The 57,011-nt window shown below is 71.4% G+C and carries 46 protein-coding genes and 2 pseudogenes (2 of these 48 running past the window's edge); 24 read left to right on the top strand and 24 right to left on the bottom strand.

Annotated features, from left to right (window positions below; translation table 11 throughout):
- The 3 genes in view from F0344_RS10295 to F0344_RS10305 are tightly spaced (at most 24 nt apart) and all read left to right on the top strand, a layout consistent with a single transcriptional unit that may run on beyond the window.
- Positions 1 to 805: the 3' portion of a peptidoglycan D,D-transpeptidase FtsI family protein gene (locus F0344_RS10295; protein WP_185298493.1), read on the top strand. Its footprint begins 653 nt before the window's first position; only the last 805 of its 1,458 coding nucleotides appear in the window; the start codon falls outside the window, past its left edge; the stop codon is at positions 803 to 805.
- A 24-nt stretch (positions 806 to 829) separates the two neighbouring features.
- A complete protein-coding gene (locus tag F0344_RS10300) occupies positions 830 to 1,951 on the top strand; it encodes an amidase (protein ID WP_185298494.1) in 1,122 nt (373 codons plus the stop codon).
- Positions 1,894 to 2,409 (top strand): DUF3291 domain-containing protein, encoded by a 516-nt coding sequence (locus F0344_RS10305; RefSeq protein ID WP_185298495.1) that lies wholly within the window; start codon positions 1,894 to 1,896, stop codon positions 2,407 to 2,409. Before F0344_RS10300 ends, F0344_RS10305 begins: the two co-directional genes overlap by 58 nt.
- A gap of 1 nt (position 2,410) precedes the next feature.
- Here F0344_RS10305 and F0344_RS10310 read toward each other — a convergent pair whose 3' ends face one another.
- Together F0344_RS10310 and F0344_RS10315 are read right to left on the bottom strand one after the other, a co-directional pair.
- Positions 2,411 to 3,298 carry a hypothetical protein gene (locus F0344_RS10310; protein WP_185298496.1) on the bottom strand — a complete coding sequence of 296 codons (888 nt, stop codon included), beginning with the start codon at positions 3,296 to 3,298 and terminating at the stop codon, positions 2,411 to 2,413.
- A gap of 160 nt (positions 3,299 to 3,458) precedes the next feature.
- A complete protein-coding gene (locus tag F0344_RS10315) occupies positions 3,459 to 4,565 on the bottom strand; it encodes a ferritin-like domain-containing protein (protein ID WP_185298497.1) in 1,107 nt (368 codons plus the stop codon).
- Between the two features lie 183 nt (positions 4,566 to 4,748).
- On the opposite strand from F0344_RS10315, the gene F0344_RS10320 reads away from it, so the two are divergent.
- The 5 genes from F0344_RS10320 to F0344_RS10340 all read left to right on the top strand — a co-directional run bounded on the left by F0344_RS10320 (position 4,749) and on the right by F0344_RS10340 (position 10,952).
- Positions 4,749 to 5,684 (top strand): AurF N-oxygenase family protein, encoded by a 936-nt coding sequence (locus tag F0344_RS10320; RefSeq protein WP_185298498.1) that lies wholly within the window; start codon positions 4,749 to 4,751, stop codon positions 5,682 to 5,684.
- A 59-nt stretch (positions 5,685 to 5,743) separates the two neighbouring features.
- Complete coding sequence (locus tag F0344_RS10325; RefSeq protein WP_185298499.1) at positions 5,744 to 6,511, top strand: TetR/AcrR family transcriptional regulator; 768 nt, start codon at positions 5,744 to 5,746, stop codon at positions 6,509 to 6,511.
- A 4-nt stretch (positions 6,512 to 6,515) separates the two neighbouring features.
- On the top strand, positions 6,516 to 6,791 hold the full coding sequence (locus F0344_RS10330; RefSeq protein WP_185298500.1) for a hypothetical protein: 276 nt from the start codon (positions 6,516 to 6,518) through the stop codon (positions 6,789 to 6,791).
- A 108-nt stretch (positions 6,792 to 6,899) separates the two neighbouring features.
- The gene (locus F0344_RS10335; protein ID WP_185298501.1) at positions 6,900 to 9,581 is read left to right on the top strand and encodes an outer membrane protein assembly factor BamB family protein; all 2,682 of its coding nucleotides are present in this window, start codon (positions 6,900 to 6,902) and stop codon (positions 9,579 to 9,581) included.
- A 120-nt stretch (positions 9,582 to 9,701) separates the two neighbouring features.
- The gene (locus tag F0344_RS10340; RefSeq protein WP_258049832.1) at positions 9,702 to 10,952 is read left to right on the top strand and encodes a C40 family peptidase; all 1,251 of its coding nucleotides are present in this window, start codon (positions 9,702 to 9,704) and stop codon (positions 10,950 to 10,952) included.
- Between the two features lie 67 nt (positions 10,953 to 11,019).
- Here F0344_RS10340 and F0344_RS10345 read toward each other — a convergent pair whose 3' ends face one another.
- Genes F0344_RS10345 through F0344_RS10365 form a run of 5 tightly spaced genes read right to left on the bottom strand, consistent with a single transcriptional unit; the run spans position 11,020 to position 16,844 of the window.
- Positions 11,020 to 12,264 (bottom strand): styrene monooxygenase/indole monooxygenase family protein, encoded by a 1,245-nt coding sequence (locus F0344_RS10345; protein ID WP_185298503.1) that lies wholly within the window; start codon positions 12,262 to 12,264, stop codon positions 11,020 to 11,022.
- A gap of 36 nt (positions 12,265 to 12,300) precedes the next feature.
- Entirely contained in the window at positions 12,301 to 12,951 is a 651-nt protein-coding gene (locus tag F0344_RS10350; RefSeq protein WP_185298504.1) for a GTP-binding protein, read from the bottom strand.
- Positions 12,932 to 13,345, bottom strand: a complete 414-nt coding sequence (locus tag F0344_RS10355; RefSeq protein ID WP_185298505.1) for a DUF742 domain-containing protein — start codon at positions 13,343 to 13,345, stop codon at positions 12,932 to 12,934. The genes F0344_RS10350 and F0344_RS10355 overlap by 20 nt, the downstream gene beginning before the upstream one ends.
- Positions 13,342 to 13,821, bottom strand: coding sequence for a roadblock/LC7 domain-containing protein (locus F0344_RS10360; protein ID WP_185298506.1), 480 nt, complete (start codon positions 13,819 to 13,821; stop codon positions 13,342 to 13,344). The genes F0344_RS10355 and F0344_RS10360 overlap by 4 nt, the downstream gene beginning before the upstream one ends.
- Positions 13,818 to 16,844: a sensor histidine kinase gene (locus F0344_RS10365; protein WP_185302608.1), complete on the bottom strand. Its 3,027-nt coding sequence runs from the start codon at positions 16,842 to 16,844 to the stop codon at positions 13,818 to 13,820. Before F0344_RS10365 ends, F0344_RS10360 begins: the two co-directional genes overlap by 4 nt.
- 365 nt (positions 16,845 to 17,209) lie before the next feature.
- On the opposite strand from F0344_RS10365, the gene F0344_RS10370 reads away from it, so the two are divergent.
- Both F0344_RS10370 and F0344_RS10375 read left to right on the top strand, forming a co-directional pair.
- Positions 17,210 to 17,995, top strand: a complete 786-nt coding sequence (locus tag F0344_RS10370) for a protein phosphatase 2C domain-containing protein (protein ID WP_185298507.1) — start codon at positions 17,210 to 17,212, stop codon at positions 17,993 to 17,995.
- Positions 17,996 to 18,220: 225 nt separating this feature from the next.
- Positions 18,221 to 19,801, top strand: coding sequence for an IS1182 family transposase (locus F0344_RS10375; RefSeq protein ID WP_185298508.1), 1,581 nt, complete (start codon positions 18,221 to 18,223; stop codon positions 19,799 to 19,801).
- Between the two features lie 96 nt (positions 19,802 to 19,897).
- Here F0344_RS10375 and F0344_RS10380 read toward each other — a convergent pair whose 3' ends face one another.
- Positions 19,898 to 20,395: a MarR family winged helix-turn-helix transcriptional regulator gene (locus F0344_RS10380; protein ID WP_258049834.1), complete on the bottom strand. Its 498-nt coding sequence runs from the start codon at positions 20,393 to 20,395 to the stop codon at positions 19,898 to 19,900.
- Positions 20,396 to 20,685: 290 nt separating this feature from the next.
- Here F0344_RS10380 and F0344_RS10385 point away from each other — a divergent pair, with 290 nt between their 5' ends.
- On the top strand, positions 20,686 to 21,366 hold the full coding sequence (locus F0344_RS10385) for a polysaccharide deacetylase family protein (RefSeq protein ID WP_374940148.1): 681 nt from the start codon (positions 20,686 to 20,688) through the stop codon (positions 21,364 to 21,366).
- Between the two features lie 102 nt (positions 21,367 to 21,468).
- On the opposite strand, the gene lon is transcribed toward F0344_RS10385, so the two are convergent.
- Positions 21,469 to 23,892 (bottom strand): endopeptidase La, encoded by a 2,424-nt coding sequence (gene lon / locus F0344_RS10390; RefSeq protein ID WP_185298509.1) that lies wholly within the window; start codon positions 23,890 to 23,892, stop codon positions 21,469 to 21,471.
- Positions 23,893 to 24,017: 125 nt separating this feature from the next.
- Between lon and F0344_RS10395 the strand changes: the two genes are divergently transcribed.
- The 6 genes and pseudogenes from F0344_RS10395 to F0344_RS10420 all read left to right on the top strand — a co-directional run bounded on the left by F0344_RS10395 (position 24,018) and on the right by F0344_RS10420 (position 31,950).
- Positions 24,018 to 24,602 (top strand): isochorismatase family protein, encoded by a 585-nt coding sequence (locus F0344_RS10395; RefSeq protein WP_185298510.1) that lies wholly within the window; start codon positions 24,018 to 24,020, stop codon positions 24,600 to 24,602.
- Positions 24,603 to 24,666: 64 nt separating this feature from the next.
- Positions 24,667 to 24,924, top strand: a pseudogene (locus F0344_RS10400) (RNA polymerase sigma factor); the annotation flags it as partial.
- 217 nt (positions 24,925 to 25,141) lie between these two features.
- Positions 25,142 to 25,819: a spermidine synthase gene (locus tag F0344_RS10405; RefSeq protein ID WP_185298511.1), complete on the top strand. Its 678-nt coding sequence runs from the start codon at positions 25,142 to 25,144 to the stop codon at positions 25,817 to 25,819.
- Between the two features lie 242 nt (positions 25,820 to 26,061).
- The gene (locus F0344_RS10410; RefSeq protein WP_185298512.1) at positions 26,062 to 26,799 is read left to right on the top strand and encodes a response regulator transcription factor; all 738 of its coding nucleotides are present in this window, start codon (positions 26,062 to 26,064) and stop codon (positions 26,797 to 26,799) included.
- Positions 26,796 to 27,872 carry a HAMP domain-containing sensor histidine kinase gene (locus F0344_RS10415; protein ID WP_185298513.1) on the top strand — a complete coding sequence of 359 codons (1,077 nt, stop codon included), beginning with the start codon at positions 26,796 to 26,798 and terminating at the stop codon, positions 27,870 to 27,872. Before F0344_RS10410 ends, F0344_RS10415 begins: the two co-directional genes overlap by 4 nt.
- A gap of 259 nt (positions 27,873 to 28,131) precedes the next feature.
- Positions 28,132 to 31,950, top strand: coding sequence for a multifunctional oxoglutarate decarboxylase/oxoglutarate dehydrogenase thiamine pyrophosphate-binding subunit/dihydrolipoyllysine-residue succinyltransferase subunit (locus F0344_RS10420; RefSeq protein WP_185298514.1), 3,819 nt, complete (start codon positions 28,132 to 28,134; stop codon positions 31,948 to 31,950).
- Positions 31,951 to 32,034: 84 nt separating this feature from the next.
- Here F0344_RS10420 and fxsT read toward each other — a convergent pair whose 3' ends face one another.
- From fxsT to F0344_RS10460, 8 genes are all read right to left on the bottom strand, one after another.
- Positions 32,035 to 35,031 carry an FxSxx-COOH system tetratricopeptide repeat protein gene (gene fxsT / locus F0344_RS10425; protein ID WP_185298515.1) on the bottom strand — a complete coding sequence of 999 codons (2,997 nt, stop codon included), beginning with the start codon at positions 35,029 to 35,031 and terminating at the stop codon, positions 32,035 to 32,037.
- A gap of 90 nt (positions 35,032 to 35,121) precedes the next feature.
- On the bottom strand, positions 35,122 to 36,501 hold the full coding sequence (locus tag F0344_RS10430) for an aKG-HExxH-type peptide beta-hydroxylase (protein ID WP_185298516.1): 1,380 nt from the start codon (positions 36,499 to 36,501) through the stop codon (positions 35,122 to 35,124).
- Complete coding sequence (locus F0344_RS10435) at positions 36,498 to 37,667, bottom strand: FxsB family cyclophane-forming radical SAM/SPASM peptide maturase (RefSeq protein WP_185298517.1); 1,170 nt, start codon at positions 37,665 to 37,667, stop codon at positions 36,498 to 36,500. The genes F0344_RS10430 and F0344_RS10435 overlap by 4 nt, the downstream gene beginning before the upstream one ends.
- 229 nt (positions 37,668 to 37,896) lie before the next feature.
- Positions 37,897 to 38,097 carry an FxSxx-COOH cyclophane-containing RiPP peptide gene (gene fxsA / locus F0344_RS10440; protein ID WP_185298518.1) on the bottom strand — a complete coding sequence of 67 codons (201 nt, stop codon included), beginning with the start codon at positions 38,095 to 38,097 and terminating at the stop codon, positions 37,897 to 37,899.
- 112 nt (positions 38,098 to 38,209) lie between these two features.
- Positions 38,210 to 41,602 (bottom strand): SAV_2336 N-terminal domain-related protein, encoded by a 3,393-nt coding sequence (locus F0344_RS10445; protein WP_185298519.1) that lies wholly within the window; start codon positions 41,600 to 41,602, stop codon positions 38,210 to 38,212.
- A 7-nt stretch (positions 41,603 to 41,609) separates the two neighbouring features.
- Positions 41,610 to 42,635, bottom strand: a complete 1,026-nt coding sequence (locus F0344_RS10450) for an AAA family ATPase (RefSeq protein ID WP_185298520.1) — start codon at positions 42,633 to 42,635, stop codon at positions 41,610 to 41,612.
- A gap of 103 nt (positions 42,636 to 42,738) precedes the next feature.
- Entirely contained in the window at positions 42,739 to 44,787 is a 2,049-nt protein-coding gene (locus F0344_RS10455) for a serine protease (RefSeq protein WP_258049838.1), read from the bottom strand.
- Between the two features lie 56 nt (positions 44,788 to 44,843).
- The gene (locus tag F0344_RS10460; RefSeq protein WP_185298521.1) at positions 44,844 to 45,326 is read right to left on the bottom strand and encodes a CU044_2847 family protein; all 483 of its coding nucleotides are present in this window, start codon (positions 45,324 to 45,326) and stop codon (positions 44,844 to 44,846) included.
- A gap of 170 nt (positions 45,327 to 45,496) precedes the next feature.
- On the opposite strand from F0344_RS10460, the gene F0344_RS10465 reads away from it, so the two are divergent.
- A complete protein-coding gene (locus F0344_RS10465; RefSeq protein WP_003966321.1) occupies positions 45,497 to 45,682 on the top strand; it encodes a DUF6104 family protein in 186 nt (61 codons plus the stop codon).
- A 3-nt stretch (positions 45,683 to 45,685) separates the two neighbouring features.
- Here the strand turns inward: F0344_RS10465 and F0344_RS10470 are convergent, their stop codons facing one another.
- Positions 45,686 to 46,528 carry a hypothetical protein gene (locus F0344_RS10470; RefSeq protein WP_185298522.1) on the bottom strand — a complete coding sequence of 281 codons (843 nt, stop codon included), beginning with the start codon at positions 46,526 to 46,528 and terminating at the stop codon, positions 45,686 to 45,688.
- A gap of 156 nt (positions 46,529 to 46,684) precedes the next feature.
- Between F0344_RS10470 and F0344_RS10475 the strand changes: the two genes are divergently transcribed.
- A complete protein-coding gene (locus F0344_RS10475) occupies positions 46,685 to 47,542 on the top strand; it encodes a DUF4097 family beta strand repeat-containing protein (protein ID WP_185298523.1) in 858 nt (285 codons plus the stop codon).
- A 1-nt stretch (position 47,543) separates the two neighbouring features.
- Entirely contained in the window at positions 47,544 to 48,584 is a 1,041-nt protein-coding gene (locus tag F0344_RS10480) for a PadR family transcriptional regulator (protein ID WP_185298524.1), read from the top strand.
- A 115-nt stretch (positions 48,585 to 48,699) separates the two neighbouring features.
- Here F0344_RS10480 and F0344_RS10485 read toward each other — a convergent pair whose 3' ends face one another.
- The 4 genes from F0344_RS10485 to F0344_RS10500 form a co-directional block, all read right to left on the bottom strand.
- Positions 48,700 to 49,278, bottom strand: coding sequence for a Clp protease N-terminal domain-containing protein (locus F0344_RS10485; protein ID WP_185298525.1), 579 nt, complete (start codon positions 49,276 to 49,278; stop codon positions 48,700 to 48,702).
- Entirely contained in the window at positions 49,278 to 49,487 is a 210-nt protein-coding gene (locus tag F0344_RS10490) for a helix-turn-helix domain-containing protein (RefSeq protein WP_185298526.1), read from the bottom strand. Before F0344_RS10490 ends, F0344_RS10485 begins: the two co-directional genes overlap by 1 nt.
- Before the next feature lie 67 nt (positions 49,488 to 49,554).
- The gene (locus F0344_RS10495) at positions 49,555 to 50,517 is read right to left on the bottom strand and encodes a zinc-binding dehydrogenase (RefSeq protein ID WP_185298527.1); all 963 of its coding nucleotides are present in this window, start codon (positions 50,515 to 50,517) and stop codon (positions 49,555 to 49,557) included.
- Positions 50,518 to 50,764: 247 nt separating this feature from the next.
- Positions 50,765 to 52,024 (bottom strand): NAD(P)-dependent malic enzyme, encoded by a 1,260-nt coding sequence (locus F0344_RS10500; protein ID WP_185298528.1) that lies wholly within the window; start codon positions 52,022 to 52,024, stop codon positions 50,765 to 50,767.
- 523 nt (positions 52,025 to 52,547) lie between these two features.
- Between F0344_RS10500 and F0344_RS10505 the strand changes: the two genes are divergently transcribed.
- The 3 genes from F0344_RS10505 to F0344_RS10515 are packed head-to-tail and all read left to right on the top strand — an operon-like array spanning position 52,548 to position 55,238.
- On the top strand, positions 52,548 to 53,501 hold the full coding sequence (locus tag F0344_RS10505; protein ID WP_185298529.1) for an ABC transporter substrate-binding protein: 954 nt from the start codon (positions 52,548 to 52,550) through the stop codon (positions 53,499 to 53,501).
- A 28-nt stretch (positions 53,502 to 53,529) separates the two neighbouring features.
- Entirely contained in the window at positions 53,530 to 54,480 is a 951-nt protein-coding gene (locus tag F0344_RS10510) for an amino acid ABC transporter permease (protein ID WP_185298530.1), read from the top strand.
- The gene (locus F0344_RS10515) at positions 54,477 to 55,238 is read left to right on the top strand and encodes an amino acid ABC transporter ATP-binding protein (protein WP_308460937.1); all 762 of its coding nucleotides are present in this window, start codon (positions 54,477 to 54,479) and stop codon (positions 55,236 to 55,238) included. Before F0344_RS10510 ends, F0344_RS10515 begins: the two co-directional genes overlap by 4 nt.
- A gap of 211 nt (positions 55,239 to 55,449) precedes the next feature.
- Here F0344_RS10515 and F0344_RS10520 read toward each other — a convergent pair.
- Both F0344_RS10520 and F0344_RS10525 read right to left on the bottom strand, forming a co-directional pair.
- A pseudogene (locus F0344_RS10520) lies at positions 55,450 to 55,575 on the bottom strand (SigE family RNA polymerase sigma factor); the annotation flags it as partial.
- A 136-nt stretch (positions 55,576 to 55,711) separates the two neighbouring features.
- Positions 55,712 to 56,473: a class I SAM-dependent methyltransferase gene (locus F0344_RS10525; protein WP_185298531.1), complete on the bottom strand. Its 762-nt coding sequence runs from the start codon at positions 56,471 to 56,473 to the stop codon at positions 55,712 to 55,714.
- 106 nt (positions 56,474 to 56,579) lie between these two features.
- Between F0344_RS10525 and F0344_RS10530 the strand changes: the two genes are divergently transcribed.
- A protein-coding gene (locus F0344_RS10530) for a CGNR zinc finger domain-containing protein (RefSeq protein ID WP_185298532.1) crosses the window boundary here: on the top strand, positions 56,580 to 57,011 show its 5' portion. It continues 198 nt past the right edge of the window; only the first 432 of its 630 coding nucleotides appear in the window; it begins with the start codon at positions 56,580 to 56,582; its stop codon lies beyond the right edge, outside the window.

The raw sequence follows: 57,011 nt of genomic DNA on the forward strand, positions 1-57,011 counted from the left end.
CAAGATCGTGACGGCCGCCGCGGCACTGGACTCCGGTGTGGTGGACGACCCGGACGAGGCGACGGACACCCCCTCGCCCTATGTGCTGCCCGGTACCACCACCGTCCTGCCCAACGAGGCGAGCGGCTGCGGGAAGGCGTCGCTGTCCGAGGCGATCCGGGTCTCCTGCAACACGGTGATGGCGTATCTCGGGGTCGAGGTCGGCCTCGAAGGAATGGTGGAGGCCGCCGGGAGGTTCGGCTTCAACGACACCGGTCTGAAGATCCCTTCAGGGGTGGCGAAGAGCAACTTCGACACGGAGATGAGCGACGACCAGCTCGCCCAGTCGTCGATCGGGCAGTTCGACACCACGGCGACCCCGCTCCAGATGGCGATGGTGGCCTCGGCGGTGGCCAACGGCGGCGACCTGCGGTATCCGCATCTGGTGGACCGCACGACCACGCACGACGGGGACCCGGTCCAGCAGCGGGGCTCGCGCTCGTACCACCAGGCGATGAACCCCGCGACGGCGATGCGGCTGCAGCGGATGATGGTGGACGTCGTGGAGAACGGTACGGGGACGAACGCGGCGATCGACGGGGTGACCGTCGGCGGCAAGACCGGCACCGCCCAGCACGGCATCGACAACTCCGGAACGCCGTACGCCTGGTTCATCTCCTGGGCCCAGGAGGAGAACTCGGGCCGGCCCGCCGTCGCGGTCGCGGTCGTCGTGGAGGACGCCGCCGCGAACCGGGCCGACATCAGCGGCGGCGGCAGCGCGGCGCCGATCGCGCGGGCCGTGATGCGCGCGGCGCTCGACGACTGAACAAGCGGAAGGAACACTGACGGCATGACGCACGCATCGGCGGTGGCACGTTCGCTGGACCGGATCGACCGGCTCGACCCGAAGCTCGGCGCGTTCATCGAGGTGTGGCACGAAGAGGCCCTCGGCCGCGTGCCCGCCGCCGCACGCCTCCCGCTGGCGGGGCTGCCGTTCGCGGTGAAGGGGCGGTCCGGCATCCGGTCGTACGCGGCCCGCCGGCTGATCGCGGCGGGCGGCGTCCCGGTCGGCGCGACCTCCGTGCCCGGCCCCGGCACCGTCTGGCAGACCTGGGGCCAGGGCGCGCACGGCCGTACGGTCAACCCCTGGCGCGCGGACCGGACCCCGGGCGGCTCGTCGGCGGGCTCGGCCGTGGCGGTCGCGGTGGGCATGGTGGACCTCGCGACGGGCAGCGACGGAGCGGGCTCCGTGCGTATCCCCGCCGCCTGGTGCGGGGTGTTCGGGCTCAAGACGACGAACGGGCTGCTCCCCTCCCCCGACTCCTCCGGCCTCGCGGCACCCGGGGTGCTGGCCCGCTCGGCCGCGGTGGCGCAGACGTACGCGCGCCACGTCCTGGACGGGTACGAGCCGTGGGAGCCGCGGCTGCCGGTGCCCGCCGTCCACAGCGAGGGCCTCGGGTTCGTACAGGTGGACCCGGAAGTGGCCGCGGTGGTCCGGGGCGCGGTGGAGCGGCTGGCCGCCTCCGGTGTCGTACGGCTCCGCCCCGGCGGCTGCGAACTGCTCGACCCGGGGCAGGCGTGGCAGGAGGTACGCGGCGGCGCGCCGTCCCCGTCCGCCGCCGCCGTCCGCGCGGAGAACGACCGCAGACTCGACGCCTTCTTCGCCCGTACGCCGCTGCTCCTCACCCCGGTCACCCCCAACCGGCCCCATGGGCACGAGGGTCCGGGCGAGGTCTACTCGACCGCGTCGACGTGGGCGTTCAACCTGAGCGGACACCCGGCGGCGAGTGTGCACGCGGGCTTCACCCGGGACGGCTGCCCAGTCGGGCTCCAACTCGTCGCGAGGCGCGGGGCGGACGTCTCGCTGCTCGGAATGTCCCGCGCCGCCGAAGAGGCGTTGCCTACTGTGCCGCCATGGACTCCACAAACGGACAGACCGCGCACGAACCCGGCCACCAGCTGGCTCAGGTGAACATATCCCGGCTGAGGTTCCCCCTGGGTTCCCCGGAGCTCAAGGACTTCATGGACGGTCTCGACCCGGTGAACGCGGTGGCGGACGCGGCCGACGGCTTCGTCTGGCGCCTCCAGGCCGACTCCGGCAACGCCACGGACGTGGCGGTCTTCGGGGACTCCTGGCTGATCGTGAACATGTCCGTGTGGCGGAACGCGGACGCGCTGACCACGTTCATGTACGCGGGCCGGCACCGTGAGCTGATGGCCCGGCGCCGCGAGTGGTTCGCGACCGTGGAGGAGTCGATGACCGCCCTGTGGTGGGTCCCGGCGGGCAACCGCCCCTCGGTGGCTGATGCCGAGAAGCGCCTGCTCCACCTGCGTGAACACGGCCCCACCGACCGGGCTTTCACGCTGCGGACGCGCTTCCCGGCACCGGCCGCCGCTGCTGGAGCGGCAGTTCAGGCCGCGACGGACTGAATCAGCCGAGCGGCTGACGGATCTCGGAGCGGACCTTCGCCGTCTCCTCCGCCACCTTCTCCAGGTCGATGGACTTGGCGTCCTTCACCACGTCCTCGGCCCTGACCACGGCGATCATGGCCGCCGTGTTGGGGTCGCCCCAGGCGCACATGGGAACGTTGACGTTCATGCCGCCTTCGTTCGACTGCACGACCTGGCACTCGACCGTGATGTCGTAGCCCCCGGGCTTGAACTCCTTGGGGGGCACGACGAGCTTGGCGCCGTCCGCCGTCGCCGCCCCCTCCATGATCTTGCCTCGCATGAAGTCGGGGGTGACGAGCCGCCCGTGCATGCCGGACAGGACGAGGGCGTTGGTGCCCGCGGTGTACTGCGCGACGACGGCCTTGCCGTCCCGGACGCTGGCGTCGGGGGTGTCCTCGATCTTTTTGCCCTCGGACTTGGACATGTCCTGGGCGAGGGTGAACTCCTCGTCCAGGACCTTCTCGGCCACCACGAGCTTGTACTCGGCGGCCGGGAACGCCAGGTCCGCGCCCTTGTCGACGAGCTGTGCGACGCCGAAGGCGATGCCCCCGGCGACCACCAGCGAACCGGCCACGATGCCGATGATCAGCCCGGTGCGCTTCTTGCGCGGCGGGGGCTGCGGCGGCCAGGCACCCATGCCGGGCTGCATGCCGGGCTGCATACCCGGCTGCGTGCCCGGCGCCGTACCGGGCTGTCCGGGCTGTCCGGGTATCCCCGGCTGCCCGTAGGGCTGCTGAGGCTGCTGCGGGTATCCGTAGGGCTGCTGCGGCTGCCCGGGGGGCTGCTGGCCGTAGGGGTTCTGCGGCGGCTGGTTCTGCGGCTGAGGCGGCCCGTAGGGGCCCTGCGGCGGCTGAGGCGGCATGGTCATGTGCTCACGGTACGTGACAGGGGCGAACACAGTTTCGAGCAGGACCCTTTCGGTAGCAGGTCGAGAAGGAACCGGAACGCCCGAGTGACTCCCTGCGTCGCATCCACGCGTCGGGCACCCGGCACGTCCCGGTGGCCGGATGCCGTCGGTGACGCGGACGTCAGTCCGCACTCCCCTGGGCTATCGCGTCCGCGACCTCCGTCACCCGGGCCCGCTCCTCGGCCTCGAAGCGGTCGCGGTCCAGCTGCTCGGCGATCTCCTCGTCCTGAGCCATCAGCAGGTCCAGGCTGGAGTCACCGAGCTCGAAGACCCCCATGTCGACGTACGCCTTCTGGAGCCGCTCTCCCCACAGACCGATGTCCTTGACGCACGGGACGATCCGGCTGAAGAGGAGTTTGCGGAAGAGCTGGAGGTACTCCGAGTGCTCGGAGAGCTCCTGGGCCTCCTGCTTGCCGATGCCGAAGTTCTCCAGCACCTCGACACCGCTGAGCCGGTCACGCATCAGGTAGCAGCCCTCGATGACGAACTCCTCACGCTCCCGTCGCTCGGCGTCGCTCAGCTCCTTGTAGTAGTCGCGCAGCGCCATCCGGCCGAAGGCCACGTGCCGGGCCTCGTCCTGCATGACGTACGCGAGGATCTGCTTGGGCAGCGGCTTGGTCGTGGTGTCGCGGATCATGCCGAAGGCGGCCAGCGCCAGCCCCTCGATGAGGACCTGCATGCCGAGGTAGGGCATGTCCCACCGGGAGTCGCGCAGGGTGTCGCCCAGCAGCCCCTGGAGGTTGTCGTTGATCGGGTAGAGCATCCCGACCTTCTCGTGCAGGAAGCGCCCGTAGATCTCCGCGTGCCGGGCCTCGTCCATGGTCTGGGTCGCGGAGTAGAACTTCGCGTCCAGGTCGGGGACCGACTCCACGATGCGCGCCGCGCACACCATCGCGCCCTGCTCGCCGTGCAGGAACTGGCTGAACTGCCAGGAGGTGTAGTGCTTGCGCAGCTCGCCGCGGTCGCGCTCGGTCATCTTCGCCCAGTGCGGGGTGCCGTACAGCGTGAGCGCCTCGTCGGGGGTGCCGAGCGGGTCGGTGGGATCGACCTCCAGGCTCCAGTCGATGCGCTTGTTGCCGTCCCACTGCTTGTCCTTGCCTTTCTGGTAGAGGGCGAGCAGCCGCTCCCGGCCGTCGTCGTAGTCCCAGCTGAAGCGGGCGGCCCCGGAGGCCGGGACCTGCCAGACCTGCTCGTCGGGCGCGGTGGTGTAGAGGTCATGTGTCGACACGGACGGCTCCTTCGCCTTGCACGGGTCGCGTCGCCGAGTTCCTTGTTCCTGGCGTCAGTTGGCAGGTTCACACGCTGGTAGACATCGGGTCAACAAGTCGTGCACAAGGGATTGACGAGCTTGCTGACAAGCAGTCTCATAAGAGATGACCGCCGGTAACCCATGTGTGAGGTGTGCTCAGCCATGTCGACAGCGACCGAACGCGATGTGCAGTTGCTCCGGGACGCACTCGGGCCCCTGCGGGACCGCGAGCAGATCGCCGCGCGTCTGCTCGAATCCTCGGCCAAGCACTCCTTCGACCCGGACACCGAACTCGACTGGGACGCGGGGATCGAGGACGGCAAGTGGTTCTGGCCGCCCGAGCTCGTCTCCCTCTACGACACCCCGCTCTGGCGGAAGATGTCGGAGGAACAGCGGATGGAGCTGGCCCGGCACGAGGCCGCCTCACTCTCCTCGCTCGGTATCTGGTTCGAGATCATCCTGATGCAACTGCTCGTCCGGCACATCTACGACAAGGCGCTGACCAGCAACCACGTCCGTTACGCCCTCACCGAGATCGCGGACGAGTGCCGGCATTCCCTGATGTTCGGCCGCATGATCGCCTGGGGCGGTTCCCCCGAGTACCCCGTGCCGCGCCTCTATCACAACCTGGCGCGGGTCATGAAGACCATCTCCACCACACCCGGTTCGTTCGCCTCGACCCTCCTCGGCGAGGAGATCCTGGACTGGATGCAGCGGCTGACCTTCCCGGACGAGCGCGTGCAGACCCTGGTGCGCGGGGTGACCCGCATCCACGTGGTGGAGGAGGCGCGCCACGTCCGGTACGCCCGCGAGGAGCTGCGCCGCCAGATGGTCACCGCACCGCGCTGGGAGCGGGAGCTCACCCGGGTCAGCTGCGGGCAGGCGGCCCGCGTCTTCTCCGTCTGCTTCGTCAATCCGCTGGTGTACGAGCACGTCGGCCTGGACCGCCGGGAAGCCGTCGCCCAGGTGAAGGCGAGCGGCCACCGTGCCGAGGTCATGCAGTCGGGCGCCAAGCGGCTGACCGACTTCCTCGACGACATCGGTGTGCTGAACGGAGTGGGACGCAGGCTGTGGAAGAGCTCGGGGCTGCTGGCCTGAGCGGGCTCCGGGCGGGCGGGACCGGCTCACCGGGACCGGCAGCCCATAGTCTTCCTGGCATGACCTCCGCCGCTGAAGCCCCGACGACCCCCGCCTACCGAAGGCTCGGCGTCGAGGTGCGCCGCGCCCAGATCATCGGCGCGGCCCTCGGCCTCTTCGCGCACCGGGCGCCCGACGAGGTCTCGCTCGACGAGGTGGCGGCGGTCGCCGGGGTCTCACGGCCGCTCGTCTACCGGTACTTCCCCGGGGGCCGCCAGCAGTTGTACGAGGCGGCGCTCGGGTCGGCCGCCGACGAGCTGACGCTGTGCTTCACGGAACCCACTGTCGGGCCGCCCACGGAACGGCTCTCGCGGGTCCTGGACCGGTATCTCGCCTTCGTCGACGAGCACGACGCCGGTTTCAGCGCCCTGCTCCAGGGCGGCAGCGTCGCCGACACCTCCCGTACGACCGCGATCGTGGACGGGGTCCGCCGGGCGGCGGCCGAACAGATCCTGCTGCACCTCGGCAGGGGCGACGGCCCGGGGCAGCGGCCTGCCGGGCCGCGGCTGCGGATGATGGTGCGCACCTGGATCGCGGCCGTCGAGGCGGCGTCCCTCATCTGGCTGGACGAGGAGAAGCAGCCCCCGGCCGCCGGACTGCGCGGCTGGCTCGTGGACCACCTCATCGCCCTTCTCGCGGCGACCGCGGCGACGGACACCGAGACGGCCGCCGCGGTGGCGGACCTGCTGCCGCTGGAATCGGCCGGCGGACCCGCCGGACGGCTGGCGGACCTGGTGCTCCCGGTGATGGCCGGTGCGGCCCACCTGCTGACCGCTGCGTCAGACTGACCCGGTGAGAAGCGAGAAGACCCTCTTCAGAGGCGGCCCCCTGGACGGCCGGGTCCTGCCCGTCCTCGTCGGCGCGACCGGCCATCCCCCCAAGTGGTACGAGGTCCCGGTGCCGGACGCCGACGGCGGTCCCGGCACCGTGTACGCGTATCAGCGGATCGCGGCCGGACACACCAGACGGCTGGGGCTGCCGCGCGGCTGGGTGTACGAGTACGCGCCCGAGGGCCGCGAGCGGCGGACCCTCAAGTGGCCCTGGACGAAGCCCGGCAGCGGGCACTGAGTCCTCACACCCGTCGGCACGGAGCGGGTGTCCGGGCCGGGCAACCGGGGCCGGACCCTCTAAGATCGACGCTCTGGTGCCGAGGCACGGTAACAAGGGGGGTGCGCCATGGAGGCGCTGCGTCAGGACGATCCACGTCACTTCGGCCCGTACACCGTGCTGGCGCGCTTCCGTGAGACGGCGAGCGCCGTGCAGTACGTGGTCAGGGACACCGGCACCGGCGAACTCGCCGTCGTCAGCGCGGCACGGCCCGCGCTCGCCGCCGTCCCCGCGTTCCGGCGCCGCTTCCAGGCGGAGGCCCGCACGGCGGAGCGGCTGGCCGGCGGATGGGTGCAGGCTCCGCTCGCCGCCCCGGACGGGGGCGAACTGTGGACGGCGTGGCCGTACGTGCCGGCACTGACGCTCGCTCAGGCCATCGACCTCACCGGACCGCTCCCCGAGCGTGCCGTGCGGATACTGGGCGCCGGCATCGCCGAGACACTGTCCCGGGTGCACGCCACCGGGGCCGTCCTCCAAGGGCTGGCCCCGGGGACGGTGCTGCTGGCCGAGGACGGCCCCCGGCTCACGGCGTTCGGGCCGCTGGGCGCGGCGGCGGCCGCCGAGGCGCGGCCGGGCGGGCAGCTCTCCGTACGGCTCGGCTATCTGACCCCGGAGCAGGTGGGGGGCGAGGAGGCGGGCCCGGCGTCCGACCTGTTCGTCCTGGGGCTGCTGCTCGCGTACGCGGCGACCGGATCGACCCCGCTCGCGGACGGCCCTGCCGACGAGGCCGCCGAGCGGATCGCGCACGGCAACCCCGAACTGGACTGCGTCCCGGACGCGTTGCGTGAGCTGATCGCCCGCTGCCTGGCGAAGGACCCGTCCGAGCGGCCGTCGGCGGGCTCGGTGGCCGCCGATCTCGCACTGGAGGGCGCGGCGGCACTGGCCGGGGGCGACTGGCTGCCGGAGCCGCTGTCGGCGGCGGTGGCCGAGCAGGAGAGCTGGGCGCGCGGGCTGAAGCCGCCGGCCGACGAGCCGCCTGCGGGCGAGACGCACGACGCGGTGGTGCAGGACGCGGTGGTTGAGGACGCGGTGGTTGAGAACCCCGTGGCGCAGAACGCCGTGGTGGTTCCGGTCGCCTCGCCCGTCCCTCCGGAGCAGTCCGGTGACGGGGGCGGGGATGCTGTCGAGGACAGCAGGACCACCCGGTTCAAGGCCATCGGAAGCCGGCCGCCGCACACCGACCGGCCGACCACGCAACTGGCGATCCCCCGCGAGCAGATGGCGCTCCCGTCCGCCCCCGCTCCGTACCCCTACGCCCAGTCCCCCGCTCCTCAGGCCGCGGCTTCACAGTCCGCGGCTCCCCAGGCCACCGCACCCTTCCACCCTGCCCCGCAGGCGCCTCTCCCGCTGCCCTCGCAGGCCCCCGCACCGGCCCCGGCCGCCCCTCCCGGTCCGTCCCGTCCGTCCGGGCTCTCCGGCGTCGCGCACGACCGCCGGGCCCTGCTCACCGTGTTCGCCGCCGGGGCCGCCGGACTCTTCGTGGGCGCGGGCGCCGTGCTCGCCCTCGGTTCCGACGACTCCGCGCCTCCGGCCGACGACAAGCCGGCGCCGAAGCCCCGCCGCCCCGTCCCGGGACTGCCGCCGGAGCCGCGGTGGATGTACACCCACCCGGCGTCCGAGCCCGCACCCCTGACCTCGGCGGTCTGGCAGGACAAGCTGCTGGTGCTGAACGGCGAGAACGGGGCGACCGGCATCAGCCTGCGTACCGGGCGCAAGGTCTGGCAGCAGACGGACGCCACCGGTACCCAGGAGGTGCTGGCGGCGGGCAAGGACCTCTGCTTCCTGGCCGGCCCGGCCGAGTTCCTCTGGCTCTCCCCCGAGGACGGCAAGATCGTCCACCGTGTGGCGTACGCGACCGCGTTCACCGGCGCACCTGGCCTCAAGGCAGCCCCGCTCGCCGGTCACTCCGGGAACGTCGTCTGGTTCACCGGCTCCCACACGGTCACCGTGAAGGCCAAGAAGCCGAAGAAGGGCAAGAAGCCCGGCAAGGACACCCAGGCCGTCCGCGCCCACCTCTTCGCGTACGACATCGTGCGGCGCAAGGAACTCTGGCGTGCGGCCGTGCCCGCAGGACGCTCCCCCGGCACGCCGGAGTACCAGCTCACCGCGGTCCGGGCCGACGACGTCGTCGTACGCCAGGCAGCCGCGACGCTCACCCCCGCCGACGTCAAGGCGGCGAAGGGCAAGGGCTCGTTCCGGTGCTTCGACCGGAAGACCGGAAAGCCGCTGTGGACCCGGCAGTTCGGCACGGTCACGCCGGACGGGGGCGCTTCGGGAGACGAGGAGGGGCAGCTGTACGCGGCGGTCGGCGACGACCTCCAGGCGTTCGACTCGGCCACGGGCAAGCCGCTGTGGACGGTGAACGGCACCGAGGGGTCCGTCTTCGGCGCCCCCGTCCCGGCCGGGGAGCTGCTCCACGTCACCAACCGGAACCAGCAGGTCGGCGTCGTCGAGCGGGAGACCGGACGGCTGCGCTGGCGGCGCTCGACCGAGGTGCCCCTCGGCGGCAGCGCGCCCTCCCTCGCCCTCAGCGGCAGCGGGAGGACGCTGCTCGCGGCGGACGTCACCCAGGTCACCGCGTTCGCGGCCACCGACGGGCGGAGGCTGTGGAAGTTCCAGGACATCGGAGTCCAGGACCCGGAGAAGGACCCGAAGGGGGCGACGTCCCTCGCCCCGTACCGGGTCCGTACGTCGGGCGGGACCGCCGTCGTGCAGCGGGGCAGGGCGTTCTACGCCTTCCCGGTGACCTGACCGCCGCCACGCCGTGCGGTGCTTGCATCACCTGACACCATGTGACCGGATGGAGAGGATCCGGTCATTTGTGGGGTAAACCCACGGATGGGCCCCCGCTCCGTCGTCGGAGGTGATGTCGTGCCCGGCAGAGTCCTGCGCGCGCTCTGCACAGCGGTGATCGCGGCGGTCGTCTCGGCCGCCCCCGCCACCGCCGAACCCGTAGGCCCGAGCCCTGGCCCGCCGGTGAACGAATCGGCGAACAAATCGGCGAACGAGGAAGACACGGCGGTCGGTGCGCAAGGGACGACGGTCGACGCGGACGACGCGTTCGCCGACGACGATGCCGACGCCGGTCCTGAGAGCGTAGCCGGGCTGCTGAAGCAGCTCCGGACGCTCTACCAGCAGGCCGAGGAGGCCGGCGAGACGTACAACGGCACCGCGGTGGAACTGAAGAAGCGGACCGCCGAGGCCAAGAGGCTGGCAGCCGGCCTCGCCCGGGCCCGGCTCGCGCTCGACCGGGGCCGGGGGGAGGCGGGGCGACTGGCCCGCGAGCAGTACCAGGGCCGGTCCGACTTCTCGGCGTACATGCGCCTGCTCCTGGCCCGTGACCCCGCGAGCGCCCTGGACCAGAGCCACATCATCCAGCGCATGGCGGCGGGCCGGGCCGCGACGATGGAGCGGCTCGCCGGGGCCGAGGAGCGCGCCGATCAGCTGGCGACCGCGTCCCGCAAGGCGCTCGACAAGCAGCAGACGCTCGCCGCACGGCAGAAGAAGCAGCGCGACGCGGTGCGTGCCCGGCTGAAGGACATCGAGGCCATGCTGGCCTCGCTCACCACCGAACAGCTCGCCGCCGTCTCCCTGCTGGAGAAGAAGGGCACGGACGCGGCCCAGCGCGAACTGGTCGCCTCAGGGGCCCTCAGCTCGACCAGGCCGCCGTCCCGGCAGGGCGGTGACGCCGTGCGGTACGCGGTGCGGCAGCTCGGCAAACCGTATGTGTGGGGCGCCGAGGGACCGGCGTCGTTCGACTGCTCCGGGCTGACCTCGCAGGCCTGGTCGACGGCCGGGCGGCCGATTCCGCGGACCTCGCAGGAACAGTGGCGGCAGCTGCCCAAGGTGCCGATCCGTTCACTGCGCCCCGGCGACCTGGTGGTCTACTTCCCGAAGGCGACCCATGTGGCGCTCTACATCGGCAACGGCATGGTGGTGCAGGCACCGCGGCCGGGGACCACGGTGAAGGTCTCACCGGTCGCGTCGAACCCACTGCTGGGCGCGGTACGCCCGGACCCGGGTGCCGAGCCGCTGAGCACGTACACGCCTCCGGAACTCCCGGACAACTCCACGGAGGGCGCCGACACGGGGTACGGGGCGGACACCGCCCCGGTCGAATGACCCGCGCACGAGCCACCGGGCTGTCACGTCGACCTGAACGACGTGACAGCCCGGTCCCCGTTCCGGGTCAGCCGGCCACGGAACCCGTGACCTCGGCCAGGTAGGCGTTCGTACGGTCCGGCTCGAAGAAGAAGTTGTCGAAGTCCGCCGGGTCGTTGAAGCCGTTGGCGATGCGGTCGGCGACCGGCTGGAGCTGGCCGCCGGCACCGATCAGGTTCAGCACGTGCTCCGGCGGGACGCCGAGCATCGCGTTGGTCCACCTCACGACGTGCTGCGCGGTGTCCCAGTAGCGGTCGAACGTGGACTGCATCCAGTCCGCGTCGAACTCCCGGTCGCCGTGCTCGATGATCGACTCAAGGTAGGCGTGCGCGCACTTGGAAGCCGAGTTGGAACCCTGGCCGGTGATCGGGTCGTTGGCCACGACCACGTCCGCGACGCCGAGGACCAGGCCGCCGCCGGGGAGCCGGCCGACCGGCTTGCGCACGGTGGGGGCGTAACGGCCCGCGAGCGTGCCGTTCGCGTCGGTCAGCTCGACCTTGGTGGCGCGGGCGTACTCCCACGGCGTGAACTTCTCCATCAGCTCCAGCGTCTTGGCGAGGTGCTCGGAGGGGTCCTTGATGCCCTGGAAGGCGTCGAGCGGTCCGCCCGGGACGCCTTCCCAGAACAGGATGTCCGCGCGGCCGGAGATGGTCAGGGTCGGCATGACGAACAGCTCGCCGACCCCCGGGACCAGGTTGCAGCGGACCGCGTCGTAGTCGGGGTGCTCGGGGCGCGGGCCCATGCCGTGCACGTAGGCCACGGCCAGTGCGCGCTGCGGGGCGTCGAACGGTGAACGCGAGGCGTCCCGGCCGAACATGGAGACCAGCTCGCCCTTGCCGGCCGAGACCATCACGAGGTCGTAGGTGCGGGAGAAGTAGTCCAGGTCGGAGACGGCAGCGCCGTGGATGACGAGCTGACCGCCGCGCTGGGCGAAGGTCTCCATCCAGCCGGCCATCTTGACGCGCTGGTCGACGGACTGCGCGAAGCCGTCCAGCCTGCCGACCCAGTCGACGGCGCGCGAGGAGTCGGGCGCGGCGACGGACACCCCGAGGCCCTCGATGCGGGGGGCCTGCGTCTCCCAGAAGTTCAGCTGGAGGTCGCGCTCGTGCTGGAGCGCGGTGTGGAACATGCACTGCGTCGACATGACCCGGCCGGTCCGGATCTCGTCGGCCGTGCGGTTGGACATCAGGGTGACTTCGTAGCCGCTCGACTGCAGTCCGAGGGCGAGCTGGAGCCCGGACTGACCGGCTCCGACTATGAGTATCTTCCGCATCGCGGTTCTCCGTTACGTGGTTCGTACGCGTGTCAGCTATGCCGGGGTGGCCTCAAGAGCGTGACCCACCAGGGTCAGCAGCGACTCGATGACAGTGATCCTGTTACGCGCGTCCATGATCACAACAGGCACGTGCGGGGGTACGGTCAGGGCCTCCCTGACGTCCACGGCCTCGTAACCGGGTGTCCCCTGGAAGTGGTTGACCGCGACGATGTAGGGAAGACCGCAGCTCTCGAAGTAGTCGAGCGCGGGGAAGCAGTCGGCGAGGCGCCGGGTGTCGGCGAGCACGACCGCACCGATGGCGCCGCGCACCAGGTCGTCCCACATGAACCAGAAGCGCTGCTGACCAGGTGTGCCGAACACGTACAGGACGAGGTCGTCGTCGAGCGTGACGCGGCCGAAGTCCATCGCCACGGTCGTGGTGACCTTGTCCGGTGTGGCGGTGAGGTCGTCGGTCTCCTCACTGGCCTGCGTCATCAGCGCCTCGGTCTTCAGCGGGGTGATCTCGGAGACCGAGCCCACGAAGGTCGTCTTGCCGACGCCGAAGCCGCCCGCGACCACGATCTTCGTCGCGATGGGCGCACGGGTGTGGTCCAGCTGCCAGGGCTGGAGGGATTCCTCGGTCTGGTCCGCCGGTCCAGGCTGACGGGGGGCGAAGAGCGTCGGCTCAGAGACGGCGGAGTCCATTGAGCACCCTTTCGAGCAGTGCGCGGTCGGGCTGGCCGGTGCCGTGACCGGTTCCGTACACGCGGATCTTTCCCTGGTCGGCCAAATCGCTGAGCAGCACCCGGACCACGCCGAGCGGCATCTTCAGCAGGGCTGAGATCTCCGCGACCGTACGCATGCGACGGCAGAGTTCGACGATGGCCCGGAGCTCCGGCATGACGCGCGAGGCGAGGTTGCCGTTGGTGAGTTCGCGGCGCTCGTCGGGGGCTTCGAGTGCGGCGACGAACGTCTCGACGAGGAGGACGTGACCGAAACGGGTGCGTCCGCCCGTGAGGGAGTACGGGCGGACCCGGGCGGGGCGCTTGTCGGCGCCGCGTACGGGGAGCCTTCGGGCGGGTTCAGCAGCGGAGGTCACTGGGCGCTCTCCATCGATTTGCGCAGTTCACTGCGGAGTTCGGGGGTGAGTACGTGTCCGGCGCGGCCGACGAAGAGCGCCATGTGGTAGGCGACGACACTCATGTCGCAGTCGGGGGTGGCGTGCACGCCGAGCAGCGAGCCGTCGCTGATGGACATGACGAAGACGCTGCCTTCGTCCATCGCGACCATCGTCTGCTTGACGCCGCCGCCGTCCATCAGCTTGGCGGCTCCCGCGGTGAGAGAGCCGATGCCGGAGACGATGGTGGCCAGGTCGGCGCTGGAGCCCCGGGGGCCGCTCCTTCTGTCGGCCGCGGGGACGTTCAGGTGGCCGGGGTCGGAGGAGAGCAGCATGAGTCCGTCGGACGAGACGACGGTGACCGAGTGGACCCCTGGCACCTCCTCCACGAGATTGCTCAGCAACCAGTGAAGATTCCGGGCCTCGGTGCTCAGCCCGAACGTGCTGGGCGCAGTCAACTGCGTGCCTCCTCGACTGTGTCCCCCGTCTCATCGGATCGACCGTCGCTACGGTCGGTCAGCTCAGTGTGGTCGGTGTGCGCGGCGACAGCGATGCCGCCGCCCAGCGTGTCCTCGGCGATCTCCGCCTCGACGTCGCGGCGGCCGTCCTTGGCACCCTGGTGGAAGCCTCCGAGCCTGCGGCGCAGGGCGTCCTTGTCCAGGCTTTCCTTCCGCTCGACGGCGGGAGCCCCCGCGGGCTTGACGACCCTGGGGGTGCGCTTGGGCAGCCCCTTCTCCGTGACGACGCCTTCGTCCTCGCTGTGCTCCTCGCCCTGCGGCTGCCGGGGGCCGGGGACGGTCTGGGCAGCGGGTGCAGGGGCTGGTGCGGGGGCAGGAGCTGGCGACTCCGGCGGTGCGGGTGCCGTCGGCGTGAACGGGTCCGCGGCGGCGGCCGGCAGGGGCTCGGCGTGAGGTTGCGGTGTCGGCGCGGCGTCGTTGTCGGCGGCGCGCTCGTGCCGGTCAGGGCCGATGGCGTACGGGTCGGGGGCATCCGGCGACAGCGGGAGCCTGACCTGCATCGTGGTCTCGGCCTCGGGCTCTGCGCGGGCCGGACGGGGCTGGGGCGTCGCCGGTTCGGAGGGGGTGACACCGGCTTCCCGGATGGTCTGCTCGGCCGCCGCGATCAGCGGGTCGGACGCCACGGATGCCTCGGGGTGCTCGGGCGCCTCGGTGCTCCCGGCTGTTTCCACCGTCTCGGCCTGCGGTTCCGTCGGCGCCTCGGCCGTGTCGGCTACCGGTGCCGCATCAGCCGTCCCCGTCTGCGGGTCGCCGGGCAGCTCGCCCGGCCGGGACGGCAGGGCGTTGGAGTTGGCCTCGGCGACCGAGCCCGGCAGGTTCAGCGTGGGCGCGTCCCCGGCCTTGTGCACCGGCGGCGGTGAGGCCGCGGGCGGCGCCTTCGGCAGCAGGGCCTGCGGCAGGACGACGACCGCCGCCACCCCGTTGCCCTTCTGCTCGCGCAGCTGCACCCGTACGCCGTGGCGCGCGGCCAGCAGCGAGGTCACCTGGAGGCCGAGCCCGGCCCCGTCGGCGCTCTGCTCGCCCGCCTCGAACGAGGCCGGGTCGGCCAGCCGGGCGTTGAGTTCGCCCATCCGGACGGCCGACATGCCGATGCCCTCGTCCTGCACGGAGAGCATCACCTCGCCGGTCTCCAGCAGCCAGCCGGAGAGCTCGACATGGGAGTCGGGGGGCGAGAAGGAGGTCGCGTTCTCCAGGAGTTCGGCGAGCAGGTGGCTGAGGTCGTCGGCGGCGAACCCGGCGATCTGGGCGTGCGGCGGCAGGGACTGGATCGTCACGCGCTCGTACCGCTCGATCTCGCTGACGGCCGCCCGCAGGACGTCTACCAGCGGGATCGGCCCCGCGTGGCCGTGGCCGTGCTCGGCGCCAGCGAGGACCAGCATGTTCTCGCTGTGGCGGCGCATGACGGTGGCCATGTGGTCGAGCTTGAAGAGCGTGCCGAGACGCTCCGGGTCCTGCTCGCGCTCCTCCAGGTTCTCGATGACACCGAGCTGGCGCTCGACGAGACCGAGGGTGCGCAGCGAGAGGTTGACGAAGGTGTGGTGGACCGTGTTCTTGAGCCGCTCCAGCTGGGCGGCGAGATCGGCCGCGTGGACCTGGAGTTCGGCTCGCTGGACGGTGAGTGCCTCGCGGCCCGCGATCAGTTCGCCGCGCTCGCTCCGGAGGGTCTCCAGCTCCGTACCGAACGTGTCGTGCAGCTCGTACAGCTTGCCGTGCAGCGCGTTGATGGACCGGACCACCTGGGCGAACTCGTCGTTGCGGCCGGTGTAGCGGATCGCTTCGGCGGTCTCGGGCTCGCCCGCGAGCCGGGCGGCACCGATCCGCAGGACGGCGAGCGGCTGGGTGAGGGTGCGGGCGACGGCGGTGGAGACGCCCACGACGATCAGGAAGCAGCCGCCGAGCAGCGCGAGCCGCAGTTCGAGTGCGGTGACGTCGTCGTCGCGGAGCTTCTCGAGGCGCTGGACCTGGGCGGTGCCGAGGGCCGACTCGACACCGCGCATCCGGTCGATGCGGGCGGAGAGGGCGGCCGCGACCTTCTTGCGGTCGGCCTTCCGGTCGGTGTCGGACAGCTCGGGGCGATCGGTCAGCCTGGAGAGGTACTTCTCCGCGCTGTTGACCTCGGGGCCCGTGACCGTGGAGGAGAGCTTGTCGCGGGCGACCGGGTTCGCCGCCTGGTCGAATTCGGCGAGCGAGGCGAGTTCACGGACCCGCGCCTGCTGGGCGGCGGCGCTCAGTTCGTCCCGGTCGCGGGCGTCCTCGGTGGAGCTCTCGCCCTGGACCTCCACCGGCAGCCCGGTGAACGGGTCGGTCTGGCTGACGGTTTCGCCACGCGGTACGGCGAGCGCGGCGAGGAGCAGCCCCCGGGTGGCCGATGCCTGCTCGACGGCGCCGCCGAGTGCGAGCGGCGCGCGGGTGGAGCCGGCGGCGCGCGGCGGTGTCCTGCCCGCCAGTTCCTCGGCGAGGCCGTGGAGCTTGGAGATGACCTCGGAGTACGCCCGGTGGGCCTCCATGGCCGAGCCCTTGCCGGAGAGGGCGTCGCGGCGCAGCGAGGGGATGGTGGAGAGGTCCCTGCGCAGGCCCGCGGGGGCCTCGGCACGGATCTCGTCCACCTGCTGGTCGACGCGGGCGGCCGAGGTATCCCCCGGGCCTTCGGTCGCCGACTCCTCTCGGCCCGCCGCGATGTACGCGGTGACCTCGTCGCGTTCGTCGGCGAGGGAGTGCGCGAGCGTGATGGCCTGCTGGTTGAGTTCGGAGAGGGTGACCAGCCGCTGGGACTCGTTGAGATCGGCCGAGGCTCCCAGCGCCGCGGGCGCGCCCGCGGCGATGACGGTGATGCCGACGACCGCGACACCCGCGACCAGCCGACTGCGTACCCGTACGGTCCGTTTGGCGGCGCCCGGCACCGGAGGGGTCGCCCCGGAACCGTCGCGCGTGCTGCCCTTGCTCCGAGGCCGCTTCTTCTGCACCGGTGCTCGCAATCTTGACTCGTCCACCCATGAAGCAGAGGTGACGTACGGTCACGTGGAAATGCGCCCCCACCCCTGGTACGGCTTCTGACCATTCCAGTGCTTTTGAGAGGGGCGCACGCATCAACCGCTCCGCCACTCGAACGAGTGAACATCACTCCGGAGTTGGCGAACAAGTCTCCCCACCGGCGCCGCCGGTCATGCACGGGCCACTGGGTGGAAGTTCCGCCCCGGCTTTGGCAGGATGCCCGCCCGCACCCTCCACGGAGCATTTCACTCCGTTCGTAACGGCCCGGCTGACCTGCTGGTACGGGCCAACGGCCAGCCCGTGCAGGGCTCGTGAAGGCGTCGTGCAGACTGGCCGCATGCGCATGGAACTCGCCACCGAATCCGGCAGTCCGGAACGCCCCAATGAGGACTGGGTGTCCGCCGCACTTCCCGCGTGCGGCCAGGGTGGGGCACTCGTCCTGCTCGACGGCGTGACGCCACCGGAGGGTGGCGACGGTTGTGTGCACTCGGTCCCCTGGTTCACCGCCCGGCTCGGTGGCGCACTGGCCGAACTGTCCTCTTCGCGCCGAGATCTGACGCTGACGGAGGCCCTCGCCGAGTCCATCCGGCGCACCGCCGACACACACCGCTCCCCGTGTGACCTTTCTCACGTTCGGACGCCGCAGGCGACCGTGGTGCTCGCACGCTGGGACGAACAGGAGATCGAATACCTGGTCCTCTCCGACTCGGTGCTCCTCCTGGAGTCGCCGGACGGGGCGGTGCGCGCGGTCCTCGACGACCGGCTCGACCGGCTGCCGCCCGGCACCCTCGCCTCGGAGGCCGTCGCCGACGCCCGGGCCCGGAACAAGGAGGGCGGCTTCTTCACCGCCGCCGCCGACCACCGGGTGGCGTCCCGCGCGGTGACCGGCCGGCTGCCGCGCGCGGAGGTCCGCTCCCTGGCCGCGCTGACGGACGGGGCGAGCCGCTGGACGGAGAAGTTCCGGGTAGGCGACTGGACGGCCACCCTGGAACTCCTGCGCAAGGCGGGGCCCCAGGGGCTCATCGACCGGGTGCGGGAGCTGGAGCGGGCGGACACGGACCGTCGATTCCTGCGCCGGAGCAAGACCCATGACGACGCGACGGCGGTCCTCGTCGAGTTCTAGGTCCTGTCTGGAGTTCCAGCGCGGGAGAAGGAGCGGCGTCCGGTGCCGTCGAATCCAAGGCGGAGGAGGGAGCGATGGCGGAGCCCTCGCGACTGACGACAACGCCGGAGGCGGCGGTGCCGGACGCCGCGACGCCGCGGGGGAACTCCAGACAGGACCTAGAAGATTGCTGAAAATATTGGGTTCTGGCCCCGCTCCGGGTGGAGTGGGGCCAGTCTTGTGTTCATGCAGGGGGAATGGGCTGGGGAGAGCGTCGGCGAGGACGTGTGGGAGACGTGCCGGGAGTTGATCCCGGCCGGGAGTGTGTTCGCGTTTCTGGCTGAGCATCGCGAGGTCATCTTCCCCGGTGCCATGTTCACGGACATGTATCCCTCGACGAACGGGCGTCCCTCGTTGCCGCCGCAGGTGCTGGCCGCCACGGTGGTGCTCCAGAGCCTGCACGGGCTCTCGGATTTCGAGACGGTGCAGGAGTTGCGCTGCGATCTGCGCTGGAAGGCCGCGTGCGGACTCGGGCTGCATGACACTGCGTTTGATCCGTCATTGTTGACGTATTTCCGTCGTCGACTGCAGCGCTCCGGTGACCCGAACCGGCTGTTCGCGAAGGTCAGGGAGGTCGTCGCGGCCACCGGTGTGCTCAAGGGGAAGCAGCGCCGGGCGCTGGACTCGACGGTGTTGGACGACGCGGTCGCCACCCAGGACACGGTCACTCAGCTGGTCGCCGCGGTCCGCCGGGTGGTCCGCGAGGTCCCGGGCGCCCAGCAGGTCGCCGACCGGTGGTGCACCGCCCACGACTACACCGATCCGGGCAAACCGAAGATCGTCTGGAACGACGAGCAGGCCCGCGCCGATCTGGTCGATGCCCTGGTCACCGACGCACTGAACCTGCTGGGCCGGCTGCCCGAGCAGGAGCTGGGAGAGGCTGCGGCGCACGCGGTCGGCCTTCTCGCGCTGGTCGCCGGGCAGGACGTGGAACCCGTCGACGGCTCCGACGGGCGGGACGGGCGGTGGCGCATCGCCCGTCGCACGGTCTACGACCGCACCGTTTCCACGGTCGATTCCGAGGCCCGGCACATCCACAAGAACCGCTCCCGCCACCAGGAGGGTTTCCGTGCCCATGTGGCGTTCGAGCCCGAGGAAGGGCTGTTCACCGAGGTCGCGCTGACCGCCGGCAGCGGAGCCCACAACCACGAGGCAGCCGTCGCCCGGGATCTCCTCGCCGACGAGGAATCCCCGGTCACAGTCCTGGGCGATGCCGCTTACGGCACCGGCGAGTTACGCGAGCACCTGCAAGAGCAGGGACACCACCTGGTCCTCAAGCCACCACCGCTGCGGCCGGCCGTCCCCGGCGGTTTCACCGCCGACGACTTCGACGTCGACACCACGAACGGGCAGGTCACCTGCCCGGCCGGACACACCGTTCCCCTTGGCCAGGTCCGCCGGGGCGGCGAACGCCAGGCCCAGTTCAAGAAACTGTGCACCGGCTGTCCGCTGCGGGAACACTGCACGAAGTCCAAGACCGGCCGGGTCTTCACCGTCCACGCCAAGTACGACCTGCTCAAGGCCGCCCGTGACGAGGCTGCCACCAGCCCCGGCTGGCAAGCCGAGTACCGGCGTTGGCGGCCACCGGTCGAACGGGCCATCGCCTGGCTCGTCGCACGGGGCAACCGCAGAGTGCCCTACCGCGGCGTCCTGAAGAACGACACCTGGCTCCACCACCGCGCAGCAGCCCTCAACCTCCGCCGACTGATCCACCTCGGACTCACCCGAACCGGCGACACCTGGGCCCTCACCCCGCCCACCGCATAGCGAAAGGGCCGCCCGGCCCACGGCCGGACAGCCCCCACACAAGATCTTCAGCAGCTTTCTAGGAGCTGCCGTGCGGAAGGCCGGGCTCGCGCCGGTTCAGTCCTCGGCCCGCGCGTTCAGCTGGTGCAGCAGCCGCGCCAGTTCGGCGACCTCGGCTCGGTCCCAGTCGGCGAGCTTGCGTACGTAGCGGTCGCGGCGGGCGTCCCGGACGCTCCGGAAGCGGGCGAGTCCCTCGTCGGTGAGGTGGACGAGCCAGGCGCGGCCGTCGGCCGGGTCGGGTTCACGGGCCACCAGGCCGAGCGCCTCCAGGGCGCGCAGCTGGCGGCTCATGGTCGCCTTGCCGACGCCGATGTAGCCGGCGAGATCGGTGGCCCGCTGCGGGCCGGCCGACTCCAGCCGTACGAGGAGTCCGTAGGCGGCGGACTCCAGATCCGGGTGCACCTCGCGGGCCATCTCGCCGGAACTGGCCCGCGCCCGGCGCAGGAACACGGCCAACTCCCGTTCCAGGGACAGGAATTCCTGGTCCGCACCACTCCCGCCGACCGCGCCGGGTTCACTCCCGCGTTCACTCCCGTGCACGTCAGCACCCCTCATACGCATTCCCGCCGATGAAAGCTTCCCTGGCCGTCGGCCATCGCCGCAGCCCGGTCAGTATTTCCCAGTTCCCCAGGGAACCGCCCGGCCGCTCCGCCCGGCCCGACGGCCCGAGGCACCTCTATACACTCTATGTATACGCGTTATGTATAGTCCTCGGCGTGCCGCACAGCCCGTGCGCGGCCGGCCTTGAGGAGTGACCTGCTGTGCCCAGAAAGACGACGTCGTCCGGTTCCGGGTTGGCTGCCGTACTGGTGACCGCGCTCACACTGGCGCTCAGTGGCTGCTCGATGGAGACCACGGCGCCCGGTTCGGCACGCCAGGACGCGGCGTCCGACGCCAAGGGCTCGTTCGGGCAGGTCGACTGCCGCAAGGCGAAGTGCATAGCGCTGACCTTCGACGCGGGTCCCGCCGAGGACACCCCGCGGCTCCTGGACACACTCAAGGAGAAGAAGGTGCCCGCGACCTTCTTCCTGCTCGGCAAGAAGCACGTGACCAAGTACCCCGACACCGTGCGGCGCATCGAAGCCGAGGGACACGAGGTGGCCAACCACACCTGGTCGCACGAGATCCTGACCGACCGGACGCCCGCCGAGATACGGGCCGAGCTGGAGAAGACACAGGACGCCATCGCGGCGATCACCGGCAGGAAGCCACGGCTGATGCGTCCGCCGCAGGGCCGCACCGACGACAAGGTCTCCGAGGTCTGCGAGGAACTGGGTCTGTCGCAGATCCTGTGGAGCGCGACCGCGAAGGACTACTCCACGAACGACTCCGCGCTGATCAGGAAGCGGATTCTCGACCAGGCGGGCAAGGACGGCGTCATCCTGCTGCACGACATATACAAGGGCACCGTGCCCGCCGTGCCGGGCATCATCGACGCGCTGAAGAAGCGCGGCTACACCTTCGTGACGGTCCCCCAGCTGATGGCTCCCGCGGAGCCCGTGCCGGGCACGGTCTACCGGCCGTAGGCGCGGAGCCCGTGGCAGCGGAACGGCCCGCCCTCCCCTCCGGGAGAACGGGCCGTCCGTACCGGCCGTGCACGTCATGCCACGCCCGTCACTGCATGACACTCACACCGCGGCCGGGACCCTCTGCTCCCGGAGCCCGGCCGAGGCCGGGGCGAGGGCGATCTCCAGCACCTGGCGGACGTCCGTCACCGGGTGGACCTCCAGACCGTCGAGGACCTCGGCCGGCACGTCGTCCAGGTCGGCCTCGTTCCGCTTGGGGATCACCACGGTCGTGATCCCGGCGCGGTGCGCGGCCAGCAGCTTCTGCTTCAGGCCGCCGATCGGCAGCACCCGTCCGGTCAGCGACACCTCGCCGGTCATCGCCACATCCGTACGGACCTGCCGGCCGGACAGCAGGGAGGCCAGCGCCGTCGTCATCGTGATTCCGGCACTCGGACCGTCCTTGGGCACCGCACCCGCCGGGAAGTGGATGTGCACCCCGCGGTCCTTGAGATCCGCGACCGGCAGTTCCAGCTCGGCGCCGTGCGACCGCAGGAAGCTCAGTGCGATCTGCGCGGACTCCTTCATGACGTCACCGAGCTGACCCGTCAGGGTCAGTCCGGACGCCCCGGTCTCAGGGTCGGCCAGCGAAGCCTCGACGAACAGCACGTCACCACCCGCGCCGGTCACCGCCAGCCCGGTCGCCACGCCCGGCACCGCGGTGCGGCGCTCGGCCGGGTCCTGTGCGGACTCGGGTACGTGGTGCGGGCGCCCGATCAGGCTCCGCAGATCCTCGTCGGTGACGGTGAACGGCAGCTCGCGCTCGCCCAGTTCGTGCTGGGCCGCGACCTTGCGGAGCAGCCGGGCGACGGCCCGCTCCAGGTTGCGGACGCCGGCCTCACGGGTGTACTCGCCGGCCAGCCTGCGCAGCGCGGACTCGTCGAGCGTGACCTCTTCCCGCTCCAGACCGGCCCGCTCCAGCTGGCGCGGGAGCAGGTGGTCGCGGGCGATGACGACCTTCTCGTCCTCGGTGTACCCGTCCAGCCTGACCAGCTCCATCCGGTCGAGCAGGGCCTCCGGGATGGCGTCCAGCACGTTCGCCGTCGCCAGGAAGACGACGTCGCTGAGGTCGAGTTCGACCTCCAGGTAGTGGTCGCGGAACGTGTGGTTCTGCGCCGGGTCGAGGACCTCGAGGAGGGCGGCGGCCGGGTCGCCCCGGAAGTCCGAGCCGACCTTGTCGATCTCGTCGAGCAGGACGACCGGGTTCATCGAACCGGCCTCCTTGATGGCGCGGACGATCCGTCCGGGCAGGGCGCCGACGTACGTACGCCGGTGGCCCCTGATCTCCGCCTCGTCCCGGACACCGCCGAGTGCGACGCGGACGAACTTGCGGCCCATGGAGTGCGCGACGCTCTCACCGAGTGAGGTCTTCCCGACCCCGGGCGGACCCACCAGCGCCAGCACGGCGCCGCCGCGCCGGCCGCCGACGACACCCAGGCCGCGGTCGGCGCGCCGCTTGCGCACCGCCAGGTACTCGGTGATCCGCTCCTTCACGTCCTGGAGTCCCGCGTGCTCGGCGTCGAGGACGCGCTGGGCGCCCGGGATGTCGTACGCGTCCTCGGTCCGCTCGTTCCACGGCAGTTCCAGGACGGTGTCGAGCCAGGTCCTGATCCAGGAGCCCTCGGGGCTCTGGTCGGAGGAGCGCTCCAGCTTGCCGACCTCCTTGAGCGCGGCCTCGCGGACGTGCTGGGGAAGGTCGGCGGCCTCGACACGGGCCCGGTAGTCGTCGGACTCGTCCTCCGGGTCCCCGTTGAGCTCGGAGAGCTCCTTGCGTACGGCGTCGAGCTGGCGCCGCAGCAGGAATTCGCGCTGCTGCTTGTCGACGCCCTCCTGGACGTCCTTGGCGATGGACTCGGCCACGTCCTGCTCGGCGAGGTGCTCGCCGAGCCACTGGATGGCGAGCTTCAACCGGGCGACCGCGTCGGCGGTCTCCAGGAGCCGCACCTTCTGGGCGGTGGTCAGGAAGGGTGAGTAGCCGGAATTGTCGGCGAGCGCGGAGATGTCGTCGATCTGCTGCACCCGGTCCACGACCTGCCAGGCCCCGCGCTTCTTCAGCCAGCTGGTGGCGAGTGCCTTGTACTCCGTGACCAGTTCCGCCGCGGAGCCGGGCAGGGGATCGGGGACGAGCACGTCGACCTTGGTCCCCTCCACCCAGAGCGCTCCGCCGGGCCCACTGGTCCCGGCACCGATCCGCACCCGGTCACGGGCCCGGATGAGCGCACCCGGGTCCCCGTCCGAGAGCCGGCCGACCTGCTCGACGGTGCCGAGGACGCCGGTCCCCGCGTAGGTCCCGTCGATACGCGGGACGAGCAGCACCTCGGGCTTGCCGCCACCGGCGCGCGCGGCGGCCTGCGCGGCCTCCACGGCGGCCCGTACCTCCGTGTCCGACAGATCGAGCGGCACCACCATTCCGGGCAGCACCACCTCGTCGTCGAGCGGCAGGACAGGCAGATCGATCGGTGTGAACGCTTTGGACTCCTTAGCCATGATCTCCCCTTCGGCAGTCAAGTTGAGCTATGCCGACTCAATGCTCCTGAGCGCCTGAATGTTCCCCAAGTCTTGTTCGCTCGCAGCGATCACTCACCTGGGGCCCGGTTCGCGATGATGGCGCCATGACCCTCTCCGGCTCTCCCCTCCAGGCCCTCCTCGTCGTGGACGTGCAGTCCGCCTTCGTCAGCGGGGCGGGCGCGGTGCCCGGGGCGGCCCTGCTCCTGGACCGGACCACCGGCCTGATCGCACGGGCCCGTGCGAGCGGGGCGCTCGTCGTCCACATCCAGAACGACGGGCCCACCGGAGCGGGCGACGAGCCCCACACCCCGGGCTGGGAACTCCACCTCCCGGTCGGGACAGGCCCCGGCGAGTCCGTCGTGCGCAAGTCGCAGGACGACGGCTTCGAGGGCACCACGCTGGGCGGCCTGCTGGTCGGCCACGGGGTGCGGGGGCTCGTCGTCTGCGGCTTGATGTCCGAGATGTGCGTCCAGGCCACGGCCCGTGGAGCCCTGGCGCGCGACTATCGAGTTGTCCTCCCGTACGACGCCCACGCGACGTACAACATTCCGGCGGCCCGAGGAATCAGTGAGGAGATCCCCGCGGCCGCGGCATCACGGGTCGCGGCGTGGGCCATCAGTAACGAGGCCGAGGTCACCACGGCCGCCGCGGACGTCACGTTCGCGCCCCTGCTCCCACCGGTCCGCTGAACCCCGGGGCACCGAAGAGCGGGACCGGTGAACCGGACGCCGTCCGGCCGTCGATAGAGCAGGTGTGAGGCTGCTGCGCCCTTCGGGGGCCGATGGGGACGACGAGGACGGCGCGCTGCTGCGTGCCGTCGCTCAAGGCGACGCGAGCGCGCTCGGCGCGCTCTACGACCGGCACGCGGGCTGGCTCCACGCCCGGCTGAGCCGGCGGTGCGGGGACCCGGAGACCGTGCGGGAGGTACTGCAGGACACCTTCGTCACGGCCTGGCAGTCCGCGGGCTCGCACCGGGGTACGAAGGTCGGCGGCTGGCTGTGGGTGATAGCGCCGTCGGAGCGGTCGCCTGCTATCTCCTCGCCCTGGCCGGAACGTTCGCGGCGACCTGGCCGTACATCGGGGCGGGCCGCCCTTCGTTCACGCTCGCGCTCGCGGACGTCTGTTTCCTGGGCCGCGGTCTCCGCAATTCGCTGGTCCCGGGCCGCCGGTCACGCAAGGATGGTCGGTCGACCCGACCGTCACCACAGGAGACCGGAGAGCCCACGTCATGTCCGCCGGCACCGCCCCCGTCACACTCGACCGCCGCGAAGGACCGTTCGGCGAAGTCGTTCTGCGTGAGCGCGGGGACGACTTCGAGATCATCGCCAACGGGTGTTTCCTCATGGACACCTCCGACGGACGGTCCGAGCGGCTGCTGATCGACGCGGCGCTCGCGGCGCTGCCCGCCGGGCGCACCGCCCCGGCCGTACTCATCGGCGGTCTCGGCGTCGGGTTCTCGCTCGTGCGGGCCGCCGGGGAGGAGCGCTGGGGGCGGATCGTCGTCGTCGAGCGGGAACAGGCGATCGTGGACTGGCACCGGCAGGGGCCGCTGGACCGGATCTCGGGACCTGCGCTGGCCGATCCGCGGACCGAGATCGTGCAGGAGGACCTCGTCGCCCACCTCCTTACGACCACGGAGCGTTACGACGCCCTGTGCCTGGACATCGACAACGGCCCCGACTGGACCGTCACGGAAGACAACGGAAGCCTCTATTCCGCGGCCGGTCTCGCGGTCTGCAAGGAGCGCCTCACGCCGGGCGGAGTCCTCGCCGTCTGGTCCGCGCAGCCCTCGTCCGCCTTCGAGCAGTCGATGCGGTATGCCGGATTCAGCGCGGTACGCACTGAAGAAGTAGCCGTTGCCCGAGGTGTGCCGGACGTGGTCCATCTCGCACTGCGGACCCACTGAGCCCCCACCGGGTACGCACATCGCCCGTATGCGACGGCCAAGCCAGACAAGGCCGACGATCCGCCCTCCCGGGGCCGCGAACTCCTCACGAAGTCCTCACACGGGGCAACACCCTGCGTAGCCGTGGGCCGTCCGCTGCCTTTACGCTTCTGACCGGCACATGGAATCTCCCACGACATTCACAAGCGAAGACCGTGCCTCCGGGGGGAATGGCTCCCGCGAGAACGGGCAGGGGCGGGGCGATGGAACAGACACACACCACCCACAACGGCGTCGCGGCCACCCCTGGTGCTCAGCGCCGGGTCCTGGTGGTCGAGGACGACTCCACGATCGTTGACGCCATTGCCGCGAGACTCCGGGCCGAGGGCTTTCTCGTACAGACCGCGCTCGACGGCCCCGCGGCCGTCGACGCGGCCGAGGCGTGGCAGCCCGATCTCATGGTGCTCGACATCATGCTCCCCGGCTTCGACGGTCTGGAGGTCTGCCGCCGCGTGCAGGCCCAGCGCCCGGTGCCGGTGCTCATGCTGACGGCGCGCGACGACGAGACCGACATGCTGGTCGGGCTCGGCGTCGGCGCCGACGACTACATGACCAAGCCCTTCTCCATGCGTGAGCTGGCCGCCCGGGTGCACGTCCTGCTGCGCCGGGTGGAACGTGCGGCGCTCGCCGCGGTGACGCCGCGCAGCGGCATCCTGCGCCTCGGCGAGCTGGAGATCGACCACGCGCAGCGCCGGGTCCGGGTGCGGGCGGACGACGTCCACCTCACACCGACCGAGTTCGACCTGCTGGTCTGCCTCGCCAACACGCCGCGCGCCGTGCTCTCGCGGGAGCAGCTGCTGGCCGAGGTCTGGGACTGGGCGGACGCCTCGGGCACCCGGACCGTCGACAGCCACATCAAGGCCCTGCGCCGGAAGATCGGCGCGGAGCGCATCCGTACCGTCCACGGCGTCGGTTACGCGCTGGAGACCTCCGCGCCATGAGCGGCCCCGGCCCCCGGCTGAGGCCGTTCTCCATCAAGGCCAAGCTGGGCACGCTCGTCGTGATCTCGGTGTTCATCACCACCGGCCTGCTGATCGTGGCCCTGCGGACCAGGACCGAGTTCCGGTTCATCACGGTGTTCTCGGTGATCGCGACCCTGCTGATCACCCAGTTCGTCGCGCACGGTCTCACCGCGCCGCTGGACGAGATGAGAGCTGTGGCCCGGTCCATCTCGCACGGCGACTACACGACACGGGTGAGCGGGGCCGGCCGCCGTGACGAGCTGGGCGACCTGGCGCAGACGATCAACCGCATGGCGGACGATCTGGAGGCCGAGGACCGGCACCGCAAGGAGCTGGTGGCCAATGTCTCCCATGAGTTGCGCACCCCCATCGCGGCGCTGAGAGCCGTGCTGGAGAACGTCGTCGACGGGGTGTCCGCCGCCGACCCGGAGACGATGCGCACGGCGCTCCAGCAGACCGAGCGGCTGGGCAGGCTGGTGGAGACCCTGCTCGATCTCTCCCGGCTGGACAACGGAGTGGTGGCGCTGAAGGCCCGCCGCTTCGAGGTGTGGCCGTATCTCTCGGGGGTGCTGAAGGAGGCCAACCTCGCGGCCTCGCGGCGGGGGCTCCCCTCCGGTTCCGGCAACTCCTCCCGGCTCGACGTCCATCTGCATCTCGACGTGTCGCCGCTCGAGCTGACGGCGCATGCCGACGCGGAGCGGCTGCACCAGGTGGTCGCCAATCTCATCGACAACGCGGTCAAGCACAGTCCTCCGCACGGCCGGGTCACCGTACTGGCCCGGCGCGGGGAGCGCCCCGAGTCGCTGGAGCTGGAAGTCGTCGACGAGGGCCCCGGCATCCCGGAGGCCGAGCGCCACCGGGTCTTCGAGCGCTTCAACCGCGGCCAGGTCCCCTCCCCGCACGGTCCGGGCAGCGACGGAGGCACGGGGCTTGGCCTGGCGATCGCACGCTGGGCGGTGGAACTGCACGGTGGCCGCATCCGCGTGGCCGAATCCGCACGCGGATGCCGGATCCAGGTCACTCTTCCGGGAGCCCCCCAGCCGCGAGGTTGACATAGAGTTCGAACCGGAAGGGCACATTCTGCGTGCACTTCCCCAGTGTGGTTGTGGTCGAGTGGCCGTAACCGCTCTGTCGCGTACCCCAGGTGCAGCGGAACCCCGCTTGTTTCCCGCCATTTCCTGTGCCGAAACCCGGCTTCCGATGTGATGTACGCGACGAACACAGGCCCGGACTGCACGTTACGGCCGGGGGGGCGTAGCCTTGATTTCCGCTGTCCATCACCTTGTGAAGCGGAAGAGGGCGGTTGCCGCCGTGTCGTCTCAGTCCCCCAGTAACTCGAGCATCTCGACCGACCAATCGGAGCAGGGTAAGAACCCTGCCGCCGCATTCGGCCCCAATGAGTGGCTCGTCGACGAGATCTACCAGCAGTACCTCCAGGACCCAAGTTCCGTCGATCGCGCCTGGTGGGACTTCTTCGCCGACTACAAGCCGGGCACGTCCGGCACGGCGGAAAAGCCCGACGCCCCAGCCGCGGAGGCTGCGGTGACGCCGGGCCCGGCCGGGCCCGCACCGACCCCGCCCACCGCCGACGCTCCGGCCGCGCAGGCCCCGGCTCCGGCCGCCGCGCCTGTCGCCCCGGCGCAGCCCCCGGCCGCGGCTCCGGCTGCCGCCGCGCCTGCCGCGCCCGCTGCCCCGGCGAAGGCCGCGGCTGCTCCGGCACCTGCCGCCGCGGCGAAGGCCGCTCCGGTGGCCGAGGCCACCGCGGGACCCGAGTACGTGACGCTGCGCGGCCCCTCGGCCGCCGTCGCGAAGAACATGAACGCCTCGCTGGAGCTGCCGACGGCCACGTCCGTCCGCGCCGTCCCGGTGAAGCTGCTCTTCGACAACCGCATCGTCATCAACAACCATCTGAAGCGCGCCCGTGGCGGGAAGATCTCCTTCACCCACCTCATCGGGTACGCGATGGTGCAGGCCCTCAAGGCCATGCCGTCGATGAACTACTCCTTCGCGGTCAAGGACGGCAAGCCGACCCTGGTCAAGCCGGAGCACGTGAACCTCGGCCTGGCCATCGACCTGGTCAAGCCCAACGGTGACCGCCAGCTCGTCGTCGCGGCCATCAAGAAGGCCGAGACGCTCAACTTCTTCGAGTTCTGGCAGGCGTACGAGGACATCGTGCGCCGTGCCCGTGTCGGCAAGCTCGGCATGGACGACTTCTCCGGAGTCACCGCCTCGCTGACCAACCCCGGCGGCATCGGCACCGTGCACTCGGTGCCCCGCCTGATGCCCGGACAGGGCCTCATCATGGGCGTCGGCGCGATGGACTACCCGGCGGAGTTCCAGGGCACGTCGCAGGACACCCTGAACAAGCTGGGCATCTCGAAGGTCATGACGCTGACCTCGACGTACGACCACCGGGTCATCCAGGGCGCCGCCTCCGGCGAGTTCCTGCGCGTCCTGAGCCAGCTCCTGCTCGGCGAGAACGGTTTCTACGACGAGATCTTCAAGGCGCTGCGCATCCCCTACGAGCCGGTCCGCTGGCTCCGGGACATCGACGCCTCGCACGACGACGACGTCACCAAGGCCGCTCGGGTCTTCGAGCTGATCCACTCCTACCGGGTCCGCGGCCACGTCATGGCCGACACCGACCCGCTGGAGTACCGCCAGCGCAAGCACCCCGACCTCGACATCACCGAGCACGGCCTCACCCTGTGGGACCTGGAGCGGGACTTCGCGGTCGGCGGTTTCTCCGGCAAGACGATGATGAAGCTCCGCGACATCCTCGGTGTCCTGCGTGAGTCGTACTGCCGCACCACCGGCATCGAGTTCATGCACATTCAGGAGCCCAAGGAGCGCAAGTGGCTCCAGGACCGGGTGGAGCGTCCGCGCCCCGCACCGGAGCGCGAGGAGCAGCTGCGGATCCTGCGCCGTCTCAACGCCGCCGAGGCGTTCGAGACGTTCCTGCAGACGAAGTACGTCGGTCAGAAGCGGTTCTCCCTGGAGGGCGGCGAGTCCGTCATCCCGCTGCTCGACGCGGTCATCGACTCCGCCGCCGAGGCCCGCCTCGACGAGGTCGTCATCGGCATGGCCCACCGCGGCCGGCTGAACGTCCTGGCGAACATCGTGGGCAAGTCGTACGCGCAGATCTTCCGGGAGTTCGAGGGCAACCTCGACCCGCGGTCGATGCACGGCTCCGGCGACGTCAAGTACCACCTGGGCGCCGAGGGCACCTTCACGGGCCTGGACGGTGAGCAGATCAAGGTCTCGCTGGCCGCCAACCCCTCGCACCTGGAGGCCGTCGACCCGGTCCTGGAGGGCATCGCCCGCGCCAAGCAGGACATCGTCAACAAGGGCGGCACGGACTTCACGGTCCTTCCCGTCGCGCTCCACGGCGACGCGGCGTTCGCGGGCCAGGGCGTCGTCGCCGAGACGCTCAACATGTCTCAGCTGCGCGGCTACCGCACCGGCGGCACCGTGCACGTGGTGATCAACAACCAGGTCGGCTTCACGGCCGCCCCGGAGTCCTCGCGCTCCTCGATGTACGCCACGGACGTGGCGCGCATGATCGAGGCTCCGATCATCCACGTCAACGGTGACGACCCGGAGGCCGTGGTCCGCGTCGCGCGGCTCGCCTTCGAATACCGGCAGACGTTCAACAAGGACGTCGTGATCGACCTCATCTGCTACCGCCGCCGCGGTCACAACGAGGGCGACAACCCGGAGTTCACCAACCCGCAGATGTACACCCTGATCGACAAGAAGCGCTCGGTGCGCAAGCTCTACACCGAGTCCCTCATCGGTCGCGGCGACATCACGCTGGAAGAGGCCGAGCAGGCGCTCCAGGACTTCCAGGGCCAGCTGGAGAAGGTCTTCGCGGAGGTCCGCGAGGCCACCTCGGAGCCGTCCCAGCCGCACGTCCCGCGCGTCCAGGCCGAGTTCCCGGTGGCCGTGACCACCGCGGTCTCCACCGAGGTCATCAAGGCGATCGCCGAATCGCAGGTGAACATCCCCGACGGGATCACCGTCCACCCGCGCCTGATGCCGCAGATGCAGCGTCGCGCCGCGTCCGTGGACAACGGCACGATCGACTGGGGCATGGGCGAGACCCTCGCCATCGGTTCGCTGCTGATGGAGGGCACCCCGGTCCGGCTCGCCGGCCAGGACACCCGCCGCGGCACGTTCGGCCAGCGCCACGCGGTCCTCGTCGACCAGAAGACCGGCGAGGACTACACCCCGCTGCTGTACCTCACCGAGGACCAGGCCCGTTACAACGTCTACGACTCGCTGCTCAGCGAGTACGCGGCGATGGGCTTCGAGTACGGCTACTCGCTGGCCCGCCCGGAGTCGCTGGTCATCTGGGAAGCCCAGTTCGGTGACTTCGTCAACGGCGCCCAGACCGTCGTGGACGAGTTCATCTCCTCGGCCGAGCAGAAGTGGGGCCAGACCTCGGGCGTCACGCTGCTGCTGCCGCACGGCTACGAGGGCCAGGGCCCGGACCACTCGTCCGCCCGCCCGGAGCGCTTCCTCCAGATGTGCGCGCAGGACAACATGACGGTGGCCATGCCCACGCTGCCGTCGAACTACTTCCACCTCCTGCGGTGGCAGGTGCACAACCCGCACCACAAGCCGCTGATCGTCTTCACCCCGAAGTCGATGCTCCGTCTCAAGGCGGCGGCGTCGAAGGTGGAGGAGTTCACCACCGGCGGTTTCCGTCCGGTCATCGGTGACGAGTCGGTCACCCCGGAGAGCGTCCGCAAGGTCGTCTTCTGCGCCGGCAAGCTCTACTACGACCTGGACGCCGAGCGCGAGAAGCGCGGGGACACCGAGACGGCGATCATCCGTCTGGAGCGTCTGTACCCGCTGCCGGGTGCCGAGATCCAGGCCGAGATCGCCAAGTACCCGAACGCCGAGAAGTACCTCTGGGCCCAGGAGGAGCCGGCCAACCAGGGTGCGTGGCCGTTCATCGCGCTCAACCTGATCGACCACCTGGACCTGGCCGTCGGCGCCGACGTCCCGCACGGTGAGCGTCTGCGCCGCATCTCGCGGCCGCGCGGCTCGTCCCCCGCGGTCGGCTCGGCCAAGCGTCACCAGGCAGAGCAGGCTCAACTCCTCACCGAGGTGTTCGAGGCCTGATCAGCCGCTGTCCGAACCGAAGGCCCGGTTCCGTGAGTCACCTCACGGAACCGGGCCTTCGGCCTGTCGGGGAGGGCGTACCGGTCAGATCATCTGGGGCTCGAAGTCCCAGAAGGGCCGGTTCCGCGAGCGGGCCGACACGGTGTGTACGTGCTGCGGGCCCAGCGTCGATCCCAGATCGCCCAGGGCCTCGCTCTCGACCTTCTCCGCCCGCAGCCGGTCCCGCAGACCGCGCAGGTCCGCCGCGTGCGCGATCCTGGCGGACAGCGTCAGCGGGTGCGTCCTGCCGAGGACCTCGGTGGCCCGGGTGACCGTCAGCTCGGTGAGCGCGGCGGCCGACTCCGGGTCGCCCACCAGGTTGCGCAGCGCCGAGGCGTTGATCGCGCAGCCCAGGGTCCAGGGGTGGTTCTCGCCCACGGACCTCGTCATATCGGTGAGGGCCTGCTCCATGAGCTGGTGGGCCTGGTCACGCTCCCCGACGTTGCGCAGGACCAGGGCGTGGTTGGAGCGCGTGCCCGCGACGTACGGGTGGCTCTCGCCGAGCATCATCAGATACCCGTTGACGACGTAATCGCTTATCGTCCTGGCCTGGTCGATGTCGCCGTGCTCGCGGGCGAAGCAGCTCTGTCCGGCCGCGAACATCAGAGTCAGCGGCCCGTGTTCGCCCAGCACCCGCTCGCCCCGTTCGAGGACCCGGGTGAACGCAGCCGCCGCCTTGCCGCGGTCGCCGGAGCGGTAGCGGCACAGGGCCAGGTTGTACTCGGCGAGCAGGGTCTGGGGCGTGTCCTCGCCCAGCGCGATCCGGTGCACACGGGCACTCTGGGCCTGGAGGGACTCCGCCTCGTTGTAGCGGCCGAGGAGCCGCAGGTCGGTGGCGTAGTTGATCTCGGAGAACAGGGTCCAGCCGTGCCGCGCCTTGAGGAGCTGGCGGCGGGCCTCCAGCGTGCGCCGGTTGAGCTCCAGGGACTCCTCGTACCGTCCGAGCAGCCGCAGGGAGATGGCCAGGTTGTTCTGGGCGTTGATGGTACGGGCGTCCTGGTCACCGAGGACCTCGCGGTAGGCGCCGAGAAGCCACGTGGAGAGCTCAAGCGCCTCGTCGTAGCGGCCCAGACCGCGGAGGTCGGCGGCGAGGCCGTTGGCGGCCCGCAGGTGCTCCAGGTCCTGCGGACCGCGTTCGGTGCGCAGATGGTCGACGACGGCCCGCTCCATGGCCTCCGTCCCGGCGTAGTCCCCCACGGCCCGTAGCAGGTTGGCGTAGTTGTAGCTGAGGTCCCACACCCGGGGATGGGTCTCACCGAGCAGGTCCCGCCAGGCGGTCATGGCCCGTTCGCCGAGCTTGATGCCCGCCCGGTACTCCCCGGAGAAGTACATGTAGCGCAGGCAGTTGAGGACGAGGGCCTGGACGGCGGGGTCCCTGCTCTCGAGGACCTCGGCCCACTTCAGGTGCGGGGTGATCTCGGCGTACGCGGGCCAGTACATGGCGTCGATGGGGCGCCCGGGGTCCGCGGCCGCCAGAGCCTTGCGGACGACGTCGATGAATTCCTGCCGGTCCCGGGCGGGCATGTCGGTGCCGACGATCTTGTGGACCATGCGGTGCAGATAGACCGACTCACCGGCGGACGAGGCCTCCTCCACCGAGGACTCGTGGGACTCCAGTCGTACGACGGAGTACTGGCGCAGCTGGCCGATCGCCTTGTTCCACAGCAGCGGATCGTTCATCAGCCCAGCGAGCTGTTCGGGCAGATCACCCGGCGGCATCTCCCTGAGGAGGCGTACGGGGATGGAGCCCGGGGCGAAGAAGCTGCACAGCCGCAGCAGGTCCACGGACTCGGGGACGGTCTCCTTGAGCTTGTTCAGCAGTATCGACCAGGCGGTCTGGAAGGCCAGCGGGAAGTCCGCGGACACCTTGACCACGTCCTGGTCGATGCCGCCTTCGAGGAGTTCGATGTACTCCGCGACCGACATGTCGGAGTCGTTGAGCCAGCCTGCCGTCTGGTCGAGGAGCAGCGGGAGGTCTTCCAGCGCGTTCGCCAGCTGATCGGCCTCGGTGTGCGTGAGACGCGGGGCACGGCGGCGGATGAAGGAGACCGATTCACCGCGGTCGTAGACCGGAACCTCCACCAGGTGGCTGTTGTGCTCGCGCCATTCGGGGTTGCGGGAGGTGATCAGGACATGACCAGGACCGGTCGGTACGAGGTCCCCGATCTGGTCGGGCTCGTCGGCGCCGTCCAGGATCAGCAGCCAGTGGGAGTGCGGCCGGCCCCGCCGCAGCGAGTCACGGACGGCGCGCAGCCGCTCCCCGTACTCGGCGCCGGTGACCAGGCCCAGTTCCGGGGCGAGTTCGGCGAGGCGCTGGCGGTAGAGGGCGCGGCGGTCGGCGGGCACCCACCAGACCACGTCGTAGTCGGAGCCGAAGCGGTAGACGTACTCCGCCGCCAACTGCGTCTTGCCGACACCCGACATGCCGTGCAGCGTGACGACCCCGGCGCCCTGGCCCGCGCTCTGGAGTGCGTGGTACGCCTCGCTGAGCAGGCCCTCACGGCCCGTGAACCGGGTGTTGCGGCGGGGTACTCCGCCCCACACCTCAGGGGTGTCGGCGGGGAAACGCGCTCCTGGCCGCCCGCCGTCCGTGCGGGGCAGTGGGTCCGTGGGCAGGTCGAGGTGGGCGAGCAGGCGCCGCTCCGCCTCCTCCTCCCCTACGTTGGTCAGTTCGGCGGCGCCGAAGACCGAGGTGGCGCCGGGCAGCGCGGAGGTGGTCACGGAGACGGCGGCGAAGCGCTCCGACTCCGGGGCGACCACGGTGCGCAGCGCCCGGTTCCACTCGTCGTGGCTGCGGGGGCCCAGCTGGAAGTACCAGTCGCTGAGGACGACCAGGATGCGGCCGGGGGCGAGCATCAGATCGCGCAGCTCGTCCTCGAGCGTGGCCCCCGCCTGGGGATCCCACCGCTGGTGGACGACCCGTACACCACGCCGTTCGAGACGGTCGCCGATCCAGACCGCCCAGGCCCGGTTGAACCCGGCGAAACTAATGGTGACGGATTGCGTCCCCGTTGCTCCAACTTGCTTACGCGCTACGGGCATTCAACCGTCTCCCTGCATCGTTTCAAGCCTAATCAACATACACGGACGACCGGACGGGTCCGCATGTTCCCGCAGCACGGACGTGCCTGTTCACCGTCGTTTCGCGTCGTTCCTCTGCTGCCATATCACCCGGGCCGTACGGACATACGCCCGCGCCCGCGCCTGATGCCCCGTTGGAGCCGGAGATTCCGCCAGACGGTGGTAGAGCGTGATCAACTCGTTGACGATCACCCGCCCCTCGGGGGTCAGGGCCCCGGACCCGGCCAGGACGGGCAGCACGGCGCCCACCTGTTCGCGTCTGCGGGCGTGTTCGGACCAGGCCAGGTCCCGCTGGTCGGTGCGTTCCGCGCCGAGTGCGCACTGCTGCCAGAAGTCGGCGAGCGCCGCATGGGACACGGCGCCCTGGAGGAGCCCGTCGAAGGGCCGGGGGTCGGGCCGCCACGGTGCGAAGTACCGGGCGTCGGGGCCCTCGTGGTGCAGGGGGGCCATGGCGCTCAGTGCGGCGATCTTGGTGTGCTGGAGCTCGTGCACGAGGGTGGAGGCGAAGTGGGCGGAGGTGGCGGGCCGGCTGCTGAGTACGGCGCCGAACGCCTCACGCCGGGTGCCGCTGCAGTGTGCCGCGCTGGTTCCGCTCGGCCCGGAACCGGGCGGCGGGGCGAGTGGCACCAGACAGCGCAGCAGAACGGCGGCCTCGGCCAGCCGCTGGTGGCCGCCGGTCCGCAGCTCGGCCGCCGTGCCCGCCCAGGCCTGTGCCCAGCCCGTGCGCTCCGGGCCCTCGACACGGACCGCCGCGCCCAGCCCGTGCGGCCCGGGGCCGGCCGTACGGTACGGGTCGAGGTCGTCCATGGGGACGGGGGCGGCGCCGGACAGCAGCGGCGGCAGGGTGCGGGTGGACCGCCAGCGCGGGTCCCAGGAGCGCGCGGCACCGGCGTCGAGCTGTACGACCACCTCCGCGGGCCCCGTCTGACGTAACGTCACCTCCGTCGCGTCCGCGCTGACACCCACCTCGCCCGGCCGGACGTCCAGCGCTCCGACGGTGGGGAACGACAGCACCGGTCCGGGGGAGACGATCCGCGTGGTGAAGCTCAGCCCGGCGCGGATCGCGGCGGCCACCGCCAGCGCCCCGAAGTGCGCCAGGTCGGCGCGCAGTTCGGGTCCGGGGGCGGCTCCGGTGAGACCGCGCAGACAGCGCAGGGCCCACGGGCCGACGAGCGGGTAGAGCAGTACGGAGCGGGCGGCGGCCCGGTCGGCACCGTCGGCCGCCTCCAGGAGGGCCCAGTCGGTGGCGACGCGGTGACGCAGCTCCGGAGGGCAGACGGGGTCCGGTGCCTGGGCCGCGGCGTCGAGCAGGGCGCGCAGGAGCACGAACCGGCGGGTGTCCTGGTCGCGTACGAGGAGGCCGAGGGTGTGCGCGTCGCCTTCCGTGCGGCCCAGCGCGCGCAGCGCGCCTTCGGGCAGCGCGGGACTCACGGGGGGTCTCCCGCGGCCGCCTCTGCCAGGTGGCGGGCGATATGGCGGATCAGCCGGTCGAGGTCGGCGCAGTAGACGGAAGGGTGGGTGAAGCCGTGCCCCGCGCGGTAGCGGTGGGCGTAGTGGCCGCCGCCGCAGACCGTGAGCAGCGGGCAGCCGCGGCAGACCGGCGCGAGCGCACCGGCGCCCGCCTGACGGGCGGCGACGCCGGGGTGGCGCAGCGCCTCGTCGAAGGTGTGGCGGAAGACGTCGAGCCCGGTGGCCGCCGCCGTGTCGTAGGCGGACTTGAGCGAGTCGACCTGCTCGATGGCTCCGTCGGTCTCCACCACGACTGCGTTGAGCGGATCGAGCCCGAGGGACTCGGTGGCTGCGGGCAGCCCGAGCAGCAGCGCGAGGCACTCCTCGAAGAGACGGATCCGGGTCTCGCGGTGCCCGGCCGGCCACCAGCGGTCGAAGACGGCGCACAGCCAGTCGCCGTACGGGGTGGGCCGGCCGGAACCGACGGGCCGGGCCGGGGGTTCGGCGCCGGCGGGCAGGCCGGGCGGCGGTGCGGTCCAGTTGCCGTGCGGGAGCAGCAGGTCCAGGGCGGGAGGCCGCAGGGTGAGCAGCGACTCGTACATCTCGACCGGGTCGGTGCGCGGGTCGACGACGGTGAGGATGCCCGCGTACGCCTGCGGATACCGCTCGGCGAGGAGCCGGGCGCCGCGCGAGGCTGCGGGCCAGGAAGGGCGTCCCGCATGGTCCAGGCGCTGGGTGTTGTGGGCGGCCAGGCCGCCGTCGAGGCTGATGCCGACGCGTATGCCGTGCCGGGCGAGGGTCGCGACGCGCGCGTCGGTGAGCAGGGTGGCGTTGGTCTGCACGGTGGTGCGGACGGCGCAGGTGCCGGGGACGCGTGCGCGGACCCGTTCGGTGAAGCCGGCGAGCAGGTCCGCGCCCGCGAGCAGGGGTTCGCCACCGTGCAGGACGAGGGCGGCCTCCCGCAGCCGGTGGGTCTCCGCGTGCTCACCGATGCGGGCGGCGGTCCGGTCCAGGACGGCGGGCGACGCGGCGGCGGGGCGGTCGCGCCAGGTGTCGTCCGGGCCCTCGTAGAGGTAGCAGTACCGGCAGGCCAGATTGCAGCGGCCGTGCACCTTGACGATGAACTGTCCGAAAGGAACGGGGCTCACGGGGCCGCTGCGCGGAGCCGCGCCAGAGGTCGCCTTCCGGGACACTCCGGCACCCCCATGCTCTCCGGGCCCGCGTACGGCCCCTCGTACGACCCCCGCCACGGGTCCGGGGCGGGTATCCCTGCCCCGGGACCGGCGCAGACGCCGCCGCCCGAGCACGGCCGGCTCCCAAGGACTCCCCGGCCGGAACCGGCCGGGTGGCCCTGCGGGGCGGCGGCCCGCGCCCCGTTCAGAAGGCGCTGTTGAAGCCCCACAGCGTCTCCCGCGGCTGCTCGGCCCGGTCCCGCAGGTCAGCGACCACCGCCGAGAGCACGGGATGGTCGAGGGTCCGCAGGGTGGCAAGGTCGAGCCCGAGCAGATCCGGCAGCGGGTCCGGAGCACTCTCCTGACCGGCGTGTGGCGCGGTGTTCTCACATGTCGACTGGCTCATCACGACTCCCCGTTGCTGTCGTACCCGGTTCGCGGCCGTGCGCCCGCCCGTGGACGCACACCTCTGACGTACTCACCGTTGAACACAGCTCCGAACGCTCGCCGTCGAACGCTCATTGCCCCAGCGCGAGCAGCCGCCCCTCGGTCGACTCGCCCGCCGCGCCGCCGCCGTCCGGCAGCTTGCGCCACTCCTGGCGGGCAGCCCGGTACGCGTCGCGCGCGGCTCTGGGGCGTCCCGCCTTCTCATAGGTCATACCCCGCCAGTGATTGGCTATAGCACCCAACTCCACCGCCTCTGCGCGTTCTTGTGGACCGTCCAGCTCCGCTTCGGCGGTCCTGGCGGACTCGGCCGCGTCACGGAACGCCTCCGCCGCCTCGTCGAGCCGGGCCGGACGCCGGAGCACGCGGGAGGCGTCGAGATGGGAACGGCCCAGCTCCAGCCAGCACCGCGCCGCCACCAGCGGATCGCGCGCCTCCTGCGCGGCCAGTCCGAACAGATGCTCCGCCTCCCGCAGGTCCACCCGGTCCTCGGTGGCGCGGTGGCGCAGCATCACGGCCCGCCCGAGGGCCAGCAGCCGGTCAGCCTGGCGCGGGCTGCCCGCAGCCGTCTCCGTACGGCAGTCGCGCAGCACCCGCACGGCCGAGCCGATGTGCGCGCGCCCGTCGGGGAGTTCGGCTCGGCGCAGCAGGGCGTTCCCCCATTCCGCGAGGAGGTCGGCGTGGTCCTTGGAGTCGCGGGGAACACCGCGTGCGGCCCGGGTGAACCAGTCGGCCGCCGTGACCAGTTCGGCCGGGTCGCCGCCCTGCTCGTACCGTGCGACGTGGACGCGGCCGGCGCGGGTCTGGAGCAGGGCGCGCATCCGCTGTTCCCGTACGGTCTCCAGGGCCTGTTCGATCAGGGTGGCCGCCTCGTCGGGTGCGTCCCCGCAGCTCAGCAGGGCGTCCACCAGGTCCAGCAGGACCCGCACCTGCGTGCCGGTCGTGTGCTGGGCACCGCTCGGGGCGAACGCCTTGCGCAGCGAGCGGGCGGCCTGGCGGGCGTACACCCGCGACTGTTCGGTGTCCTTGGTCGCACCGGTCAGCCGCAGCAGGACGCGGCCGTGGGTCAGCACGAGACTCGTGGGGCGGTTCTCCTGGTCGGGCCACACGTCGGCGAACGCCTCCAGCATGCCGACGGCCGCCTGGAGCAGGGCGGTGTCACCGCCGAGCCGCCACTGCGCCTCCAGGGCCCGCACCCGCTCCAGTGTGAGCCGCAGGGCCTCCGCCGGGTCCAGACCGGGTGCCGCGCAGGCCACGGTGTACTCCCGGTCCGCGCGCCGCAGCAGATCCAGGGCGCCGCGCCGGTCCCCGCGCCGGCGCCGGTCGTCGGCCGCGGCGTGCAGCACCTTGGCCAGGACGGCCCGCTCGCGTACGGCCCCGGGGTGAGCGGCGGCCCGCTCGGCGGCGTCCTCCGACTCCCGGAGCAGCTCACTGCCGCCCTGCACCTCCCAGAGCCGCAGCAGACAGCGCGCGTACTCGGCCCACAGCGCCGGGTCGGAGACCGACACCTGGTCACGGTAGGTGGCGCCGCGCAGCAGCTGTACGGCGTCGATCAGATACTGCACCATGCTGTCCGACTCGAACTGCCGCAGCAGCGCGCGGGCCCTGACCACGGCCGTGGCGGTGGCCGGGTCGGGGTCGTGGCGTCCGCGCCGCTCGCCGTAGTACGCGAACTGCTCGGGCAGCGGCATGAACCGCTCAAGGACGCGGGCGGCCACCTCCGCGAAGGGGTGCGGGGCGCGGGGGCCGCCGTTCTCGCCTTCGCCGTCCGGTTCCGTGTCGCCGGTCTCGGCCTCCGGCCCGGCACCGGCCGGACGGCCCGTGCGGTACGCGGAGCCGGTGCGGGCGTCGCCCAGCTGGGCCAGGGCCAGCGCGGGGAAGTTCGGGCCTGCCTTGCCGAACCGCTGCTCGATGTACTCCGAGCAGTGCTTGAGCACGAGCAGGGCCTCGTCCCGGCCGAGCGGCCCGAGCAGCGCCTCCTGGACGCCGGGCGTGAACTCGTACCACTGCCCGCCCTCCGCGCCGTCGTCCCTGCTGCGCGTCAGGAGTCCGCTGAGCAGCACCTCGGCCAGCTCGGAGGGGCCGGAGTCCGGCAGCATGGTCCGCTGCACCAACTGCATCACCGGCAGGCAGAGCGGGGCTGCGGCGAGGTAGACGGCCAGCTGTCCGGCGGCCGGGGAGGCCGCCGAGCGGAAGCGGCTGACCAGCTGGAGCGAGGAGGGGCGGCTGCCGGTGCGCGCCGGTGTGGCCGCGGGCTGGTCGGCGCGGACCCAGCCGACGGCGCCGCAGATGCGTCCGCCTCCGGTCCCGGCGAGCAGTCCGGCCCAGGCGGCCAGGGCACCGGCCACCGGTGGCAGCACGGGTACGGCCAGGGCGCCGGCGTGCGGCTTCGGGAGCCCTCCGGCGTCCCCGGCGACCTTGATCAGGGTTCCGGCGCTGCCCTCGCCCCGGGACAGGACCCCGTAGGTGACGGGGAGCCCGGTGCGGTTCCACATGCGCTGCGGCAGCGGTTGCAGGACGGCGGTGGGGGCCTGGCGGGCGAGGTGGTGCAGCAGCCGGTGGGCCTGCCCGCTGTGCCAGACGGGCCCGGCGCAGTCACTGACCAGGACCGTGACCCGGCGGCCCGTGGGGTCGCTGAGCCGGTCGGCGGAGTGCAGCGGCGCGGCGCCCGGGTCGGGGCTGCGGCTCACGGCGGGCGCACCGTCGGGCCCCTGGTGCAGATAGCGGACCTGGACGTCCCGGAAGGCACCCAACTGGCTGAAGATCTGCTGGAACTCGATGAACATCCGGTCCCAGACCCGCATGGAGGACGAGGCGTCCATGACGAACTGGAGGAGGGCGTCCGCGCGGGCCACTCCACGGAACACCGGAATGATCAGCCCTCCGGCGCGTGCGCTGAGTTCCGCGGTCGCCACCTCGTCGAGCCTGGTGCGCAGGGGCGGCGCGGCCGTCCGGTAGCGCTGCAACGGGCGCAGCGAGCGCTGGAGTTCGAGCAGTCCGGGCAGGGCGGGCGCCGCCGGAACGCCGAGTGGGAGGGCGGACGCACCGCCCGCACGGCCCACCCGTGGCGTATCGCCGCCCGGGCGGTCCCGGCCGTCGGTGCGCGAACCGTGCGGGACGGGGTGCAGGGAGATGCGCCGGTCGGCGCCCGTGCGCTCCGGCCGCCGCGGAGCCTCGTCCCGCGGCACCGCGCCCTGCCCGCGCACCCGGTCACCGGAGCGCTCGGCGGGCCCGGTGGCCGCGGTCCCGCCCGGCGGGGTGGCGGGCGAGGCCGGTCCCCCGTCGGCGCCTTCCGGGGACGCACCGGGGACGCGGCTCCACCGGGCCAGCCAGAGGGCGTCGCAGAGCTGCTCGGCGTCCGGGTCGAGCCCGCCTTCGCGGAGGCGGGCGACGAGCGCGGTCAGCAGGTGCCCGTCGGGACGCTCCGGACCCCCGTCCGGTCCGTGCCGTGACGTGACGTCGGGCATCAGTGCATCACCTCGGCCGGTCGAGTCGCTGGATGAGCAGGTCGGCGAGGCGGTCACGGCCGGCCGGGGCGGCGGCGTCGGTGAGGTAGATCGCGTTCAACAGCTGGTCGGTGGCGAGGAGTTCGCCGCGTGAGCGCTCCAGGAAGTGGGTGATGAGGTCGTTCCCCGAGCGGGCGGCCTCCTCGCCGAGGTGCGCGCGGACGAACGTGGCGAGCCGCTGGTGGTCGGGGCGGCCGAGCTCCAGATGGATGCAGCGCCTCATCAGCGGGGCGGGGAAGTCGCGCTCGCCGTTGCTCGTGAGGACGATGAAGGGGAAGGCCGAGCACTGCACCCGGCCGCCCTTGATGGCGACCTTGTTGCCGTCGTTGTCGAGGACCGTCGCCTCGCCGTCGGGCAGCCGGTCGGCGATCCGTTCCAGCTCCGGAATGGCGAACTCGCCCTCCTCCAGCACGTTGAGGAGGTCGTTGGGCAGGTCGATGTCGCTCTTGTCCAGCTCGTCGATGAGCAGTACCCGCGGCCGGTCCGACGGCAGCAGCGCCGTGCCGAGCGGCCCGAGCCGGATGTAGCTGCCGATGCCGTCCGTCGGGTCGGCGCCGGGCGCGGCGACGGTCCCGCCGTGGGCCGCGATCTGGACGTCCTGGAGCCGGGCGATGGCGTCGTAGTGGTACAGCCCGTCGAGCAGGGTGGAGCGGCTGACGACGGGCCAGCGCAGGACGCGGCCGAGGCCGAGTTCATGGGCGACCGAGTGGGCCAGGGTGCTCTTTCCGGCGCCGGGGCTCCCGGTGACCAGCAGCGGCCTGCGGAGGTAGAGCGCGGCGTTGATCATTTCGAGTTCCTCGGCGCCCGGCCTGTGCAGTTCGGCCATGTGCCGGTTGCTGCCCAGCCGCCGGTCGGCGGAGCCGTCCGGCCCGCCGCCCTCGGTGGTGCCGCGACCCGCGAAGTCCCGCCAGGGCGGTGGCGGGGGCAGCCGCTCCACGCCCTCGTGCGGTTCGCCGGCCCCTCGGTAGATGAGCCACTCACTTGGTTCACTCATAGCGTTCCTCGTCGTCGCTCGTCCACCGGAGGGGCCGTTGCCGGGCGTGCTTCACGGTAGCGAGCCGACGCACGCTCCGTAAGGGGCGGGCCGGAGCCTGCGGTCATGGCGCCTCCAGGAGCTGTTCGGTTCCGGGCAGGGGCTGGTGCGGATCGTCGTAATAGAGCGTCAAGCCGTCCGACCAGAACGTCTCGATCCTCCCCGCATGCACACCCTTCCTCAACTCATGCACTTTGTAAGGCAGTTGCTCAGTCGTACGGGTTCCCTCCACCGTGTCGGCCGCGCGCCGGTGGAACTCCGTACAGACCGCGCCGCCTCCTGCGCCGCGCCGTCGCCACAGCGCCACGCCGAAGCCGCTGTCCAGCAGCCGGTCGAGCCCCGCCGCGGCGTCGGGCCGGGCGTCCGCACCGTAGTGGCACAACAGGGGGACCGTGCCGTACGCCAGGGCGCGCAGGGTCTCGGACTCCGGAACGCGCAGGGTGATCCCGTCGTCGCAGTCGAGGGCCTGGGCGCGCATCGCGGCCGCCCCCGTGCGGTTCCAGCGCGCCTTGCGCTCCTTCAGCCACTCCTCGCTCCTCGGAGGCTGGTCGGAGCGGCGGACCACGACCGGGCGTACGGCTCCGAGCGGCGGATCACCGGGCGTCAAACGCCAGTCCGCCACGTCCAGGTCGAGCAGCGACCGGCCGACCCCGACCTGGAGCACGGCGGGTCCCTCCGGGGCGTCGCAGCGCCGGAACGCCTCGGTCAGCGGTGCCCCGAGGCGCCCGGGCAGATCGGCCAGGGTGGTGCCCCGGACGTCCTCCGCCACGGGCAGGAAGTCCCCGAGGGTGTCGCCGACACTGACGCGCCAGTCGTAACGGCCCTGTTCCCAGCCACGCAGTTCCAGCGCCAGCAGCACGAAGAGCCGCTCCCTGTGCCGGGCCGGGCCGGCCGGTGCCGCGGCGGGCCCGCGGTGCCCGTCCGGGCGGTGGCGGGCCGCCCCCCACAGCACGGCCAGCTCCTTGCGGAAGGCCCTGGAGAGATGGTCGTCCGCCATCCTGCGGACCCACTCCCACAGGGACTGCGCCGCGCCCGTGGCGGGCGGGTGGCCGTAGGGCCGGTCGGCGGCGATGACCGCCATGCAGTAGCGCAGGACCAGTTCCAGCGCGCCGTCGCCGTCGCGCACCTCGTACAGCGCGCCGAGGCCGTCGCGCCAGCCGCGCGGTGCGGGGCGGTGGTCGCGCGCCTGGACGCCCGGGAGACCGTCCAGGAGATCGAGCAGGCCGCGGGTACTGACCGGCGGCGGGAATGCGGCGAGCCGGCCGAGCAGGTCGATGCGCTGCTTCGGGCTGAGGGCGCGCCCCGGTCTGGCCGGGAGTTCGCTCTGGGTGTCGGCCCAGGTCCGCTCGGTGCCGGCGGGGCTGTTGTGCCGGTCGGCGTGGTACCGGTCGTGGGCGTGGAAGACGGCCTGGTACGTGTCGGCGTGCGGCTCCTCGCGGGCCGGGCCCGGGACCGGCATGGTGCGCAGCCGTTCGATGCCGATGGCGGTGCCGCCCTGCTCGCCGTCGAGCCGTGACTTGAGGACGCCGACCACCTCGCCCCGGGCGAGGTCGACGACCGGCCCGCCGGACATCCCGGGTTCCAGCCAGTCCCCGCCCAGCCGGATCTGCTGCTCGGCGTCGGCCGGCCCGCCGAACATGCCCTTCACCGTGCAGTCGCCGGTCACCGCGGCCAGTTGCCCGTCGCGCGCACCGGCCCAGCCGACGTAGTGGACCGTGCCGCCCGGGAGCATCGCCGCCGGTCGCTCGGTGACGTACACGCAGGCGTGGTCGACCGGCCGCAGCAGCCGGATGAGGGCCAGATCGGGCGCGGCCCAGCCGACGGGCGGGCGCGGCCCCTGCGCGCCGGGCCGGCCGTGCCCGCTTGTCCCGGTCTCGGGCAGCGTCGCGACGACCGTGCCCGCGACAGACATCTCGGCGGCGCTGTCGCGGTCCGTCCTGAACACCACGTCCACTTCGCGCCCCTCCCCCTGCATCGCGACGTGCGCGCATGTGAGGACCCAGCTCGGGGCGATGAAGAAGCCGCTGCCGAGAAAGCCCCTGCCGGTTCCGTCAGGGGCATACCCGGGCTCCGGCCGATGGATGCGTACGGTCGCCGCCATCACGAGGTTCATCAGGGCGAGCGTGGTCCGGTCCCAGACGCCCTCTGCGCCCCCTCCGGCCGCCCCCGTCATGAGCCGCTGCCGCCGGACGCGGGGGCGCCGCCCGGATGCGCCGTTGCGCCGGTGGGCGCCCCGGCTGACGGTCCACCGGCGGGTGCGCCCGCGGCCTGCGGTGGAACGGCCGGCGGTTCGACGGGCGGTCCGCCGCCGTTCCAGGTGAGCGTGACCTTGATACCGCCCTTGGCCTCGCCGTCGGCGAGCAGTCCGACGACCTTGCCGGCCCTGGCCGTGAGCTCGATGCCGAACTCCACGCTGACCTCGTCGGGCCGCACGGCCCGCAGGGGCTCGGCGAGCGACCGGGCGACGCTGCTCACGACGCCCGTCAGGCTCTCCACCCTGGCCTGCACCTGGTCGGCGAGATCCGCGTAGCCGATGTCCGTATAGGCCAGGCCACCGGCCGGCGGCTCCAGTTCCTCCCCGGAGACGCGTGCCCAGACCGGTGTTCCGTCCGGCATCTCAATGCGCGTAATACGGGCCCCACCGTCGACCATGACACCCCCCGTTCCCCAACTCCCCGCAGGTTAGCGGGAGTACGCGGCCCGTGCGAGAGGTGCGAGGGAGGATGCCGGGGCGCCGGGGGACGGTTCCCGGCCATGTTCCGTCCGGGCACGCCATACCCTGGTGGGGACATCACTGTTCCCGACCGGAGCGAGCGCAGCACATGTATTTCACCGATCGTGGCATCGAGGAGCTGGAGAAGCGGCGCGGCGAGGAGGAGGTCACCTTCGAGTGGCTGGCCGAGCAGCTGCGTACGTTCGTCGACCTCAACCCCGACTTCGAGGTCCCGGTCGAGCGCCTCGCCACCTGGCTGGCCCGGCTGGACGACGAGGACGACGAGGACGCGTAAGCCTCAGAGCGTGTCGAAACCCTCCGCTTCGTCCCTGATCCGGTTGTAGGCGAGCCCCAGCGCCCCCTGCGCCAGCAGCACCGCGCCCGCCACGAGCCAGCCGCCGCTGCGCCGCCTGGCGCCCACCAGCAGGAGCGGGACACCCATGACGAGCTGGGCGGCGGCGATCGTACGGGCTCGGGGGCCACGGACCCACGGGCCGAGACTTCCGCTCTCGACCGCGTCGAGTTCGACACGTACGGCATCGCGCCAGCCGGCCCACTCGATCCGTTCCGCATCGTGCTGGGCACCGGCTGCGGCGAGCAGCCGGTCGGCGGGTTCACCGGGGCCGAGTCCGGCCGGGAGCGCCACTCCGGTACGGGAGAGAACGGCGAGCAGTCCGCGCAGCCGGGCACCGGCGTCCGCGTCGGGGTCCGGGAGGGTCAGCGCCTCCAGCGCCTGGACGTCCAGGACGGGGTCGAGGCCGAGGCGGAGCGCGAAGGTGCGCATGGCCTCGTCCTCGCCGACGGGGGTGCCGTCGGCGAGCCAGACGTAGCCGACGGGGCGGCGGAATCCGGCCGCGAGGGTGTAGCCGGCCCGGTCGCCGTCCCACCACAGCGCGAGAACCGGCCAGGTGGAACCCACCGCGAGCGCGGCGGCCCAGCCGCCCGCCACCCGGTCCACGGGCTCTCGCCCGTCCCCGCCCGGCCCCTCACCCGTCCAGGGCTTCCCTTCCGGTACGAGCACGCTCCACCCGCCCCCGGCGTGCGCGAGGACCATCGGCTCGCGCAGCAGGTGCGCCGGTGGCCGTACGGCCTCGGGGACGGCCCGGCACAGCAGCAGCGCTCCCACGGGTGTCGCGTTCATGTCTCACACGCTAGGGCAGTTTGTCCTCGCATGGCGCGCTTTGGCAGACCATTCCGCCCACCTGGCCAGCCTTGACTTCTCCGATCCGCGATATATCGTGTTCCCCAAGAGACGCGATATGTTGCGTCATCCCGCACCCGACGGAAGGTCAGATCCATGCCGGTGTCGACGTGGGCCATCGCCGAGCCCCGGAAGCTCACCTTCGACGACCCGGTGACGGCGCTGCGTGTGCGCATCGTCAACGGCACGGTCAACGTGGTGGGCACGGAGGAACAGCACGCCCGCCTGGAGATCACGGACGTCGAGGGCCCGCCGCTCGTCGTGACCCAGCAGGACGGCGTCCTCACGGTCGCCTATGAGGACCTGACCTGGAAGGGCCTGCTCTCATGGCTCGATCCGAAGAGCCGCGGGCGCCGCGCGGTCGTCTCGCTCGCCGTGCCGGCCGGCTCCTCCGTCGAGGTCGGAGTCGTCGGCGCCGGAGCGGTCGTCTCCGGCATCCGGGGGCGCACGGAGGTGCGCGGGGTCACCGGCGACACCACCCTCGTCGGCCTCTCCGGCTCCGTCCACGGGGAAACGGTCTCCGGCAGTCTGGAGGCCCAGGCCGTCACCGGCGACCTCCGCTTCCACTCCGTGTCCGGTGATCTGACGGTCGTCGACGGCGCCGGGAGTTCCGTACGCGCCGAATCGGTCAGCGGGGACATGGTCCTGGATCTCGATCCGTCCGGGGAGCCCACCGACATCCGGCTGGCCACGGTCTCCGGTGAGATCGCCGTCCGGCTGCCGCACCCCGCCGACGCGAAGGTCGAGGCGAACACCACGAGCGGCGCCCTGTCCAACGCCTTCGAGGATCTGCGGGTCAGCGGCATGTGGGGCGCCAAGAAGATCACCGGAACGCTGGGCGCGGGCACGGGAACGCTGCGCGCGACGACCGTCTCCGGCGCGATCGCCCTGCTGCGCCGACCACCGGCCGAGGACGGCCCGTACGACTTCGAGCCCACCGGAAAGGTGCTCTGACATGGCTCCCGTATTCGCCCATGGCCGCCTGCGTCTCTACCTGCTCAAGCTGCTGGACGAAGCACCCCGCCACGGCTACGAGGTGATCCGGCTCCTGGAGGAACGCTTCCAGGGCCTGTACGCGCCCTCCGCCGGCACCGTCTACCCGCGTCTCGCCAAGCTGGAGGCGGAGGGCCTGGTCACCCATGCCACGGAGGGCGGCCGCAAGGTCTACTCGATCACCGACGCCGGACGCGCCGAACTGGCGGGCCGCAGCGGCGAACTGGCCGATCTGGAGCTGGAGATCCGCGAGTCGGTCGCCGAACTGGCGGCGGAGATCCGCGACGACGTGCGCGGGGCCGCGGGCAGGCTGCGCAGCGACATGTGGGCGGCGGCCTCCGAGTCGCGTCACACCACGGACCCCAAGGGCGGCGGGGCACCCGGGCCCGCCGGCTTCGGCGACCTCGGCGATCTCGGCAACAGCGAGGCGTGGCGACTGGCGAAGGAAGAACTGCGCAAGGCCAAGCAGGAGTGGAAGGAGCAGGCCCGCCGCGCGAAGGACGAGTCGCGGCGCGCCCGCGAGGACGCCCAGCAGGCCCGCCGCCAGGCCAAGGAGGCCCACGAGAAGGCGAGTGAGCAGATGCAGAACGCCGCACGCCAGGTCCAGGAGCACTTCGCCCGGGGCGACTGGCCCACAGGCGTACGGGAAGGACTTGCGGAGATCACCGCCCAGCTGGGCAACTTCGCCCGCACCGGCAACCGGCCCGCCGCCTCCCCCACCACCTCCGAGCCGGACACCGCGGCCCCCGGGACCGCGGCCCCCGAGGCGCCCGGAGCCGACCCGGACTGGGGCAAGGACGCCACGGGCACGGGCGAACCGGCCCGCGACCTGGACCGCCTGCTGGACCGCTTCCGCGACGAGATCCGCGACGCGGCCCGGGACCGGGGTGTCACGGACGACCAGGTCACCGAAGCCCGAGGCCATCTGTCGACGGCCGCGACCCTCATCGGTGACCTGCTGCGCCACCCGGGAGCGGACGACAGCACCGGCAAGGAGCTCTGACCCTCCGCGGTCCGGCAGCCCCGACGCCGTGGCTGCCGGACCGCGGATCAGGACCCTGACCCGCGCACCCCTCGGCCGGCCCGGGCGCACGCACCGGCCGGCCGGTTACCACCCTTCAGCCCGCTTGCGCGTGCCCCTCGCCCCCGGTCCCGGTCCCGTACATGGCCCGCTCCACGGTCGCGTACGTCGCCCCGTGTTCCGCGAGGACGTCCGCGACGACGCTGGGGCGGGCGGTGAGTGCCAGCAGGAGGTGCTCCTCGCCGATGAAGCGGTCGCCGCGGCCCAGTGCCACCCGGAGAGAGTTCTCCACGACGCTCTTCGCGCCGGCCGTGAAGGGCCGGTGCCCCGACCACCACCGCCGGCTCTTACGGTCACCGGCCATGGCGCCCTCGCCGTGCGCCCCCTCGACACGGGCGACGATCTCGCCGACATCGATCCCGATACCGGCGAGCGCTTCCGTATCGGCCCTGGTCAGACCCCCACGGCGCCGGGCGTCGGCGAGCGCCGCCTCCACCGAGGCGCGGCGGTCCGTGAGACCGAGTGCACCGGCGGCGAAGGAGGCCCGGCTCCCCTCCTGGTCCAGCAGCGCCAACAGCAGGTGCTCTTCGGTGACCCGGTCGGCCCCGAGCCGCTCGGCATGCGTCACGGCACCGGTCACGGCGGCACGCGCACCCTTGGTGAATCGCTCGAACATCAAAGCCTCCCGTGCTTCTTGTGGACGGCCTGCCGGCTCACGCCCAGCTCGGCCGCGATCTCCTGCCACGACCAGCCCTGCGTGCGGGCACTTCTCACCTGTACGGCTTCCAACTGCTCGAGCAGCCGCCGCAGCGCGGCGACGGCCCGCAACCCGACACGCGGGTCACGGTCGCCGGCACTCGCGGCAAGCTCCGTTGCTTCGGTCATGACGTCAACTTACGTTGACATCATGGAGGGTGTCAACCGTCATTGACAGAAGTGGACGGGGTGCCGGTCAGGAGGTCAGCACGATCTTCCCGAACTGGTCACCGGAGGCGAGCCGTTCGAACCCCTCCCGGGCCCGGTCGAGCGGCAGCACCTCGTCGATGACGGGCCGGACCCCGGTGGCCGCGCAGAACGCGAGCAGGCTCTCCAGCTCCTCCTTCGAGCCCATCGTCGAGCCGACGACCTTCAGCTCCAGGAAGAAGATCCGGGTCAGTTCGGCATGCGCGGGCCGGTCACCGCTCGTGGCGCCGGAGATCACCAGGGTCCCGCCGGGCCGCAGGGACTTCACCGAGTGCGACCAGGTCGCGGCGCCCACCGTCTCGATGACGGCGTCGACGCGGTGCGGGAGCCGGGCACCGGACTCGAACGCCTCGACGGCCCCGAGCTCGACGGCCCGCCTGCGCCTGGCCTCGTCCCGGCTGGTGGCGTAGACGCGGAGCCCGGCCGCCTTCCCGAGGATGATCGCCGCGGTGGCGACACCACCGCCCGCACCCTGGACGAGTACGGAGTCGCCGGGACGTACTCCGGCGTTGGTGAAGAGCATCCGGTACGCGGTGAGCCAGGCGGTCGGCAGACAGGCGGCCTCCTCGAAGGAGAGCTCCCTGGGCTTCGCCAGGACGTTCCAGGACGGGACGGTGACGCGCTCGGCGAAGGTGCCCTGGTACCGCTCGGTGAGGATGGAGCGCGACTCGTTCGCCCCGACTCCGTGCCCGGTCTGGCCGATGACGGAGTGCAGGACGACCTCGTTGCCGTCCTGGTCGACACCGGCGGCGTCGCAGCCGAGGATCATCGGCAGCTTGTCCTCGGCGAGGCCGACGCCCCGCAGGGACCAGAGGTCGTGGTGGTTGAGGGAGGCGGCCCTGACATCGACGGTGGTCCAGCCGGGACGCGCCTCGGGCGCGGGGCGTTCACCCAGCTCGAGTCCGTTGAGTGGCTGGTCGCGGTCGATACGTGCGGCGTAGGCGGCGAACATGGCCCTGACGATAGGACGGAGCGGTTCGCGGCGTAACCGCATGGCTGTGTGACACACACCAAACACGGTCGCCCCGGCCACCACACCACCGTCGGCGCCTCCGGCGTTCGGGGGACGCGGGGCCGGGGCGAAGGGCCGGGGCACGGGGGCCCCGGACACGGGAAAAGGGGCGGGGCGGGAACAGGACCGCCGCGGGCAACCGCCCACCGCACCCGCTCACACCCCGCCCCGCCCCGCAGGCGCTACCTCAGCGCCGCGCCACACCCTCGGCCCGGGCGGCGGCCGCGACCGCCGCGGTCACCGCGGGCGCCACCCGCTCGTCGAACGGCGACGGGATCACGTAGTCCGCCGCGAGCTCGTCGCCCACGACATCCGCCAGCGCGTTCGCCGCCGCGATCTTCATGCCCTCGGTGATCCGGGAGGCCCGGACCTGGAGCGCGCCCGCGAAGATGCCGGGGAAGGCCAGCACGTTGTTGATCTGGTTGGGGTAGTCCGAACGCCCGGTCGCCACGACGGCCGCGTACTTGTGCGCGATGTCGGGGTGGACCTCGGGCGTCGGGTTGGCCATCGCGAAGACGTACGCACCGGGAGCCATCGAGGCGATGGCCGGCTCGGGCACCGTGCCGCCGGAGACGCCGATGAAGACGTCGGCGCCGGCCAGCGCCCTGTCCAGGGACCCGGAGATGCCCGCCTTGTTGGTGATCTCCGCCAGCTCGCGCTTCACGTCCGTCAGGTCCTCGCGGTCCCTGCTGACGATGCCCTTGCGGTCGGCAACGGCGACGTCACCGATACCCGCCTCCAGCAGGAACTTGGCGATGGCCACCCCGGCGGCGCCGGCGCCGGAGATGACACCGCGCAGATCACCCAGGGTCCGGCCGGAGAGCTTCGCGGCGTTGCGCAGGGCCGCGAGCGTCACGACGGCGGTGCCGTGCTGGTCGTCGTGGAAGACCGGGATGTCCAGCCGCTCCTGGAGCTTGCGCTCGATCTCGAAGCAGCGGGGCGCGGAGATGTCCTCCAGGTTGATCCCGCCGAAGGACGGCGCGAGCCGCACCACGGTCTCCACGATCTCGTCCGCGTCCGTCGTGGCGAGCGCGATCGGGACCGCGTCGACACCACCGAACTGCTTGAACAGGATCGCCTTGCCCTCCATCACCGGGAGGGACGCCTCGGGACCGATGTCCCCGAGACCGAGAACCGCGGTCCCGTCCGTCACGACCGCCACGACCTGCGACTTCCAGGTGTAGTCGTTGACGAGTTCCGGGTTCGCGGCGATGGCGCTGCACACCTTGGCCACGCCGGGCGTGTAGGCCAGGGACAGGTCGTCCTTGTCGCGCATGGGGACGGTGGCCTGGATGGCCATCTTGCCGCCGCGGTGCAGGGCGAACGCCGGATCGAAGAACTCGTCCGGGGTGCCGGTCAGGCTGCCCGTACCGCTGATGCCGTTGTCCGCACTGGCCGCACCGTGCGTCTTGCTGTCGCTGCGAGGATTGACGATCTCCGCTGCCATGGTATTGACCCCTTAAGTCTTCATCGTTTGAGGGTGGCCACTCCTGGTTGAGGAGGGGTGGGCGGGGACCGCGTACGTTCCTGGTATCGAGCGGGTGGCCCGCTCCGCCAGGGGAGCTACATACGCGCGGGCGCGCCGCACACGCGCCCTGAGCCCCGGATGAGGGGTGTAAACGTCTTTCTTACCGGATGAAGCGCACCTCGGACGAGTCGGCATCGACGCGGTGACATGACTCATAGTCGAATATCGTGACAAGTCCACTCAGCGGCATAAACGTCGTCCAGTAGTCGAGACACGCCGGAGATTCTCCGGTCGTAAGGCCGAATTTCAACAGAAGGTCCGGCCTTGATGTACCGGCCTGTTGAGGTACGGGGGTGACCCGTTATCTGATTTTGACATGCGCGGCACCCTGAATGGGCTAGTCCGAATGGCAAGATGCCTGAATCACACCAGGTGTCTACTCCCGACAGGGCGTTCGCATCCCAGTTGGCAGCTCACCCTCACCACGCCGGAGGACTCCACCATGACCGCTAGCACCACCCGTCGCCCGACCGCCAAGTCCCGGATTGCAGCGGTCAGCGCCATCGCGGTCGCCGGCGCCCTGCTGCTGACCGCGTGCGGCGACCAGACCGACAACGGCACGAAGAACGAGTCGTCCGCGTCGAAGGACGCCCCGCTCGCCGATCTCCTGCCCAAGGAGATCAAGGACAAGGGCGTCATCAAGGTCGGTTCGGACATCGCGTACCCGCCGGTCGAGTTCAAGGACAAGTCCGGCAAGACCGTCGGCATCGACCCCGACCTCGGCGCCGCACTGGGCAAGCAGCTCGGCGTGGACTTCAAGTTCGAGAACGGCACCTTCGACACGCTGATCACAGGTCTGCGCTCGAAGCGTTACGACCTCGCGATGTCGGCCATGACGGACACCAAGGACCGCCAGAACGGCGTCGACTCGGAGACCGGCAAGAAGGTCGGCGAGGGCGTCGACTTCGTCGACTACTTCACCGCCGGTGTCTCGATCTACACCAAGAAGGGCGACACCCAGGGCATCAGCAACTGGGCCGACCTCTGCGGCAAGAAGCTCGCCGTCCAGCGCGGCACGATCTCGCACGACCTCGCCAAGTCCGAGACGAAGAAGTGCACGGGCGGCAAGAAGATCGCCTTCGAGGCGTTCGACACCGACCTGGAGGCCCAGACCCGCCTGCGCGGCGGCGGTGCCGACGCCGCGTCCTCCGACTTCCCGGTCGCCGCGTACGCGGTGAAGACCTCCGGTGGCGGCAAGGACTTCGAGATCGTCGGCGACCAGGTCGAGGCGGCCCCGTACGGCATCGCCGTCGCCAAGGGCAACGACGAGCTCACCAAGGCCGTCCAGGCGGCCCTCGACGCCATCATCGACAACGGCGAGTACGGGAAGATCATCGCCAAGTGGGGCGTCGAGGCCGGCGCCGTCACCGAGGCCAAGATCAACGGCGGCTCCTGATCCGGACCGGCGCTGAAAGGCATCACCTGTGACTGACCTGAAGAAGACGGGGGCGGCCGACGAGCCGCCCACGCCCCCCACCCCCGCAGGCGGACCGGAGGCCATCAAGGCCATTCCGGTCCGGCACTACGGCCGCTACCTCTCCGCGGCGATCGCGCTCGGCGCGTTCGCGGCGATCGTCTACGCCTTCTCCCAGGGCCAGATCAACTGGGACGCGATCCCGGACTACTTCTTCGACGACCGCATCATCAACGGTGTCGGGCAGACCCTGCTGCTGACCGTCCTGTCGATGGCGATCGGCGTGGTCGGCGGCATCCTGCTGGCCGTCATGCGCCTGTCGAAGAACCCGGTGACCTCGTCGATCGCCTGGTTCTACATCTGGTTCTTCCGCGGCACCCCGGTCCTGGTCCAGCTCTTCGTCTGGTTCAACCTGGGCCTGGTCTTCGAGTACGTCAACCTCGGGCCCGTCTACAAGGACGAGTGGTCGTCCTTCATGACGCCGCTGCTGACCGCGCTGCTCGGCCTGGGTCTGAACGAGGCCGCCTACATGGCCGAGATCTGCCGGGCGGGTCTGCTCTCGGTCGACGAGGGCCAGACCGAGGCGTCGCAGGCGCTGGGCATGAGCCACAGCAAGACGCTGCGCCGCATCGTGGTCCCGCAGGCGATGCGCGTGATCGTGCCGCCGACGGGCAACGAAGTCATCAACATGCTCAAGACGACCTCGCTGGTCGCCGCCGTACAGTTCACGGAACTCTTCCGGTACGCCCAGGACATCGGGCAGACGTCCGGCGCACCGGTCGAGATGTACTTCCTGGCCGCGGCCTGGTACTTGATCATGACATCGGTGCTCAGCGTCGGCCAGTACTACCTGGAGCGGTACTACGCACGGGGTTCCAGCCGGACCCTGCCGCCGACACCGCTGCAGAGGATCCGGGCCAACCTCCTGACCGTGGGCCGCCCGAAGGGAGCCAAGGCATGACCGCCATGGTGAAGGCCGAGGGCGTACACAAGTCCTTCGGCGCCGCGCACATCCTCAAGGGCATCGACCTGGAGGTGGCCAAGGGCGAGGTGTTCTGCCTCATCGGCCCCTCCGGATCCGGCAAGTCGACCTTCCTCCGGTGCATCAACCACCTGGAGCAGGTCAGCGCCGGCCGGTTGTACGTCGACGGCGAACTCGTCGGCTACCGCCAGAAGGGCGACAAGCTCTACGAGCTCAAGGACAGCGAAGTCGCTGTGAAGCGCCGTGACATCGGCATGGTCTTCCAGCGCTTCAACCTGTTCCCCCACATGACGGCGATGGAAAACGTCATGGAGGCACCGGTCCAGGTCAAGGGCGAGTCGAGGTCGGTCGCCCGCGAACGCGCCATCAGCCTGCTGGACCGGGTCGGTCTCTCGGACAAGGCGAAGAACTACCCGTCCCAGCTCTCCGGCGGACAGCAGCAGCGGGTGGCCATCGCCCGCGCGCTGGCCATGGAGCCGAAGCTGATGCTCTTCGACGAGCCGACGTCCGCCCTCGACCCGGAGCTGGTCGGCGACGTCCTGGACGTCATGCGCGGTCTGGCCGAGGAGGGCATGACGATGATCGTCGTCACGCACGAGATGGGCTTCGCGCGCGAGGTCGGCGATGCGCTGGTCTTCATGGACGACGGCGTGGTGGTCGAGTCCGGCCACCCGCGCGACGTGCTGACGAACCCGCAGCACGACCGGACGAAGTCGTTCCTGTCGAAGGTGCTGTAGCCGCTGCGGCGCTATGGGAAGGGGCGGTACGGACCTGGGGTCCGTACCGCCCCTTCCCGTACCTCCGCTACTTCTTCGCCACCGGCTCCGGGCGCAGCAGCAGTGCGCGCAGTCGCTCACGGCTGAGCGGCGGGGCCGTGCGGAGCGGCCCCTGCGAACGGTCGCTCTCGAAGCCGGTGCTGTCGCGCACGGCCGGCATCGTGCCGCCCGTCAGCGCGAGCCGGACCAGGTCCTCGGCCTCGTGCCGGTCGCCGCACAGCAGATGGACGCTGCGGAACAGCGCCGTACTTCTGCTCTCGACGTAGGCGTGCAGCGCGGCATCGTCGTCGATCCGCATTCCCCGCCCCTCTCCGGGCCCGCGGGTGTGGACCCTCTTGCCCTTCCGGTGCGCCGGGGTGCCTGGCGGGTTGCGGTGCCGCGGAACGAAAAGGGGGCGGTATGGACCGCAGTCCCCACCGCCCCGCCTCCGCGTACTACTTGACCGCCAGCACCAGACTGTCCGACGGCGAGGCCCAGACCGTACGCGCCTCGGCGAAGCCCGCCTCGCGCAGCGTGCGGGCGTGCCACTCGGCGGACGGCATGTCGCCGTCGGCGTGCTCACCGTAGATCTCGAACCGCTCGGCGGTCGGCGCGGCGAGCACCGGGTCCTTGGCGGCGAGGGCCCACCAGTCCGCCCAGTCCAGGACCCCCTCGGCCTTGGCGCGGTCCATCCCGGCGTGCCGGTGGGCGCGTTCGGCCGCGTTGATACGCGGGGTGTCGGCGTCGATCATCCGGTCGGCGTTCATGAACAAACCGCCGTCCCGCACGAGTTGGCCGATGTGCCCGTACAGTGCGGCCAGCGGCTCGCTGTGCAGCCAGTGCAGCGCGGTGGCGGTCAGGACGGCGTCGTACGAGTCGAAGGGCAGCCGCTCCGCCCAGGAGCGATCCTTCAGATCGGCGGTGACGAAGGTGACCCGGCCGTCGCCCTCGAAGGTGCCGCGGGCGATCGCGAGCAGCGCCGGGTCGAGGTCGACTCCCGTACTGGTCGCCTTCGGGAACCGCTTGAGGAGCCGGTCCGTGATACTTCCCGTACCGCAGGCCAGATCGAGAACGCGCGGCTCGGACCCCACCACGGCCTCGACCATGTCGAGCATCACCCGGAACCGCTCCTCGCGGTCCGGCATGTACCACTCCTGCTGGCGGTCCCAGCTCGCCTGCCATGCCGGCCAGTCGGCGCCCGTCACTGTTTCCGTCACCTGAACCTCCACGTCGTACTCTTCACATCCGTAATACCCAATTACGGAAACCACCCATTACACTGGTCAATGCATCGACCTTAGACCGACGCCGTAAGGACTACAAGTGGAATTGGCCTATTACTCGGACTATGCCGTGCGTCTGGTCAACACCGAGGAGCCGGCCCGCAACAAGGACGCCCTCACCTCGGTCGATGCCGTCCGGGAGCTCTTCGGCGCCAATGCGCAGGCCGCGCGGCGGGCGACCGACGCGGACGTGACACGGTTCCGGTCGGTACGGGCGAGGCTGCGCGCGGTCTTCCAGGCGGCGGACGGCGGCGACGAGACGCTCGCGGTCGACCTGCTCAACTCACTGCTCCTGGAATTCCCGGTGAGCCCGCAGATCTCCGGACACGACACCAGGGACGAGGACGGCAAGCCGGACTGGCACATGCATCTGGCCGACCACCCCTCGAACGCGACGGCCGGATACGCCGCCATCGCGGTGATGGGCCTGGCCTTCCACCTCACCTCGAACGGGGTGGACCGGCTCGGCCTG

This window comes from Streptomyces finlayi, assembly GCF_014216315.1.
Lineage (GTDB): Bacteria > Actinomycetota > Actinomycetes > Streptomycetales > Streptomycetaceae > Streptomyces > Streptomyces finlayi_A.

Excerpts from the sequence above, each read along its gene's own strand:
- F0344_RS10480 (WP_185298524.1), top strand. The coding sequence starts at position 47,544 with ATGGCTCCCGTATTCGCCCATGGCCGCCTGCGTCTCTACCTGCTCAAG.
- F0344_RS10320 (WP_185298498.1), top strand. The coding sequence starts at position 4,749 with ATGTCGACAGCGACCGAACGCGATGTGCAGTTGCTCCGGGACGCACTC.
- F0344_RS10405 (WP_185298511.1), top strand. The coding sequence starts at position 25,142 with ATGTCCGCCGGCACCGCCCCCGTCACACTCGACCGCCGCGAAGGACCG.
- F0344_RS10380 (WP_258049834.1), bottom strand. The coding sequence starts at position 20,395 with ATGAGGGGTGCTGACGTGCACGGGAGTGAACGCGGGAGTGAACCCGGC.
- F0344_RS10370 (WP_185298507.1), top strand. The coding sequence starts at position 17,210 with ATGCGCATGGAACTCGCCACCGAATCCGGCAGTCCGGAACGCCCCAAT.
- F0344_RS10385 (WP_374940148.1), top strand. The coding sequence starts at position 20,686 with ATGGAGACCACGGCGCCCGGTTCGGCACGCCAGGACGCGGCGTCCGAC.
- F0344_RS10350 (WP_185298504.1), bottom strand. The coding sequence starts at position 12,951 with ATGGACTCCGCCGTCTCTGAGCCGACGCTCTTCGCCCCCCGTCAGCCT.
- F0344_RS10335 (WP_185298501.1), top strand. The coding sequence starts at position 6,900 with ATGGAGGCGCTGCGTCAGGACGATCCACGTCACTTCGGCCCGTACACC.
- F0344_RS10310 (WP_185298496.1), bottom strand. The coding sequence starts at position 3,298 with ATGACCATGCCGCCTCAGCCGCCGCAGGGCCCCTACGGGCCGCCTCAG.
- F0344_RS10460 (WP_185298521.1), bottom strand. The coding sequence starts at position 45,326 with ATGGTCGACGGTGGGGCCCGTATTACGCGCATTGAGATGCCGGACGGA.
- F0344_RS10490 (WP_185298526.1), bottom strand. The coding sequence starts at position 49,487 with ATGACCGAAGCAACGGAGCTTGCCGCGAGTGCCGGCGACCGTGACCCG.
- F0344_RS10495 (WP_185298527.1), bottom strand. The coding sequence starts at position 50,517 with ATGTTCGCCGCCTACGCCGCACGTATCGACCGCGACCAGCCACTCAAC.
- F0344_RS10470 (WP_185298522.1), bottom strand. The coding sequence starts at position 46,528 with ATGAACGCGACACCCGTGGGAGCGCTGCTGCTGTGCCGGGCCGTCCCC.
- F0344_RS10445 (WP_185298519.1), bottom strand. The coding sequence starts at position 41,602 with ATGCCCGACGTCACGTCACGGCACGGACCGGACGGGGGTCCGGAGCGT.
- F0344_RS10465 (WP_003966321.1), top strand. The coding sequence starts at position 45,497 with ATGTATTTCACCGATCGTGGCATCGAGGAGCTGGAGAAGCGGCGCGGC.
- F0344_RS10325 (WP_185298499.1), top strand. The coding sequence starts at position 5,744 with ATGACCTCCGCCGCTGAAGCCCCGACGACCCCCGCCTACCGAAGGCTC.
- lon (WP_185298509.1), bottom strand. The coding sequence starts at position 23,892 with ATGGCTAAGGAGTCCAAAGCGTTCACACCGATCGATCTGCCTGTCCTG.
- F0344_RS10505 (WP_185298529.1), top strand. The coding sequence starts at position 52,548 with ATGACCGCTAGCACCACCCGTCGCCCGACCGCCAAGTCCCGGATTGCA.
- F0344_RS10475 (WP_185298523.1), top strand. The coding sequence starts at position 46,685 with ATGCCGGTGTCGACGTGGGCCATCGCCGAGCCCCGGAAGCTCACCTTC.
- F0344_RS10395 (WP_185298510.1), top strand. The coding sequence starts at position 24,018 with ATGACCCTCTCCGGCTCTCCCCTCCAGGCCCTCCTCGTCGTGGACGTG.
- F0344_RS10415 (WP_185298513.1), top strand. The coding sequence starts at position 26,796 with ATGAGCGGCCCCGGCCCCCGGCTGAGGCCGTTCTCCATCAAGGCCAAG.
- fxsT (WP_185298515.1), bottom strand. The coding sequence starts at position 35,031 with ATGCCCGTAGCGCGTAAGCAAGTTGGAGCAACGGGGACGCAATCCGTC.
- F0344_RS10375 (WP_185298508.1), top strand. The coding sequence starts at position 18,221 with ATGCAGGGGGAATGGGCTGGGGAGAGCGTCGGCGAGGACGTGTGGGAG.
- F0344_RS10485 (WP_185298525.1), bottom strand. The coding sequence starts at position 49,278 with ATGTTCGAGCGATTCACCAAGGGTGCGCGTGCCGCCGTGACCGGTGCC.
- F0344_RS10515 (WP_308460937.1), top strand. The coding sequence starts at position 54,477 with ATGACCGCCATGGTGAAGGCCGAGGGCGTACACAAGTCCTTCGGCGCC.
- F0344_RS10345 (WP_185298503.1), bottom strand. The coding sequence starts at position 12,264 with ATGCGGAAGATACTCATAGTCGGAGCCGGTCAGTCCGGGCTCCAGCTC.
- F0344_RS10305 (WP_185298495.1), top strand. The coding sequence starts at position 1,894 with ATGGACTCCACAAACGGACAGACCGCGCACGAACCCGGCCACCAGCTG.
- F0344_RS10455 (WP_258049838.1), bottom strand. The coding sequence starts at position 44,787 with ATGAACCTCGTGATGGCGGCGACCGTACGCATCCATCGGCCGGAGCCC.
- F0344_RS10300 (WP_185298494.1), top strand. The coding sequence starts at position 830 with ATGACGCACGCATCGGCGGTGGCACGTTCGCTGGACCGGATCGACCGG.
- F0344_RS10410 (WP_185298512.1), top strand. The coding sequence starts at position 26,062 with ATGGAACAGACACACACCACCCACAACGGCGTCGCGGCCACCCCTGGT.
- F0344_RS10450 (WP_185298520.1), bottom strand. The coding sequence starts at position 42,635 with ATGAGTGAACCAAGTGAGTGGCTCATCTACCGAGGGGCCGGCGAACCG.
- F0344_RS10500 (WP_185298528.1), bottom strand. The coding sequence starts at position 52,024 with ATGGCAGCGGAGATCGTCAATCCTCGCAGCGACAGCAAGACGCACGGT.
- fxsA (WP_185298518.1), bottom strand. The coding sequence starts at position 38,097 with ATGAGCCAGTCGACATGTGAGAACACCGCGCCACACGCCGGTCAGGAG.